Source organism: Streptomyces sp. NPDC002386, from assembly GCF_053593175.1.
The window spans coordinates 1-57671 of sequence record NZ_JBSFBX010000021.1; the positions used below are offsets into that span (position 1 = coordinate 1).

The 57671-nt window shown below is 72.1% G+C and carries 44 protein-coding genes and 1 pseudogene (1 of these 45 running past the window's edge); 15 read left to right on the forward strand and 30 right to left on the reverse strand.

The genetic code is table 11. The features are described from left to right. Window positions 1–666 precede the first annotated feature (666 nt). From ACWCPN_RS31830 to dnaK, 12 genes are all read right to left on the reverse strand, one after another. Complete coding sequence (locus ACWCPN_RS31830; protein WP_451213301.1) at window positions 667–1317, reverse strand: aspartate/glutamate racemase family protein; 651 nt, start codon at window positions 1315–1317, stop codon at window positions 667–669. 38 nt (window positions 1318–1355) lie between these two features. Continuing rightward, window positions 1356–1703 (reverse strand): GNAT family N-acetyltransferase, encoded by a 348-nt coding sequence (locus ACWCPN_RS31835; protein WP_451213304.1) that lies wholly within the window; start codon window positions 1701–1703, stop codon window positions 1356–1358. Between the two features lie 31 nt (window positions 1704–1734). Next, entirely contained in the window at window positions 1735–2154 is a 420-nt protein-coding gene (gene panD / locus ACWCPN_RS31840; protein ID WP_451213307.1) for an aspartate 1-decarboxylase, read from the reverse strand. Window positions 2155–3032: 878 nt separating this feature from the next. Further along, window positions 3033–3533, reverse strand: a complete 501-nt coding sequence (locus tag ACWCPN_RS31845) for an Hsp20/alpha crystallin family protein (protein ID WP_432136794.1) — start codon at window positions 3531–3533, stop codon at window positions 3033–3035. Between the two features lie 48 nt (window positions 3534–3581). Further along, a complete protein-coding gene (locus ACWCPN_RS31850) occupies window positions 3582–5396 on the reverse strand; it encodes an FAD-dependent oxidoreductase (RefSeq protein ID WP_451213310.1) in 1815 nt (604 codons plus the stop codon). Continuing rightward, a complete protein-coding gene (locus tag ACWCPN_RS31855; RefSeq protein WP_365128997.1) occupies window positions 5396–5659 on the reverse strand; it encodes a UBP-type zinc finger domain-containing protein in 264 nt (87 codons plus the stop codon). Before ACWCPN_RS31855 ends, ACWCPN_RS31850 begins: the two co-directional genes overlap by 1 nt. A gap of 5 nt (window positions 5660–5664) precedes the next feature. After that, window positions 5665–6111 (reverse strand): thioredoxin, encoded by a 447-nt coding sequence (gene trxA, locus ACWCPN_RS31860; protein WP_451213314.1) that lies wholly within the window; start codon window positions 6109–6111, stop codon window positions 5665–5667. Further along, window positions 6108–8747, reverse strand: coding sequence for an ATP-dependent chaperone ClpB (clpB, locus tag ACWCPN_RS31865; RefSeq protein ID WP_451213317.1), 2640 nt, complete (start codon window positions 8745–8747; stop codon window positions 6108–6110). Before clpB ends, trxA begins: the two co-directional genes overlap by 4 nt. Next, window positions 8738–9145 (reverse strand): chaperone modulator CbpM, encoded by a 408-nt coding sequence (locus tag ACWCPN_RS31870; RefSeq protein ID WP_451213320.1) that lies wholly within the window; start codon window positions 9143–9145, stop codon window positions 8738–8740. Before ACWCPN_RS31870 ends, clpB begins: the two co-directional genes overlap by 10 nt. Next, window positions 9142–10095, reverse strand: coding sequence for a DnaJ C-terminal domain-containing protein (locus ACWCPN_RS31875; protein WP_451213323.1), 954 nt, complete (start codon window positions 10093–10095; stop codon window positions 9142–9144). Before ACWCPN_RS31875 ends, ACWCPN_RS31870 begins: the two co-directional genes overlap by 4 nt. A 6-nt stretch (window positions 10096–10101) precedes the next feature. Further along, on the reverse strand, window positions 10102–10710 hold the full coding sequence (locus tag ACWCPN_RS31880; protein ID WP_199212912.1) for a nucleotide exchange factor GrpE: 609 nt from the start codon (window positions 10708–10710) through the stop codon (window positions 10102–10104). A gap of 8 nt (window positions 10711–10718) precedes the next feature. After that, window positions 10719–12620: a molecular chaperone DnaK gene (dnaK, locus tag ACWCPN_RS31885; protein ID WP_451213326.1), complete on the reverse strand. Its 1902-nt coding sequence runs from the start codon at window positions 12618–12620 to the stop codon at window positions 10719–10721. A gap of 295 nt (window positions 12621–12915) precedes the next feature. Between dnaK and ACWCPN_RS31890 the strand changes: the two genes are divergently transcribed. Beyond that, window positions 12916–14697 (forward strand): PucR family transcriptional regulator, encoded by a 1782-nt coding sequence (locus ACWCPN_RS31890; protein ID WP_451213329.1) that lies wholly within the window; start codon window positions 12916–12918, stop codon window positions 14695–14697. Window positions 14698–14781: 84 nt separating this feature from the next. Here ACWCPN_RS31890 and ACWCPN_RS31895 read toward each other — a convergent pair whose 3' ends face one another. Next, complete coding sequence (locus ACWCPN_RS31895) at window positions 14782–15672, reverse strand: LysR family transcriptional regulator (RefSeq protein WP_365128982.1); 891 nt, start codon at window positions 15670–15672, stop codon at window positions 14782–14784. Window positions 15673–15717: 45 nt separating this feature from the next. On the opposite strand from ACWCPN_RS31895, the gene ACWCPN_RS31900 reads away from it, so the two are divergent. The 3 genes from ACWCPN_RS31900 to ACWCPN_RS31910 all read left to right on the forward strand — a co-directional run bounded on the left by ACWCPN_RS31900 (window position 15718) and on the right by ACWCPN_RS31910 (window position 19028). Next, window positions 15718–17127 carry an MFS transporter gene (locus ACWCPN_RS31900; RefSeq protein ID WP_451213333.1) on the forward strand — a complete coding sequence of 470 codons (1410 nt, stop codon included), beginning with the start codon at window positions 15718–15720 and terminating at the stop codon, window positions 17125–17127. Window positions 17128–17223: 96 nt separating this feature from the next. Next, complete coding sequence (locus tag ACWCPN_RS31905; RefSeq protein WP_451213336.1) at window positions 17224–18069, forward strand: aldo/keto reductase; 846 nt, start codon at window positions 17224–17226, stop codon at window positions 18067–18069. 509 nt (window positions 18070–18578) lie between these two features. Continuing rightward, complete coding sequence (locus tag ACWCPN_RS31910; RefSeq protein ID WP_451213339.1) at window positions 18579–19028, forward strand: DUF1931 family protein; 450 nt, start codon at window positions 18579–18581, stop codon at window positions 19026–19028. 75 nt (window positions 19029–19103) lie between these two features. On the opposite strand, the gene uvrA is transcribed toward ACWCPN_RS31910, so the two are convergent. Continuing rightward, window positions 19104–21572 (reverse strand): excinuclease ABC subunit UvrA, encoded by a 2469-nt coding sequence (gene uvrA / locus ACWCPN_RS31915; RefSeq protein ID WP_451213342.1) that lies wholly within the window; start codon window positions 21570–21572, stop codon window positions 19104–19106. A gap of 411 nt (window positions 21573–21983) precedes the next feature. On the opposite strand from uvrA, the gene ACWCPN_RS31920 reads away from it, so the two are divergent. From ACWCPN_RS31920 to ACWCPN_RS31945, 6 genes and pseudogenes are all read left to right on the forward strand, one after another. Further along, window positions 21984–23102 (forward strand): hypothetical protein, encoded by a 1119-nt coding sequence (locus tag ACWCPN_RS31920; protein ID WP_451213345.1) that lies wholly within the window; start codon window positions 21984–21986, stop codon window positions 23100–23102. Window positions 23103–23408: 306 nt separating this feature from the next. Next, a pseudogene (locus ACWCPN_RS31925) lies at window positions 23409–24147 on the forward strand (hypothetical protein); the annotation flags it as partial. A gap of 341 nt (window positions 24148–24488) precedes the next feature. Continuing rightward, a complete protein-coding gene (locus ACWCPN_RS31930; RefSeq protein ID WP_451213348.1) occupies window positions 24489–26663 on the forward strand; it encodes an FUSC family protein in 2175 nt (724 codons plus the stop codon). Between the two features lie 629 nt (window positions 26664–27292). Further along, on the forward strand, window positions 27293–27868 hold the full coding sequence (locus ACWCPN_RS31935; protein ID WP_451213351.1) for an MFS transporter: 576 nt from the start codon (window positions 27293–27295) through the stop codon (window positions 27866–27868). A gap of 6 nt (window positions 27869–27874) precedes the next feature. Next, window positions 27875–28153, forward strand: a complete 279-nt coding sequence (locus ACWCPN_RS31940; protein ID WP_451213354.1) for an SHOCT domain-containing protein — start codon at window positions 27875–27877, stop codon at window positions 28151–28153. Then, window positions 28150–28803: a hypothetical protein gene (locus ACWCPN_RS31945; RefSeq protein ID WP_451213356.1), complete on the forward strand. Its 654-nt coding sequence runs from the start codon at window positions 28150–28152 to the stop codon at window positions 28801–28803. The genes ACWCPN_RS31940 and ACWCPN_RS31945 overlap by 4 nt, the downstream gene beginning before the upstream one ends. 286 nt (window positions 28804–29089) lie before the next feature. Here ACWCPN_RS31945 and ACWCPN_RS31950 read toward each other — a convergent pair whose 3' ends face one another. The 5 genes from ACWCPN_RS31950 to ACWCPN_RS31970 all read right to left on the reverse strand — a co-directional run bounded on the left by ACWCPN_RS31950 (window position 29090) and on the right by ACWCPN_RS31970 (window position 34897). Next, on the reverse strand, window positions 29090–30337 hold the full coding sequence (locus ACWCPN_RS31950) for a protein kinase domain-containing protein (protein ID WP_451213359.1): 1248 nt from the start codon (window positions 30335–30337) through the stop codon (window positions 29090–29092). A 936-nt stretch (window positions 30338–31273) separates the two neighbouring features. After that, complete coding sequence (locus ACWCPN_RS31955) at window positions 31274–31516, reverse strand: DUF5302 domain-containing protein (protein WP_451213362.1); 243 nt, start codon at window positions 31514–31516, stop codon at window positions 31274–31276. 99 nt (window positions 31517–31615) lie between these two features. Then, window positions 31616–33025, reverse strand: a complete 1410-nt coding sequence (locus ACWCPN_RS31960; protein WP_451213365.1) for a DEAD/DEAH box helicase — start codon at window positions 33023–33025, stop codon at window positions 31616–31618. A 163-nt stretch (window positions 33026–33188) separates the two neighbouring features. Beyond that, the gene (gene lysA / locus ACWCPN_RS31965; RefSeq protein ID WP_451213368.1) at window positions 33189–34526 is read right to left on the reverse strand and encodes a diaminopimelate decarboxylase; all 1338 of its coding nucleotides are present in this window, start codon (window positions 34524–34526) and stop codon (window positions 33189–33191) included. 14 nt (window positions 34527–34540) lie between these two features. Next, window positions 34541–34897, reverse strand: coding sequence for an SAV_915 family protein (locus ACWCPN_RS31970; RefSeq protein ID WP_451213370.1), 357 nt, complete (start codon window positions 34895–34897; stop codon window positions 34541–34543). A gap of 306 nt (window positions 34898–35203) precedes the next feature. On the opposite strand from ACWCPN_RS31970, the gene ACWCPN_RS31975 reads away from it, so the two are divergent. After that, window positions 35204–37720: a SpoIIE family protein phosphatase gene (locus ACWCPN_RS31975; protein ID WP_451213373.1), complete on the forward strand. Its 2517-nt coding sequence runs from the start codon at window positions 35204–35206 to the stop codon at window positions 37718–37720. Between the two features lie 55 nt (window positions 37721–37775). Here ACWCPN_RS31975 and ACWCPN_RS31980 read toward each other — a convergent pair whose 3' ends face one another. From ACWCPN_RS31980 to ACWCPN_RS32015, 8 genes are all read right to left on the reverse strand, one after another. Then, the gene (locus ACWCPN_RS31980) at window positions 37776–40223 is read right to left on the reverse strand and encodes a SpoIIE family protein phosphatase (RefSeq protein WP_451213376.1); all 2448 of its coding nucleotides are present in this window, start codon (window positions 40221–40223) and stop codon (window positions 37776–37778) included. A gap of 175 nt (window positions 40224–40398) precedes the next feature. Beyond that, entirely contained in the window at window positions 40399–41874 is a 1476-nt protein-coding gene (locus tag ACWCPN_RS31985; RefSeq protein ID WP_451213379.1) for an extracellular catalytic domain type 1 short-chain-length polyhydroxyalkanoate depolymerase, read from the reverse strand. 270 nt (window positions 41875–42144) lie between these two features. Then, window positions 42145–43293: a vWA domain-containing protein gene (locus ACWCPN_RS31990; RefSeq protein WP_451213382.1), complete on the reverse strand. Its 1149-nt coding sequence runs from the start codon at window positions 43291–43293 to the stop codon at window positions 42145–42147. After that, the gene (locus tag ACWCPN_RS31995; protein ID WP_451213384.1) at window positions 43286–44194 is read right to left on the reverse strand and encodes an AAA family ATPase; all 909 of its coding nucleotides are present in this window, start codon (window positions 44192–44194) and stop codon (window positions 43286–43288) included. Before ACWCPN_RS31995 ends, ACWCPN_RS31990 begins: the two co-directional genes overlap by 8 nt. After that, the gene (locus tag ACWCPN_RS32000) at window positions 44187–45113 is read right to left on the reverse strand and encodes an XdhC family protein (RefSeq protein ID WP_451213387.1); all 927 of its coding nucleotides are present in this window, start codon (window positions 45111–45113) and stop codon (window positions 44187–44189) included. Before ACWCPN_RS32000 ends, ACWCPN_RS31995 begins: the two co-directional genes overlap by 8 nt. Before the next feature lie 10 nt (window positions 45114–45123). Next, window positions 45124–47496 carry an aerobic carbon-monoxide dehydrogenase large subunit gene (locus tag ACWCPN_RS32005; RefSeq protein WP_451213390.1) on the reverse strand — a complete coding sequence of 791 codons (2373 nt, stop codon included), beginning with the start codon at window positions 47494–47496 and terminating at the stop codon, window positions 45124–45126. Next, window positions 47493–48014, reverse strand: coding sequence for a (2Fe-2S)-binding protein (locus ACWCPN_RS32010; protein ID WP_199212901.1), 522 nt, complete (start codon window positions 48012–48014; stop codon window positions 47493–47495). Before ACWCPN_RS32010 ends, ACWCPN_RS32005 begins: the two co-directional genes overlap by 4 nt. A 1-nt stretch (window position 48015) precedes the next feature. Next, on the reverse strand, window positions 48016–48888 hold the full coding sequence (locus ACWCPN_RS32015; protein WP_392292689.1) for an FAD binding domain-containing protein: 873 nt from the start codon (window positions 48886–48888) through the stop codon (window positions 48016–48018). Between the two features lie 117 nt (window positions 48889–49005). Between ACWCPN_RS32015 and ACWCPN_RS32020 the strand changes: the two genes are divergently transcribed. Next, window positions 49006–49962, forward strand: coding sequence for a LysR family transcriptional regulator (locus tag ACWCPN_RS32020; RefSeq protein WP_451213395.1), 957 nt, complete (start codon window positions 49006–49008; stop codon window positions 49960–49962). Window positions 49963–50007: 45 nt separating this feature from the next. Here the strand turns inward: ACWCPN_RS32020 and ACWCPN_RS32025 are convergent, their stop codons facing one another. Further along, window positions 50008–51528, reverse strand: a complete 1521-nt coding sequence (locus ACWCPN_RS32025; protein ID WP_365128933.1) for a catalase — start codon at window positions 51526–51528, stop codon at window positions 50008–50010. A 413-nt stretch (window positions 51529–51941) separates the two neighbouring features. Here ACWCPN_RS32025 and ACWCPN_RS32030 point away from each other — a divergent pair, with 413 nt between their 5' ends. From ACWCPN_RS32030 to metX, 3 genes are all read left to right on the forward strand, one after another. Next, the gene (locus ACWCPN_RS32030) at window positions 51942–52766 is read left to right on the forward strand and encodes a DUF1684 domain-containing protein (protein ID WP_451213397.1); all 825 of its coding nucleotides are present in this window, start codon (window positions 51942–51944) and stop codon (window positions 52764–52766) included. A 429-nt stretch (window positions 52767–53195) separates the two neighbouring features. Further along, window positions 53196–54557 (forward strand): bifunctional o-acetylhomoserine/o-acetylserine sulfhydrylase, encoded by a 1362-nt coding sequence (locus tag ACWCPN_RS32035; protein WP_451213399.1) that lies wholly within the window; start codon window positions 53196–53198, stop codon window positions 54555–54557. A 5-nt stretch (window positions 54558–54562) separates the two neighbouring features. Next, window positions 54563–55729, forward strand: a complete 1167-nt coding sequence (gene metX / locus ACWCPN_RS32040; RefSeq protein ID WP_451213402.1) for a homoserine O-acetyltransferase MetX — start codon at window positions 54563–54565, stop codon at window positions 55727–55729. Between the two features lie 64 nt (window positions 55730–55793). Here the strand turns inward: metX and ACWCPN_RS32045 are convergent, their stop codons facing one another. Then, complete coding sequence (locus ACWCPN_RS32045) at window positions 55794–56921, reverse strand: LLM class flavin-dependent oxidoreductase (RefSeq protein WP_451213405.1); 1128 nt, start codon at window positions 56919–56921, stop codon at window positions 55794–55796. Between the two features lie 12 nt (window positions 56922–56933). Continuing rightward, on the reverse strand, window positions 56934–57671 hold the 3' portion of the coding sequence (locus ACWCPN_RS32050) for an LLM class flavin-dependent oxidoreductase (protein ID WP_451213408.1). It continues 354 nt past the right edge of the window; 738 of the gene's 1092 nt are visible here — the last part of the coding sequence; the start codon falls outside the window, past its right edge; the stop codon is at window positions 56934–56936.

Consider the following 57671-nt stretch of genomic DNA (forward strand, 5'->3'; position numbering starts at 1 on the left):
CCTTGGGGGCCGGCGGCCCGGGGGCGCCTGGGGGGTGGCGCGGGGCCGCGGGCGGGCGTCCGCCGTCCCCGCCCCGTTTTTCGCGCTCTTCGCGCTCCTGCGCGCCTCCGTCGGCTCCTGAGTCCCCCAGTCCCCCGGAGCCTTCAGGTCCCGGACGTCAGGGGCGGGCCGGGTTCCGGACTCGGGGTCGGCTCGGGGCCCGGGGGGATCGGGGACGGCGAGGGCTCCGGCGGACCGGGGGCCGGGGGCGCCGGAGGCGGTGTGGGGCCGGGCCCCGGGCCCGGCGGAGTCGGCTCGGGCCCCGGCGCGGGCGGCGGGACCGGGCTCGGGTAGGGATCCGGCGGGGTGGGACCCGGGCCCGGGCTCGGGCCGGGCGGTACGGGGTCGGGGTGCGGGCTCGTCATGGATGCCTCCGGCGGTCGCTGTACGTCATCGCCTCTGGACTACTCCCCCGCCTACCCGAGGGCCGCTCGGCCACTCACCCGACGGGCGGCACGGAACGCGCCCGAGTGGAGGCGCGGAGTGTTGCCCGTCCCGGCGGAACCCCACGCCCACCGGCCACGCACCACCGCCACGGCAACCACTGCCCGGCCCGCACCGCCCTCAGCGCCCTCAGCGCCCCGACACCACGCCGCGACAACGGCCTCGGTTCCGTCGGAGCCGCGCTCAGCGCTCGCGCACCGCCGCCGCGACGGCCGCGGCGCCGGCGGCCAGACCCGGCCGGGGACTGGACAGCACCGGAACCGCCGTCGAGACCATTCCCTGGGCCGGGGCCATGGAGGCCTGGGCGAGCACGATCACATCGGTGCCGGTGACCGCGTCCGCGGCGGCCGCGATCCGCCGTACGTAACCCTCGGTGGCCCCGGCCGTGAAGTGGTCCCAGGCCCCGTCGACCAGCACGGTGCGGACGGAGACGGGCCGGCCGGCCCGGCGCGCCTCCTCCTCGACGAGGTCGGCGGTGGGGCCGAGGGTGCTGCGCAGGGCGGCGAGGACGGTGACGCGCGGGCCCGCGGCCACGGCGGCGGCCGCCATCGGCCGGTCGACCCGCAGCACCGGTACACCGGCCGCGGCCGCCCGGGCCTCCGCGACGCCACCGATGGTGGAGCAGGTGCACAGCACCGCCCGCGCCCCGGCACCCACGGCGCGGCCGAGGACCTCGCCCACATCCGCGCCGACCGCCTCGGGACCGTCCCGCCGGGCCCGCTCCAGCAGTTCCTCGTCGACGAAGTGACGCAGTTCCAGCCCCGGGTGGCCGGTGTCGCGCAAGGCGTCGAAGACCGGGACGTGCACGGGTGAGGTGTGCAGGAGCGCGAGCATCGTGGAATTCGCAGCCTGTGTGGTCCGGTACGCCCGCCTCAGAAGCGGCCGGGGTGGGCCCGCAGCCAGTCCTTGGCGGCGGCGAGCAGTTCCGGGTCGGCCGGCGGGGCGACCTCGGGGTGGCGCTCGGCCCACTTCACGACGTACGGGCACAGCGGGGCGACCGGGACGCCCTCGCGCTCGGCGACGGCGTACAGCTCGCGGGCCAGGGAGCCGGCGATGCCCTTGCCCTCGTGGGCCGGCTCGACGATGGTGTGGACCGGGACCAGGGCGCGCGCGGGCGCCTCGAGGACGAAGTACTCGATGTGACCGACGACTTCGCCGCCGTCACCGACGGCCTCCAGCCGGCCCGCCGCCCGGTCGTCGCGGATCTCGATGTCAGTCATGGGTACGCACGCTCCTGGTCGTCGTCCCCGGTCAGGCCGGAACGGCCTGCGGGCTGCGCTGCTGGTCCGAGCCGGGCACCGGCGCGGACGGGTCGGCGCCGAGCTCGACGATCCGGTTGTCGCCGTCCACGTGCACCACCCGCGGCTTCAGCTCCCGCGCCTCGGCGTCGGTGACCTGAGCGTAGCTGATGATGATCACCAGATCCCCGGGGTGCACGAGGTGGGCGGCCGCCCCGTTGATCCCGACGACCCCGGACCCGCGCTCCCCCTCGATGACGTACGTCTCCAGGCGGGCGCCGTTGGTGATGTCCACGATGTGCACGAGCTCACCGGGCAGCAGGTCGGCGGCGTCGAGCAGGTCCGCGTCGATGGTCACGGATCCCACGTAGTGCAGGTCGGCCTGGGTGACGGTGGCGCGGTGGATCTTGGACTTGAACAGAGTACGCAGCACTTTGGACTCCTAAAGGACGGCTCCCTGCCAGCTTTCTGCAGGTCAAGGGCGTTCTCCACCCTACACCGGCACGCGGCGGAGTCGATGTTTGTGAGGAACATCGCTTCACTCCGCGAGCAGGCTCCCTGCCTGGGCTTCCGTGCGAGCCAGGCCGCTGTGAACCCGCCGATCAGACGTCTGCCAGGAAGGCCCTCTGGGGACTGATGCTGATGAGATGCTGACTTGCTTGACGCTACGTCAGTTATGAAAAGTGGGGCGTGACGGTCGGGACGCCGATGCCCGCCGTGACAACGCATATCGCAGACGCGAGCAGGGGGATGGCCAGGCCGGACGGGCCGAAAGCCGCCTTGCCGAGGATGAGCGACGCCACCAGGGTGACGGCGTGGGACTCGAATCCTCGGACGGCGTGGCTTCCGGCGGGAACTGATCCACGACGCTCTCGCTGCATTGCGCCGGGTTGCGGTCCCCCACGGCCTCCAGCGCCTCCGGCAGTTCGTCGGGCGCCTGGCGGCTGTTCGATCTCGTCGTCGAGGCGTCGTCCGGCCATGGCGGACGTACGTCTTGCCGTGCCCGCGGTGCCGGCCATCCTCGGCGAGTACAGGATGCTGCCCGATCCAGTGCCCGGACGGTGACGGCGGGCTCCACGCGCTCCTGCTACCGGCGGCGGGCCGCGGGTGCGGCAGTTTTCAGGACCTCGCTCACCGCCAGACGGGCCGAGTTCGCTCCCGCGTACGCCACGAAAAAGGTCAGCGAGACCAGCAGGAAGAACCACCGACGGTGGGAGCCACGTAGCGCGCCTCCACCGCCGTGAGGGGTGTCGAGCCTCGCAGGCCCGGCCGCAGTCCCGGATGGGTGCCCGGAACCGCGGCGCTCGCCTCTCAGCCGCTGCTCTCGGTACTTTCACCCGTCTCACTGATCTCGACGTGTCGCGGCTTTGCGACGTCGGCCTTGGGGACGGTGATGCTGAGCACTCCGTCCTGCATCTCAGCCCTGATCTTGTGGGTATCCAGTTCCCCGGGCAGCCGCAAACGGTACTCGAAGGCTCCGACGCGGCGGGTGCTGCGGCGCAGGACACCCTTGCGCTCCCGCTCCTTGATCTCTCCGGTGACCACGAGTTCGGGACCGTTGGCCTCCACGTCAATGTCCTTGCTCTTCACACCGGGGAGTTCGATTTCTATGTGGAACGCTTCCTCGGACTCCGACACGTCCGCGAGAGGCGTCCACGCGGCCGCGGGTGCCGCGCCCACCGTCGACTCCAGCAGGCCGCTCATCCGGCTGAGCAGTTCGTCGAACTCGACCAGGGGATTGAGAGCGACAGGTGCCCAGACGGGCCTTTCCTGCAGACCACCACCGCGGTGGCGCCGGACGGGCATGGCCATCGCCATCGCCTCCTTCTTCCTTCTCGCAATTTCATCGTCCGCCGTTCGTCACGCGAGCCATGCGGACTCCTTGTGACGTATGCGTGGCGAGACGTCCGAGTGGCCCGCGACAGCTGACGTGCCCGTGGTGCCGGGTACGGCCGAGTGCCCCAGGTGCCGGTGCACGAAATGGATGGCCATCGCGCCCTCACCGGCCGCGGAGGCCACCCGCTTCACCGAGCCGCTGCGGACGTCCCCTACCGCGAAGACCCCGGGCAGGCTGGCCTCCAGGGTCATGCACGAGCGCCCGCGGCCGTGCCACACCTCGGGGTAGGCACAGGCTTCCTGGGCCTCCGGCCCGGTGAGGACGAAGCCGCGGGAGTCGAGGGCGACCATGCCGGCGAGCCACTCGGTGTGAGGTTCGGCGCCGGTGAAGACGAACAGGCTCCGTACCGCGAGCCGGCGGTGCCCGCCCGTGCGGTTGTCGACCACGTCGAGTTCCTCCAGCACTTCCTGGCCGATGACCTCGGTGACCTCGGTGTGCAGCATGACCTCCACCCGCGGATGGCGCTCCACCTGGTCGACCAGGTAGCGGGACATGTTGGCCTCAAGGCTGGCTCCTCGGACCAGCAGGCGCACCTTCGGCGCGTACCCGGCGAGGAACAGCACCGCCTGGCCCGCCGAGTTGCCTCCGCCGACGACGGCCACCGGGTCGGTGCGGCACTGCTGGGCCTCGTAGACGGTCGCCGAGTAGTGCACGCTCGTTCCCTCCAGGCGTTCGATGCCGGGCACCTGGAGCCGGCGGTAGCGGGCACCCATGGCCAGGACGACGGCGCGGGCGGCGATCTCGCTGCCGTCGGCGAACGCCACCACGTAGTGGTCCTCGTCTACGGCACGGAGTCCGGTCGCCTCCAGCGGAAGGCTGATCCTGGCGCCGAACTTGTCGGCCTGGAGCACGGCGCGTTCGGTGAGTTCGGCGCCGGAGATGCCGGATGGGAACCCGAGCAGATTCTCGATGCGGGACGACGTGCCGGCCTGGCCGCCGGTGGCCATCGCCTCCACCACCGTGGTGCTCAGACCCTCGGAGGCGGCGTACACCGCGGCAGCGAGGCCGGCGGGTCCGGAGCCTACGATGAGGATGTCGCCGCGACGGTTTCCGGCGGGTAGTGACGGCAGGCCGATGAGCCGGGCCAGTTCCGCGTTGCTGGGGTTGCGCAACAGGGTGGTGTCCCGCCAGATGACGAGTGGTGTCTCCGCCGGGCCGACGCCGAAGCGGCGCAGCAACTCCTCGGCCTCCTCGTCGGTCTCCAGGTCGATCCAGCGGTGCGGCAGCCGGTTGCGGACGGCGAACTCGCGCAGCCGTCTGGTGTCCGGCGAGTAGCGCGAGCCGATGATGCGGAAGCCGGCGCCCTGTCCGACGAGCAGCGCGCGACGGCACAGACAGGCGCGCAGCACGACGTCTCCGATGGTGGAGTCCTGGGACACCAGATGGCGCAACTGGTCCAAGGAGACAGCGAGGACCTCGCCGGGCTCCCTGGCGACAGCGGTGTAGAAGGCCACTTGTCCGTACAGCAGGCCGAGTTCGCCGATGAAGCGACCGGGGCCGTGCACGCGCAGCACGTGCTCCTCGGGAGTGCCGTGGTCCTCGACGACGGCGACGGAACCGCTGAGGACGACGTAGAACGTCTCGCAGCGCTCCCCCTCCCGGATCAGCACGTCGTCCGGAGCCATGCTCCGGCGTTGCCCATGCTCCGCCAGACGTGCTGTCTGGTCCTCCGTGAGCCGCGGATACGCGCCGTAGATGTCCGGGGTCTCCCAGAAGGCGGCCTCGTCGGCTTCCTCCGGCACCGGTTCTTCGCCCGGCAGCGACTGGTCGCCGGACATCAGACGAACGCCTCGTGAACGAAGCACCAGCGCCATTCCTCGCCGGGCTGGAAGGACTGCACGATCGGATGGGCGACGGCAGCCGCGTGCTTGCGCGCGTGCTTGTTCGGCGAGGAGTCGCAGCAGCCGACGTGCCCGCAGGTCAGGCAGAGCCTCAGGTGGACCCACGGGGAGCCGAGCATCAGACACTCCTGACACCCTTCCGGGGTCAGCGGCTGGACCGGCCGGACAAGCGCGAGGTGGGGGTCTGCGTGCAGGGTCATCCGGATCACCCTTTCCGGGCGGTGATCGACTGTTCCACCCACTGGCGCAGAGCGGGGGCGGGCGCCGCCCCCGCCTGCCGGGCGATCGTCTCGCCCCGGTCGAGGACGAGCAGTGTCGGCACGGCCTGGACCTCGAAACGCTGCGACAGCCGCGGGTTCTTGTCGACGTCGACCTTGACGAGTTTGATTCGGCCGGCGAGATCGGTGGCGACCCTCTCCAGTGCGGGGCTGACCATGCGGCAGGGGCCGCACCAGGTGGCCCACAGGTCGACCACGACGGGGATGTCGGCCCGCTCGGCGACCTCGGCGAAGTCGTCGTCGCCCGCGTCCACCATCCACGGTAGGGGCTGCTTGCAGTGGCCGCACTTGGGGCGGCCCTCAGCGGCCACGGGCACCCGGTTGGTGCGCCCGCAGTGGGGACAACTGACGGTCGTCGCCTGCATCGTGCTCATGCCGCCCGCGCTCCCTTCACGTCCTCGGGCCGGTCGTAGGTGACCACCAGCTCTCCATGTTCGGCGTCGACGCGGACCGTCGCGCCGTCCTGGACGTCACCGCGCAGCAGGGCGCGCCCGACCATCGTCTCGACCTCGTGGGAGATGTAACGCCGCAGCGGCCGGGCCCCGTACACCGGGTCGTAACCCTGGTGGGCGATCACCTCGCGTGCAGCATCGGTGAGTTCGACGGTGATGCGGCGTTCGGCGAGCCGGCGGCGCAGCTCGTCGAACTGCAGCTCCACGATGCGCTCGATCTGCCGCTCACCGAGCGGCTTGAACAGCACGATGTCGTCGACGCGGTTGAGGAACTCCGGGCGGAAGTGCCCGCGCAGCTCGCCCATCACCAAGGCGCGGGCGTCGGGCTTGATCTCACCTTCGGCGGTGGCGCCGTCGAGGAGATGCTCGGAGCCGATGTTGGACGTCATGATGATCACGGTGTTGCGGAAGTCGACGGTACGGCCCTGCGCATCGGTGATGCGGCCGTCGTCGAGGATCTGCAGCAGGGTGTTGAAGACATCGGTGTGCGCTTTCTCGATCTCGTCGAACAGCACGACCGAGTACGGCTTGCGACGTACGGCTTCGGTGAGCTGGCCGCCTTCCTCGTAGCCGACGTATCCGGGTGGTGCGCCCATGAGCCGGCTGACCGTGTGCCGCTCCTGGTACTCGCTCATGTCGAGGCGGACCATGTTCTCCTCGGTGTCGAACAGGGTCCGGGCGAGGGTCTTCGCCAGCTCTGTCTTCCCGACGCCGGTGGGGCCGAGGAAGATGAACGAGCCGATAGGGCGGCGAGGGTCGCGGATGCCGGAGCGGGCGCGGATGATGGCGTCGGTGACGAGTTTGACGGCCTCGTCCTGGCCGATGACGCGCTCGCGCAGGATCTCGTCGAGGCGCAGCAGCTTCTCGCGTTCGCCCTCCTGGAGACGGGCGACGGGGATGCCGGTCCAGGCGGCGACGATCTCGGCGATCTCCTCCTCGGTGACGACCTCGCGCAGCAGCCGGTTCTGCCCCTGCTTGGCGGCCAGTTGCTCCTCCTCCGCGGCGAGTCGGCGCTCCAGGTCCTGGAGGCGGCCGTAGCGGAGTTCGGCGGCCCGGTTCAGGTCGTAGGCGCGCTCGGCCTCCTCCGCCTCGTGACGGACCTGCTCCAGTTCCTGGCGCAGTTCCTGCACGCGGCGGATCGCCTGTCGTTCCGCCTCCCACTGGGCGCGTTTGGCATCGGCCTCGCCGCGCAGGTCGGCCAGTTCCCTGCGCAGCTCGTCCAGGCGAGTCCTGCTGGCGGCGTCGGTCTCCTTGGACAGGGCCGCCTCCTCGATCTCCAGGCGGGTGACGCGGCGGGTGATCTCGTCGAGTTCGGCGGGCATCGAGTCGATCTCGGTACGCAGCCGGGCGCACGCCTCGTCGACGAGGTCGATGGCCTTGTCGGGCAGGAACCGGTCGGTGATGTACCGGTGGCTGAGGGTGGCCGCGGAGACCAGCGCGGTGTCCTGGATCTTCACGCCGTGGAAGACCTCCAGGCGTTCGCGCAGTCCGCGCAGGATGGAGATGGTGTCCTCCACGCTCGGCTCGTCGACCAGGACCTGCTGGAAGCGGCGTTCGAGGGCGGCGTCCTTCTCGATGTGCTTGCGGTACTCGTCGAGGGTGGTCGCGCCGATCATGTGCAGTTCGCCGCGGGCGAGCATCGGCTTGAGCATGTTGCCCGCGTCCATGGCTCCTTCGGCGGCGCCCGCTCCTACGACGGTGTGGAGTTCGTCGATGAAGAGCAGGATGCCTCCCTGGGCGGCCTTGACCTCGGACAGCACGGCCTTGAGGCGTTCCTCGAACTCGCCGCGGTACTTGGCGCCGGCGACCAGGGAGCCCATGTCGAGGGCGAACACCGTCTTGTCGCGCAGGCCCTCGGGGACGTCGCCGCGGACGATGCGCTGGGCCAGGCCCTCGACGATGGCGGTCTTGCCGACGCCGGGATCGCCGATGAGGACGGGGTTGTTCTTGGTCTTGCGGCTGAGGATCTGGGTGACGCGGCGGATCTCCGCATCACGGCCGATGACCGGGTCCAGCCGCCCGGACCGAGCCTCGAGGACGAGATCGCGGCCGTACTTCTCCAGAGCCTCATAGGCCGCTTCGGGGTTGGCGGAGGTGACGCGCTGGTTGCCGCGGACCTGGGTGAGCGCGCTCAGGAACGAATCCCGGGTCACGCCGTGCTCCTTGAGCAGGCGGCCGGCGGCGGTCGCCGAGCCCTCCTCGGCCAGGGCGAGCAGGAGGTGCTCCACGGACACGTACTCGTCCTTGAGGCGTTTGGCCTCCCGCTCGGCGGCATCGAGCAGGCGGGACAGGCGCTGGGTGACGAAGACCTGGCCGGGTGCCGCGCCGGGACCGGTGACCTTCGGGCGGCGGGAGAGTTCCTCGCGTACGGCCGCGCGCAGTTCCTTCGGCTCGGTGCCGGCCTGTTGCAGCAACCGTGGGATCAGACCGTCCTCCTGATCGAGAAGCGCGAGCAGCAGGTGTTCCCCGTCGACCTCGGTCTGCCCCATGCCGACGGCCGCGCTCTGGGCTTCCTGGAGGGCTTCCTGGGACTTCTGGGTGAGACGGTTCATGTCCATGGGGGTGTTTCACTCCTCGTGCCGCGGCCGCGCAGGGCGGCTTCGAGCAGGCTGATGCGGTCGAGCAGGTCGAGCACCAGGCCGATGGATGCGTAGTTGAGGCAGAGTCCGGTGCGCAGTCGCTGGACACGGGCGAGAACCGCAGGGGCCATGGGGTCGAACACCAGTCGTCCCGCGGAGTCGCGTTCGGCCTCGACCAGGCCGAGGGCGACGAACCGGCGGATCAGATCGGGGTGGAGGCCCGAGCGAAGGGCCACGGCGGCCAGAGAGAGCCTGGGGACGGGGACGAGCGCGTACCGGACGGCCGTCGAGGCGGTGATGTCGGCGCCCGTTCGTACCGGACGGCCGCCCACGCCGGCCCGGCCGATGCCCCCCGCTCCCGCGGGTCGGTCGTTCATCGCGTCCTCCTGGGGTCGAACGAGGAAGTGGCGGCGAGCTCCTCGAACAGTTCGCGCTCCCGGTCGCCGAGGGCGGGAGGCACCATGACGCGGAGTTCGGCGTACAGGTCGCCGTTCGCGCCCCTCGGGTTCGGCATGCCCTCGCCACGCAGCCGCAGCCGCCGGCCGCTGGACGAGCCCGCGGGCACCGTGACCTTCGCCGTGCCGCCGCCGGGCGTGGGCACCGGCACGGTCGCACCCAGGGCCGCCTCCCAGGGGGTGACCGGGACCTGGACGTGCACGTCGCGGCCGTCCAGCCGGAACTGGGGGTGGGGCTGGATACGCACCCGCAGGTACAGGTCGCCCGCGGCGGCGTCACCACTGCCCCGGCCACCCTCACCCGCCAGCCGGATGCGCTGCCCGTCGGTGACGCCCCGCGGCACGTCGACCTCGTAACGCCGCGGCTGCCCGGTGGGGCCGGCGAGTGTGACGGTGCGACGGCCGCCTCGGTACGCCTCCTCGACGGTGAGCGGCAGTTCCGCCTCCTGGTCCGCTCCGGGGACGCCGCCTCGGGCGGCGCCGGCTCCGAACATGGAGCCGAGCAGGTCCTCGATGTCGATGCCCTCCGCGCCGAAGTCGTCGCCGAAGCCGGTGGCATACCGGACACGAGGCCCGCCCCCGCCTGCGGTCCTCCGACCGCGGAAGCCGCCACCCGCTCCCGCCGCGACCCGTTCGTCGAAGTCCTCCGGGATCTTCCGGAAGTCCTCGCCGAATCGGTCGTAGCGGGCCCGGCTCTTGGGATCGGACAGGACGCTGTATGCCTCGTTGAGGTCCTTGAAACGCTCCTCCGCCCCGGGGTCCTTGTTGACGTCCGGGTGGTGCCTGCGGGCGAGTTTGCGATATGCCTGCTGGATCTCGTCCTGGCTCGCCGTCCGCGACACGCCCAGCACCTCGTAGAAGTCCCGTGCCATGACCGGTCACTCCCGCTTCGCGACCGTCACGGCGGCGGGCCTGAGCTGCCGTTCGCCGTCCCCGTAGCCGGGGCGCAGCACCTCGACGACGGTGCCCGGTGGGGCGTCGGGGTCCTGGACGACGCCGACCACCTCGTGCCGGGCCGGGTCGAAGGCGACGCCGGTCTCCGCATGCCGCGGGTAGCCGAGCAGTTCGAGGACGTTCACCGCCTGGTCGCGTACGGCCCGGATACCCTCCACGATCGCGCCCGGATCGGCGCCCGCGTGGGTCAGGGCGAGTTCGAGGTTGTCGAGGACGGGCAGGAAGGCGGCCGCCGTGCGGGACCGCTCGACCGCCCGTTCGCGCTCCAGTTCCCTGGCGTGACGCTTGCGAAGGTTGTCGAGGTCGGCGAGTGCGCGCCGCCAGCGGTCCTCCAATTCCCGGATCGCGGTCGTGTACTCGTCCTCGGCAGGCGCGGGGCCGGCGGCATCGGGTCCCGGTTCGCCGTTCGCCGCTTGGGGCCGGGGCGGCGCCGGTTGGGGCAAATCCTCGCGAAGAGGAGGTCCGGCGCCTTCCGGGACTCCTACGCCCGGATCCGACGCGGCCCGGTCGGGTTCCTGGGGGTGGGTGGGCATGGCGCGCCTCAGCTCTTGTCGAACTCGGCGTCGATGACATCATCGTCACCGCCACCGCCACTCGTGGGACCGCCGGTGGCGGCGTCCTGGCCGGGACCGCCGCCCGTGGTGGCGCCGCCCTGATGGGCCGCCAGCCCGGCGAGTACCTGCTGGAGTTCGGAGGTCAGAGGCCGCACGCGCTCCGCGCCCGCCTCTTCCTTGACCGCCGCCCGGGCGTCGGACACGAGCATTTCGGCACGTGCCTTCTCGTGCGCGGGCGCTGCGTCACCCAGTTCGGCGAGGCGCTTCTCGACCTGGTACGCGACGGCATCGAGTTCGTTGCGGGCGTCGACGGACTCGCGGAGTGCCTGGTCCTCGCCCCGGTTGCGCTCGGCCTCCTGGACCATGCGTTCGACCTCACTGCGGTCCAGGTTGGAGCTCTCGCTGATGGTGATGCCCTGTTCCTTGCCGGTGTCCCGGTCGCGGGCCTTGACGTTGAGGATGCCGTTGGCGTCGATGTCGAAGGTGACCTCGACCTGTGGTTCGCCCCGCGGCGCCTGCCGGATGTCGGTGAGCTGGAACCGGCCCAGCACCCGGTTGTCGGCGGCCCGCTCGCGCTCGCCCTGGAGGACCACCACATCGACGGCCGGCTGGTTGTCCTCGGCGGTGGAGAAGGTCTCGCTGCGGCGCACGGGAATGGTGGTGTTGCGCTCGATGATCTTCGTCATCACTCCGCCGCGCGTCTCCACGCCCAGCGACAAGGGTGTGACGTCGAGCAGCAGGACGTCCTTGACCTCGCCCTTGAGCACCCCGGCCTGGATCGCGGCGCCCAGGGCCACGACCTCGTCGGGGTTGACGCTCATGTTGGGTTCCTTGCCGCCGGTCAGCCGGCGGACCAGAGTCTGGACGGCGGGGATGCGGGTGGAACCGCCGACGAGGATGACCTCGTCGATGTCGCTCTCGCCGACCTTCGCGTCGGCCATCGCCTGCTGCACCGGTCCCAGGCAACGCTCCACCAGGTCGCCGGTGATCTGCTCGAAAGTGGACCGCATGATCGAGTCGGTGAGGTGCTTGGGGCCCGAGGCGTCAGCGGTGATGAACGGCAGGCTGACCTGCGTCTGCGTCACAGAACTGAGCTCGGTCTTGGCCTTCTCCGCCGCTTCGAACAGTCGCTGCAGCGCCTGCGGGTCCTTGCGCAGGTCGATGCCGTTCTCCTTCTGGAAGTCGTCCGCCAGGTAGTCCACCAGACGCCGGTCGAAGTCGTCGCCGCCCAGGTGGCTGTCACCGGCGGTGGAGCGCACCTCCACCACGCCGTCGCCGACGTCGAGGATGCTCACGTCGAAGGTGCCGCCGCCCAGGTCGAAGACGAGGACGGTCTCGTGCTCCTTCTTGTCCATGCCGTACGCGAGGGCGGCCGCCGTCGGCTCGTTGATGATCCGCAGCACTTCCAGTCCGGCGATGCGCCCGGCGTCCTTGGTGGCGGTGCGCTGAGCGTCGTTGAAGTAGGCGGGCACCGTGATGACCGCCTCCGTGACCCGCTCCCCCAGTTGCTTGGAAGCGTCGTCGGCGAGTTTGCGCAGCACCTGTGCGCTGATCTCTTCAGGCGCGTACAGCTTGTCGCGCACCTTGAAGCGGGCCGCCCCGCCGTCGCCCTCGACGACGTCGTACGCCACCGCCCTGGCCTCGTCGGAGATCTCGTCGAAGTGCCGGCCGATGAACCGCTTGGCCGAGTAGATGGTGCCCTTGGGGTTGAGGATCGCCTGGCGCCGGGCCAGCTGGCCCACCAGACGTTCCCCGGCGTCGGTGAAGGCCACCACGGACGGTGTCGTGCGGTTGCCCTCGCTGTTGGGCACGACGGACGGCTCGCCGCCCTCCCACACGGCGATCACCGAGTTGGTGGTGCCCAGGTCGATGCCCACTGCCTTGGCCATGAGGAACTCCTCCCGGTGCAGCGCCTGCGTCGACTCTCCGGATCACGTCCGCTCAGGTAGAGGTGGGACTCAGGTAGAGGTGCGGTTTCCCACCGGTGCGCACGGAGGGTCTCGAGCACTCCCCAGGGTGACGAACCGGGTGGCTCCGCGCCTGCGCCTGGCGAGTCAGGAATGCACGGGTCCGGTCGCCCCACGAGTACGAGAGAAAGCATCCGGACATCTCGCATAAGCCGGCCCGGAGTGGGTACGCGACCGCTCGCATATCCCTGAAGGCTCGGGAAGTCGGAGTGATCCCATGGCCGGCAGTCGGACGCACGGCTCGTACTACCGCCGCCTCAACCGGGCGGGCATCCTTTCGCGGGGCAGCGCCCAGGGCACCCCACGGCCGCGCGCAGGGAACCCGCCGACCCGCTCGCACCCAGCCGCCCATCACCCCCGCGGCCTAGTGGCGCTCTCCCGCGCCCTGTTCGACACCCCGGACGAGGACGAGATCCTGCGACTGGCCATGGATCACATAGCCGCCGCGGGGCCGTACCGCGCCGAGGCCGGATACCTCAGGTCGAACGACGGCCTGGTTCCCAGCCCGAGGAACAGGCAGCCGCATGCCTTGACCGTGGGCCGGAAGATGCGGGAGCTGGCCGGGCAGGACGGCAGCGTGACCGTAGCCGGCATGCCCTGGGGCCGGGCCCTGGGGCTACGCGGACCTGATGGGAGACTCCTCGGCTACCTCGTGGTCACGTCCCGCTCCCGGCCCACCCAGGCCGAGCGATCCCTGCTCGCCCTGCTCGTCCAGCACACCGCTGCTGCACTGTCAGTCGCCTTCGCACACCGCCGCCGACGCGAGGAGGCGCTGGAGGTGCACCGGCTGCGGGAGGAACGCACAGCCCTCCAGCGGAAGCTGGTCTCTGTGGTGGCCGAGCTGGGCTACGAGCGAGCCGTTCACGCTCTCATGGCCGACGTCGCCGCCTCGGGTGGCGGCGAGGAAGCTGTCACCCGCGCACTGCACGGGCTCACGGGACTTCCCGCGCTGGTCGAGGACCGCTTCGGCCGGCTGCGGTCCTGGACCGGTCCCGGCCGCCCCTTCCCCTATCCCGAACCGGACCCCGTGCGCCGGGACGAGATGCTGCACGCCGTCGCCCGTCGGGCCGGGCCGGTGCGGATGAAGGACCGGCTGATCACTTTGATCCGCCCGCACGGCGAGATCCTGGGCGTGCTGGCCCTGGTCGATGCCCGGGACGAAGCCGACGAGCACACCGTGCTCGCGCTGGAAAACGCCGCCGCGTCGCTCGCGCTGGAAATGACGCACCTTCGCAATCTGGCCGAAGTGGAGCTGAGACTGCATCGTGGGCTGGTCGACGACCTCCTGGCGGGGACGGACGAGGCGAGCGCCTACGCACGGTCCGAGGCAGTCGGACACGACCTGCACCGCAGCCACTACGTCGTCGTGGTCCAGTGGTCGAACCGGACCGCCGACGATTCCTTCGCACAGGCCGTGGGGCGGGCCGCCTCTGCCGTGGGCATGCGCTCGCTGCTGACCCGACGCTCCGACCACGTCGTCCTGGTCGCCGACGACAGGCCGCACGCCCGCGCGCTGTACGAGGCGCTCGCCCGGGAGACCGGAACAAGGTCCGGGACGATCGGGGTGAGCGCGCCATCCGACTCGCCGACCGACATCCCCCACCACTACCAGGAGGCGCAGCGGGCCCTGGACGTGCGCCGCCACTCCCGCGAGCGCTACGGCACGACGTTCTTCGACGAGCTCGGCCTCTACCGCATCCTGGGACCCGGCAACGATTACCAGGAACTGGAGACGTTCGTCCACGAGTGGCTCGGGCAACTCATCGACTACGATTCCCGGCACCACGCCGCCATGGTGGAGACCCTGTCCCGGTATTTCGACTGCGGCGGCAACTACGACGAGACCGCCGACTCCCTCGCGATCCACCGCAGCACGCTGCGCTATCGGCTCCAACGCATCCGCGACATCAGCGGCCAGGACCTCGCGAACGTCGAGGACCGTCTGAACCTCCAGGTGGCGACGCGAGTGTGGAAGATCGTGCTGGGCGGACCGGGCTGATGCCTCACTGGGGACTCCTGGAGGCAAGGCGAACGTGGGAGCCGGACATCACCGACGGGTGAGGTCCGTGCCCCGGCCCGGGCGTCACAGGGCGATGACGTGCAGGTCGACGAGCTCGAGCAGCGCCCGCAGAGCCGAGCTGGGCCGCCGGGTCGACGACGTGCCGAGATGCATGCTCCAGCGGAGCGTGACGTCCAGGACGTCCAGGACGTGCAGGCCGGGGGTGCGGGCAACGGCGAAGGCGGGCAGAAAGGCGATACCCAGACCGTGCCGGACCAGAGCCGCCCCCATGTCGATGTCGGGCACTTCCAGTGCCACCCGGCGTACGACACCCTCCGCCGCGAACGCCCGGTCGACCACCTCGCGGTTGCCGTAGCCCGGCGGGAAGTCCACGAAGGGCTCCCCCGCGAGGTCCGCAAGAGCTACGCTCCCCCGCTGCGCGAGCGGATGGGCGGTGCTCACCACCAGGACGAGCGGCACGGTGGCCAGCTCCCGTGCGTCGATCCCGGCGGGCTTGCGTTCGGGCAGCGACAGGAAGGCCACGTCCAGGTCCCCGCTGAGCAGCGCGTGCGCCAGTCCCGCCGAGCCGGCCGTCGCCAGCCGCAGCCGGACGTCGATCGCCGGGTGCCGCGCGTGCAGCTGCCCGAGGAGCGCAGGCAGGTCCACCACCTCGACCGAGGCCATGGCGCCCACGTTCACCGTGCCGCGCAGCGTGTCCTGTGCGGCGCGCACGGCGTCCTGGGCGGCCTGGGCGGCGTTCATGGTGGCCCGGGCCTCCGGCAGCAACGCGGCGCCCGCCCCGGTGAGCCGGACCTGCTGCGAAGTGCGCTCGAACAGCGCGCAGCCGAGCTCGCGCTCCAGAGAGCGGATCGCGGCGGAGACCCCGGACTGCACCACGTGCAGCCGGCGGGCGGCACGCGTGAAACTCAACTCCTCGGCGACCGCGATGAAGTGCTCCAGCTGACGTAGCTCCACCCGAGAAGTATCACTTGAATTGCTCGCATCCAGCAAAAACATTCGTTGGCACTGATCCTGGCTGGTGAGGAGGATGGAAAGCGCCATCCCATTTCCACCCGAGGAGGGGTACCCCTGCCTGCCGTTCCGACGCCGCTGAGCCGTCCCGCAACCGAGGTTCCCGGCGACCCGAGCCACCGGATCCCAGCACCCGCTCCCGCCGAGCTGCCGCCCCGCGCCCCCGCCCGGCGCCGTGCCTCGCACGCGACCGGCTTCTGGATCGTGGCGGTGGCCTTCACCGTGCTGATGGCCTTCGGTACCGCGCCGACTCCGCTGTGGCCGCTGTACGAGGCCCGGGACCACTTCGGCGCGACCACGGTCACGGTGGCGTACGCCTCGATGGTCGTGGGCGCAGCGGCCGCCTTTCTAGGGCTGGGACACCTGTCGGACCGGCTCGGCCGGCGGCGCATCATCGTCCCGGCGCTGCTGGTCGGCATCGTCGCGTCGGTCGTCCTGATCGTGTGGCGGGACCTGCCGGGGCTGATCGCGGGCAGGATCCTGAACGGTGCTGGACTCGGGCTGATGGCCTCGACCGCGACGACGTACCTGCACGACCTCCACCACGAGGCCCGTCCAGACCGAACGGGTTCGGCGCTGCCCGGCATCGTGGCCACCGCCGCCAACCTCGGCGGCCTGGCCTCGGGGCCCCTGGTCGCCGGAGCCGCCGCCGAGTGGCTTCCCACGCCCCTGATCACCACCCAGGCGATCTTCACGCTCGCCATGGCGGTGTGTCTGGCGCTGGTGCTGTGCACCCCGGAGACCGTGGACCTGGAGTTGCCCGCGGCCCAGCCGCCCAGCAGGTTCGTCCTGCGCCCCGGCGGCCGGCGGGCGTTCGGCGCGGCCGGCGCGCTGGGCGCCTTCGCCTTCGCGATTCTCGGCCTGATCTCCTCCCTCGGGGCGAGCGTGCTCCACGGCACCCTGCACACCGACTCGCACCTCGTGGTCGGCCTGGCCGCCTTCCTCATGTTCGGTTCCGCGGCGGCCGCCCAGCTGGTGCTGGGCCGCCTCCCACTGCCCCGGGTCCTGACCGTGGGGGCAGTGGTATTCCCGGTCGGCCTGGTCCTGTGCGCTGTCGCCCTCTACCACCCGGTGCTCTGGCTCTACCTGGTCGCCGTGTCCCTGTCGGGAGCCGGCTCCGGGCTGCTGTTCAAGGGAGGCGTCGAACGTGCCGGTTCGGTGGCCGAGCCCGCCTCACGCGCGGGGGTCCTCGCCGTGTTCTTCGTCGTCGCGTACCTGGGAATGGGCCTGCCCTCCGTCCTGTTCAGCATCGCCCTGCGGCACTTCGCCGTGCAGACCGCGATGATCGGTTTCGCGGCGGTCCTCTCCTGTGGCGCCGTTGCGTCGGTGGTCGTCGCGTTGCGGGATCGCGCACCCGGTCCCGGCGAACTCCCGGTGCAGTCCGCTCGCCCCTCCTGACCTCCCTGCGGCGCATACGACACCTGCTGTCTGGGAGACGCGGACCCGGGCACCCGGTGCGCGTGACGCGGATGCGCGCCGGACGGGAGGCCCGAGATGTGTGCGGAATCGGCCAGAAGGATCGCGCTCCCCTCCGGTGAGGAGATCGCGGCGCTCGGACAGGGCACCTGGTACCTGGGCGAGGACCCGGCCCGGCGTGAACAGGAGATCGCCGCGCTGCGGCTGGGTGTGGACCTGGGCATGACCGTCGTCGACACGGCGGAGATGTACGGCGACGGCGCGGCCGAGGAACTCGTGGGAGAGGCCCTCGGGGGACGCCGGGAAGAGGTCTTCCTCGTCAGCAAGGTGCTGCCCGGCCACGCCGACCGGAAGGGCACCGTCGCCGCCTGCGAGGGCAGCCTGCGGCGGCTCCGTGCGGAACGACTGGACCTCTACCTGCTGCACTGGCGGGGACGGTGGCCGCTTGAGGAGACCCTTGCGGGATTCACCGACCTGGTGGAGGCGGGGAAGATCCGCTACTGGGGCGTGAGCAATCTGGACGTCGCCGACCTGGTCGAGCTGACCACCCTCCCCGGCGGCGACGCCCTGGCCGTCGACCAGGTGCTGTACAACCTCTCCCGGCGCGGCATCGAGTGGGATCCGCTCCCCTGGTGCCGTGAGGCCGGAGTGACGGTCATGGCCTACTCCCCGATCGAGCAGGGGCGACTGCTGAAGGGCGACGCTCTGGGTGCCGTGGCCCGGGCCCTCGGAGCCACACCGGCCCAGGCGGCACTCGCCTGGGTGCTGCAGCAGGGGGTGGCCGCGATCCCGCGTTCCGGATCACCCGACCACGTTCGGGAGAACCGCGGCGCGGTGGACCTCCGCCTTCCCACCGAGGTGCTCGACGCTCTCGACGAGGCGTTCCCACCGCCCAGCGGTCCCACGCCCCTGGAGATGCTCTGAAGGAGTTGACCGGCGCCACTCCGCACGCTCATGTCCACGGGGCACCGCCGGTTCGCGTAGATCGCTTCGCCGGAAACACCTCATGGCTGGACGGCCAGAGGGGCAGCTCGGTCGCCGGTGTCTCACGGGACACCCCGACTCCGCAGAGGGACGGCTGTCGCTGCCTACTCTCAGCCCGGCCCCCGCACCGAGCCCGGTCCTGCGCCGGCCTCGGCCGGGTGCCCGGCTACAGTCTCGCTGCCCGAAGTGGTTGTGCCGTCCGGTCAGCAGTTCTCATACGAGGCATCGCGACGCCGTGCAGCCTCCTGCGGACGGACTGCCGTAGGGCTGGCCGAGGGATGTCTGCGCACTTCATGCTGCTCCGCCAGGGGAAGAGGGGGCGCCTTGTTTCGGCCTGGAGTGCGGAGGCGCTCAGCATGGGGCCCTGCGACTCTCGACCGGGTAACAGCCGATGGCGGCGCGGGCGGGAGCGAACGGCGCCGTCCGTTCCCGGTGAGGAGGCGAGAGACATGACCGTGATGGGTGTGTCGAAGTTCGAGAGGTTCTTCCGGGCCGCCGCAAGCCTCGACGTGGACAGGAACGACCTGAAGCGATACGGCGACTTCGTCGACGCCAAGCTCTACGACCTCCTGGTCGTCGGTCAGGCTTCGGCCAGGGCCAACGGCAGGGATACCGTCGAGCCGTGGGATCTACCGATCACCAAGGGCCTCCAGGAGAGCATCCACCGGTTCCGGCGGCTCGACGAGGAAGTCGAGCTGAAGCCGATCCTGGAACAGCTCGCCGCACACCCTCCCCTCGACAGGACACCCACTCAGGAGGCCGAAGACCGTTACCCCGAGATCATCGGCGGTCTCAGCATCGCTCTCGCCGAGACGTTCGGAATCATGTATCCGGATGTCAAGAACCCGCAGACCAGTCACTGGGAGGGCGTGACCGCGGTGTTCGACAGGCTGCTGTAGCGGTCGCACCCCGGTGCATGTCGCCCGACTCGTCTCAGGCCGGCACGGCCGAGCCGCCCCGGTTCGTCGCCGTCGTCAGGAGCGCGCCAGCCGTGCCGCCAGATAGGGCGCGGTGGCGCTGCGGCGGGCCCTCGCCACCTTGGCCGGCGGGCCCGCCGCGACCACCCGCCCGCCCGCGTCGCCGCCGCCCGGACCGAGGTCGATGACCCAGTCGGCGGTGGCGATCGTGTCCAGGTCGTGCTCGACGAGGACGACCGTGTTGCCGGCGTCGACGAGCCGGTGCAGCTGTCGCAGCAGCAGCGCGATGTCCGAGGGGTGCAGCCCCGCCGTCGGCTCGTCGAGCAGGTAGAGCGCGTGCCCGCGCCGGGCTCGCTGCAGTTCGGTGGCCAGTTTGATGCGTTGTGCCTCACCGCCGCTGAGTTCCGTCGCGGGCTGGCCCAGCCGCAGATACCCCAGACCCACCTCGCGCAGTGTCTCCAGGCTGCGGGAGGCGGCCGGGACGGCAGACAGGAACTCGGCGGCGGCGTCGACGGACAGCGCCAGTACGTCCGCGATGTTCTTGCCGCGGTAGGTGACTTCCAGTGTCTCGGCGTTGTACCGGGCGCCTTCGCAGGTCGGGCACGGCGCGTAGGTGCCGGGCAGGAACAGCAGTTCCACCGCGACGAATCCTTCGCCCTGGCAGGTCTCGCACCGCCCTTCGGGCACGTTGAAGGAGAACCGCCCGGCCGAGTAGCCGCGCGCCCTGGCTTCGTCCGTCGCCGCGTACAGCTTGCGCACCGCGTCGAACATCCCGGTGTACGTGGCCAGGTTTGACCGGGGCGTTCGGCCGATGGGCCGTTGGTCGACCCGGACCAGCCGGTCGAACGACTCGACCCCCGCCGCGTCCTGGACGTCGACCTCCAGCTGCGCCTCGTCGGGTTCCTCGGGTATGAGTCCGAGGTGGCCGCGGACGACCTCGGCGAGCACCTGCGTCACCAGCGTCGACTTCCCGGAACCGGACACGCCCGTCACCGCCGTCAGTACGCAGAGCGGTACGTCGACGGACACGTCGTGCAGATTGTGGCGGGAGACGCCGCGCAGGTGCAGCCAGCCGTGCGGTGTGCGCGGGTGGTGATCGAGCGGCTGGGCGCGCCCGAACAGGTACTGGCTCGTGGCCGACTCCCCGACCCACTCGAGACCGGCGACCGGGCCGCTGTACAGCACGCGGCCGCCGCCCTCGCCCGCACCGGGGCCGATGTCGACCACCCAGTCCGCCCGCCGTACGACGTCCATGTCGTGCTCCACGACGAACAGCGAGTTGCCCGCCGCCTTGAGGCGGTCCAGCACCTTCAGCAGCGGTTCCGCGTCAGCCGGGTGCAGGCCCGCGGAGGGTTCGTCGAGGACGTAGACGACGCCGAACAGCCCCGAGCGCAGTTGGGTGGCGATCCGCAGGCGCTGGGCCTCGCCGGGCGACAGGGTCGTCGAGCGGCGCCCGAGGCTGAGATACCCGAGGCCCAGGTCGAGCAGCACGTCGACCCGCGCGGCCAGGTCGCCGCAGATCCGGACCGCGACCTCGGTCGTCTCCCCGGATCGGGCGGTAGACGTGGTGGCGTCGGCCCTGGACCGCTTCGCGACGGGCCGCAGCAGCGTCACGACCTCGGTGAGCGGCATCGCGTTGATGTCGGCGATGGAACGACCGGCGAAGGTCACGGCGAGCGCCTCGGGCCGCAGTCCGCTGCCGTGACACGCGGGGCAGGGCACACTCCTGACGAACCGGAGCGCCCGTTCGCGCATCTTCTCGCTCTTGGAGTCGGCGAGGACATGCATGACGTGCGCGCGGGCGCTCCAGAACTTGCCCTGGTAGCCGTAGTCGACGCGGTCCTCCTCCGGCTCGATGTACACGGAGGGCTGCTCGTCCGTGTACAGCAGCCAGTCGCGGTCCTTCCTCCTGAGCCGGCGCCACGGCCGGTCGATGTCGATCCCCAGGCCGTTCACGACGCTGCGCAGGTTGGCGCCCTGCCAAGCGCCCGGCCAGGCGGCGATCGCCCCCTCGCGGATGCTCAGCGACGGATCCGGGACGAGCAGGTCCTCGGCGACGTCGTGCACGACGCCCAGGCCGTGGCACTCCGGGCAGGCGCCGGCCGCGGTGTTGGGTGAGAACGACTCGGCGTCCAGCCGTGCGGCCCCGCGCGGGTAGGTGCCGGCGCGGGAGTACAGGATGCGCAGCAGATTGGACAGCGTGGTGATGGTGCCGACCGTGGAGCGTGAGCTGGGCGACCCGCGTCGCTGCTGCAGGGCCACGGCAGGTGGCAGTCCGGTGATCTCCTGCACGTGCGGTGCGCCGACCTGCTGCAACAGCCTTCGGGCGTACGGTGCCACGGACTCGAAGTAGCGCCGCTGGGCCTCCGCGTAAAGCGTGCCGAACGCGAGCGAGGACTTGCCCGACCCGGAGACGCCGGTGAAAGCGACCATCGCGTCCCGCGGAACATCGACATCGATGTTCCGCAGGTTGTTCTCACCGGCGCCCCGGACATGCACGAAGAGGTCGGTCGCGTCCTTGTTCACCGTTCCTGATTACCTGATCACGCCGGGAACCGCGCGACCGGCGCCGTCACCGGACCCCGCTCACACGAGCATTCGGAAAGAAATTCGAATCATCGGATCGCTGGTCCGGGCGCGCCGTCGACCGACGCGCCGTGGGCGTGGATCGAGCCGTTGCTCCCCTGCCGGACCTCGAAGCGGGGTGCCCGGTGGCAGGGCGTGTGGTGCCGACCGGGTTGGCGCGGAGCGGGTGTTCGCGGTGGCGCACGCAACCGTGGCCCGGTGGTGGAGGAGGCCCTGCACGGGGAGGACGAGGAGATCTGACCGTACCGCCTGCCCCCGCCGGCGGGGGCCAGCGTGTCACGCGGCGCCGGGGATGCCTCGGGGGCATCCTGTTGGCACGTGCGATCGCGGGGCTGCCGGCGAGAAGGAGTCATGCGGGTGTCGTCTCAGGGCGTTACGGTCGTGGCTCTCCTGGCGGATCCGGACGCGCCGACGGAGATCGCGCAGTGCATGGCCCGGACACTTCCCGCTCGGCTCGCCGAGAAGTCAGGCCAGGGGCGACGGTTCGACGTCGAGGTGGTCAGTGAGCCCTTCACCGCAGGGACCGAGGACCTGCCCACCTTGACGCGCCGGATCATGGACCGCGGAACAGCGGAGAGTTGGGACATCGTCGTGGCCCTCACCGATCTGCCGCTGCAATCCCATGGGCGCAGGCTCGTGTTGGATCTGAGTCACGAACACGGCTTGGCGCTGCTGTCTCTTCCTGCGCTCGGGGGCCTGCGTCTGCAGACGAGGGCCCGGCGGGCCGTGGAAGAAGCCGTGCTCAGCCTGGCAGGCCCGCGGGCCACCGGGACTGAGGGACCTCCCCAGAGTCAGCCGCTGGGACGCTTCGTCAGTCGTCTCGCGCCTGTTCACCCGGGCCAGGTCGGTGAGGAGGAGACCGCTGATCTTCGGTACATCATCAGCGGGCCGCGCGGTTACCTGAGAGTGCTCGTTGGTATGGTCCGCGCCAACCGGCCGTGGCGCTTGGTGCCGGGCTTGTCGAAAGCCCTGGCGACCGCACTCGCCACGGCAGCCATCGCCACCCTGGACTCCACCATCTGGAGCCTGTCCGAGGCCCTGAGCGCGCAGCGCCTGGTGATCGCCATGGTCGGGAGCGTCGGGCTCATGATCGGCTGGCTGATCGTGGACGGGGAGCTGTGGCATCTCTCAGCAAAGGTCTCGAGGGAGGCGAGGCAGAGGGCGAGGCTCTACAACGCCTCGACGGTCATGACCGTGGGTCTCGGGGCGCTCGTCTGCTACGTGGGTTTGATCGTCATCAACTTGGTATGGGCGCTGTTCATCCTTAACGGCCGAGTGTTCGCCTCTGCCACACGAACCCCGCTGCGCGCCACCGAATACTGGACGTTGGCCTGGTTCGTCGCTTCGGTCGCCACGGTGGGCGGCGCGCTGGGATCGGGCTTGGAGAGCGACGAGGCGATCCGGGCAGCCGCCTACTCCAAGCGCGAACAGGAGCGTCGCAGCGCGCTGCAGGACGACCACGGTGACTAGCCGGTTACCTCAGTCGGAGATGTGCCGTCGGTCGGTGATCGTCGGGGGCCGGAGATCCGCTGATCGATCGGTGCGTGGCTGTTTGCGGCAGGGGTCGACGGGGACCCGGACGGCACGCCGCCGGAGCGCCGAAGCTCCGCCTGGCCGACCGGCGGCGGCACCACCGTTCCATCTGATCCGGGTGAACGGCCCGCAGAGGCGCGCCGGAGCAATGGACCCCCGTCATACCGGTCCCCGGGAGCCAGGCTCGCTGCGCTCTCCTCATCGCCGTGCCGCGCTCATGCCGCGACACCGAGAGAAGTCACCATGAGGGCAGCGGTATACGAAGGACCGCGAACCGTCACAGTGAGGGACGTACCGGACACGAAGATCGAACACCCCTGCGACATCATCGTCAAGATCACCACCACCAACATCTGCGGTTCGCCTGACATGGGCCCCTACCAGGGCGGCCAGGCGGAGCTGCTGCGCGTGCCCTACGGCGACTTCAACGCGCTGCGTCTGGGCGAGGACGCCGCCGAGCGACAGACCGACCGACCGGCTGCGCAAGGCGGAGGAGATCGGGGCCATCCCGATCAACACCGCCGAGCAGGATCCGGCGGAGGTCGTCAAGGAGGCCACCCTCGGTCTGGGCGCCGACAACGGCTGTGAGTGCGTCGGCTACCAGGCACACGCCCCCGAGGGAAACGAGGACGCCAGCCTCACGCTCAACGGACTGATCGACTCGGTCAGGTTCTCGGGCGACATCGGCGTGGTCGGCGTGTTCCTGCCCCAGGGCCCCGGCGGCGCGGAGGCCCAGGGGGAGCTGGAAGCTCAGGGCAAGGTCCCGATCGACTTCGGCATGATGTGGTTCAAGGGCCAGCGCACGGGGACCGGGCAGGCGCCGGTGAAGAAGTACAACCGGGCGCTGCGGGATCTGATCGCCGGCGGGAAGGCCGAGCCGAGTTTCGTCGTCTCCCACGAGCTCAGCCTGGACGAGGCCCCCACCGCCTACGAGCACTTCGACGCCCGTGACGAGGGCTGGACCAAGGTGGTCCTGCATCCCAACGGACACGGAACGGCCACAAGCGGTAAGAGACTCGAGGCCGCCGTGCCACCTGTTTCCCCCGGACCGGCCCGGGGGACGGATGCCGATCTGCCCGTGCGCCGGACGGGGCCGGGGGCGATCGCCGCGCTCCGGCCGGACCTGGACCGACAGCGACCTGCGCTCCGGCCCGGAGGACGGACGGCGGACGCTCAGCAGTGTCCGCAGTGGCAGCACCCCGTCCAGCGGCTGCGGCCGCCGGCCAGTTCGCGGGCCGTGTGGGAGGCTTCCTTGCCCGACGGCTGCCGCACCTCGAACAGGCCGACGCGACCCGGCAGGGCGCTCCGGCTAGGCTCACATCCGTGACGTTGCTGCGTGCCTTCGGGGAGGTCGTGCGATCCGGGCTCACGATCGAGGAGACGCGGCTGGAGCCGCTGCTCGCGCTGCGCACGGCCGCCGGGGTGGCGATCGTCATCGGGCCGACGCTGTGGCTGGTCTCCCCTGCGTATGCCGCGTCCGCCGCCCTCGGCGCCTACTCCGCGGGTGGGGCCACCTTCCAGCGCACCTGGCGTCCACGCAAGGTGATCGCGCTCGGCGCGGGCGCGGGTCTGGCGCTCAGCACCTTCGTGGGCTACCTGGCGGCGGGGCGACTCGTGACGCTCCTGCCGCTGCTGGCCGTATGGGCCTTTGCCGCGGGAATGGCGTGGGCCGTCGGATCGACCGCTGGGATCGTCGCAGCGACGACGGTCGGCAGCATGCTGGTGACCATCACCCTGCCCGCAAGTGTCGGGCGAGCCCTGGAGCACGCCGGGGTCATCGCACTCGGGGGCGTGACGCAGGCCGTGCTGATCCTGCTGTTCCCGATCCGACGTTGGGGAGCGCATCGTGACGCGCTCGCCGACGCCCTGGCCGCCGTGGCCGACTACGCCCGCCGGTTGCGGCACGACCCGACCGCCCCGCTCGACCCGGAGCCGTTGATGACGGCCCGGAACGCGGCTGCCGTGACGCCGTCACAGGCCCGCACCCGTCCCCCCGTCCTGCACGGCCCCCGGGGACTCGCCGAGCGCATTCGACCGGTGGTCGCGGCGCTCGCCGACCCGGACGTGGGCGCCCCCGCGGAGGGACCCGGGCGGGATCGCGCGCGGGAGTTGCTCGACGCGGCCGCCGACGTCCTGGATGCGGCCGCCCGTTCGATCCGACGCGGCTCTCGCGCCGAGGTGCGGCCCGAGAGCACGGACGTCCTGTGCGTCGACGAGGAGCACGAGGTGCTGGAGGGCCCAGCGCGGCAAGCCGCCGAGCGGCTCGTGGAACTGCTCGGCGAGGCGTTGGAGATCGCCGGATGCGGCTGCGCGCCCGGGAGGACGCCCACGCCGCCCGGCCCCGCCGGCGCCGAGTTCCTGATGCGCCCGACAATGCTCCGGCTGGTCCCGTTCGTCGTCCAGGCGGTCCGCCGTGAGCTCCGCCGGGACTCGCCCGTGTTCCGGCACGCCGTCCGCCTGGCGGCGGTGGCCACGCTCGGCTATCTGATCGCCGCCCGGCTCCCCCTGGGCCACGGCTACTGGGCGCCCATCGCCTCGGTGATGGTGATGCGGCCGGATTTCCACCAGACGTACGCGCGTGCGGTGGCCCGTCTCGCCGGGACTCTGGCGGGGGTCGCGCTCGCCACCGGGATGGTGCGGGCCCTGGGCCCGGACGCCCATGTGTTCGGCGCGCTGGCGGTGGTCTCGGCGGGCCTGTCGTACACGCTGATCCGTACCGGCTACGCCTACTCCCAGTGCTTCACTTCCGCGTACGTGGTCTTCCTGCTCGGCATGGGCGGCCAGGCGTGGGAGCAGACGGTCCCGGAGCGGGTGGTGCTCACCCTGCTCGGCGGGGTCCTGGCAATGCTGGCGTACGTGGTGTTCCCCGCATGGGAGACACCCCGGCTGCCGGGCAGGCTCGCGGACTGGCTCACCGCCAACGGTCGCTATGCGGCCGCGGTGCTCCGCAGCTACGCCGAACCGACCCAGGAGCATCGCGCCGACATGCGCAGGGCACTGCTGGCGAGCCGGGAGGCACGTGCCGCCTGGCAGGAGGCATACGACCGGGCAAGGCAGGAACCGGTCCGCCCCAGGGGTCTGACGTCGCGCGAGGCGCAGGAGGCGCAGGAGGCGCTCAAGAGGTTCGGCCGGGCGGCGATGCTCATGGAGAGCCACGTCCCACGGGCCGACAGCCGTGTCGTCCCCGAGGCGGAGCGGTTCGCCGAGGCCCTGGAGGCGGACACCGCGCAGGCGGCGGTCGCCGTGCGCGAGCACAGAAATCCGGACTGGGGGCGCGTGGAGGAGGCGCTCCACGCGTGGGGGGACGCCGCCGGCAATGGGAGCCCGATCGTGCGGCGCGAGGCGGAACTGCAAAAACGGGCCTTGGAAGACCTCGCGACAGCCGTGAGCCGCACACCCCTGGAACGGGACCTCGGCTCTGCTCGCGAGGAGCAGCGGGTGCGGGCCGCCGTGGCTGCGGAAGGTGACGGATCAGGGCACGCACACCAAGGTGGGTGACGGCGCCGGCGACGGGGCGCGCCGCGCCTCCTAAGGCGGGAGTAGTCTCCCGGCCGCGTCGAGCGCCGCAACACGTACGCCGGTGTGGCCATCACGGCGATCAGACCCGCCAGGGCCAGCAGTTCTGAGCCCGCCCCTTCTCACATGGCCGACCGGCCGTCGCCTCTCGCCTTGCGGTCGCCAGCAGTGACTGGCCGGCAACCGCACTCCTTGAAGAAGGACCCATCCCACGAGCAAGCTGTCGAGCCACGCATCAAGCCTCCCGAGCGGGCGCCGGGCGGCACAACAGGCCCCTGGTAGCCGCAAGTCAGCAACGCGGGACACCGCCCGGTCCAATGCTGACCTTTTGCTGACTTGGGCGCCGCGATCAGGGCTCTGACCTGCGAAAACACCCAAACGCTAGATCTTGGACTTGAACATGGTGCGCAGCATGAAGTGCTCCAAGGTATCGGCTCCCTGCCCGCTGTTTGCAGGTCAAGGGCGTCCCTCAATGTACACCGGCACCTGTCGGGGCCGGCGGTCGTTCACGGCCGACATCCGCCGCACCGTCGTCCCCGAGGAGGCACCCCGCGCGGTGTGGACGATGGCCACTACTCCATAAATCCATGGAATATTGTAAATAGGGTGGAGTGCCGTGCCCACCACCCAGCGCCGGATCTTGGAGACCACCCGATGGGCTGTTCAACGACCACGGCCTCGGCCTGGCCGCGGTCGGCCTGATCAAGGGCCTCTCTCCGATCCTGTGGGGCCTGGGACAGACGTACACCGGCCACCTCTCCGACCGTGTCGGCCGCAAACCCCTCATCGTCCACGGCATGCCCGTCCAGGCGGTCGGCTTCGTCCTCGCCCTCACCCTCCTCTGCCACCCCCTGCTCGCCGGGCTCCTCTCCGCGGTGTCCCTGGGCATCGGCACCGCCATGGTCTACCCGGCCCTGATCGCCTTGGTCTCCGACCACGCCCGCTCGGCCTGGCGGGCCAACGCCCTGGGCACCTACCGCTTTTGGCGCGACATCGGCTACGCCGTGGGTGCTCTCGTGGCCGGCGTCCTCGCCGACGCCTTCGGACTCGACGCGACCGTCATCGCCGCCGTTGTCCTCACCGCCGTATCCGGGTACCGACCGGCCCATCGCGCGGGGCGAAGGGCCCTGGCCCGGCCATCGGCGCGGGCGGAGGATGAGGGGTGTGAGAGGCCTCCGAGGAGGTGAGTTCCGGTGATGTACTGGGACGGAGGCGGCTGGGCCTGGATGGCGTTCATGCCGCTGTTGTGGATCGTGTTGATCGGGCTCGTGGTCTGGGCCGCGATTCACCTGGTGCGCCGCCCGAGCGGTGATCGGGGTGGCGGCACGGACCGCGGGTGGGCTTCCGGAGGGACCTCGCGGGAGACGCCGGAGGAGATCCTCGACCGGCGCTTCGCCTCGGGCGAGATCGACGCCGACGCCTATCACGAGGCGCGCAGGCATCTCTCCTCGTACCGGGCGAGGCCAGAGTGAACCGGCTGCGGGGCCGCGGACTGCCACTGGCCGTGCTGGTCGGTGCACTGGCCGCGCTGATCGCATCCGTGGTCTGGGTGGCGGGTGGCGACTTCGGACGGACGGGGCCCACCGCCATGAGGGGCACCCTCGCCCGCGACGGACCGGTACGCAACCTGACCGACGCGGACCACGCCGCCGAGCGCTTCGCCGGCCGGTGGAACCTGCACGTCGGCGAGATCATGCAGTTCAGCGAGAACTACTACGCGGAACTTCTCGACTCCCGCGGCCGTCACGCCACGGAGGTCCTCGTCGAGCCAGGCTCGGGCGCCGTACACCTGGAGTACGGGCCGGCCATGATGTGGAACACCGCCTACGGCATGATGCCCGGCTCGGGCATGCCCCCCGGCCGCGCCCAGAGCGGCGCCCCGGCCATCGGCCCCGACCGTGCCGTACGGATCGCTGACCAATGGCTGCGCGACCACCGCTCCGGGCTGTACGCCGCCCAGCCCGAGGCCTTCCCCGGCTACTACACCCTGCACACCCTGCGCGCCGGCCACATCGTCGGCATGCTCTCGGTCAACGCGGCCACCGGAGACGTCTGGTACCACACCTGGCACGGCCGCTTCCTCCGCCGGGGCCCGCAAACAGACTCGGCCCCGAGCCGTTGATCGGTGACAGGGCTTCCTGATCAGGGAACGCCCGTACGCCGGCACGCGGCCGCGCCACCGCTCGCGCACGAGCGGAAGCACTGCGGTGCCTGCCGGCCGAAGCATCCGGGCGACGAGCCCGACCTCACGGCGGCCGGATGGCCCGTCGCCGTCCGCACTGCCACCCCGCCACCCCGCCACCCCGCCACCCGTTGGCGCCTCCCGCAGTGCGGCACCTCCACGTACCGCGGAACCTCCTGCGCCTCGCGTCGCCCTGGCTCGTGGGCCCGGGGCGATCCGCAGCGGCTCAGTGGTGGGAGTGCCCCTTCCCGGGCTTTCCGCCCTTGCCTTCCTTGCCCTGTCGGTGGTCGTCCTGGCGCCCCTGCTCCTGATCTTCACGGCGTTCCCGCGCGGGCGGCGCCGTGACGGTGGGGGTGGCGGGGGGCGGGGAGGGTGTCGGGGTCGCGGACGCGGAGGTGACCGCCGTCGGGGCGGGAACGGACGGCGCCGAGGGTGTGTCGTCGCCGGCGTTCATCGACGCGCCGAGGGCGGCCGCGGCGGCGAAGAGGGCCAGACCGACGCCGCAGACGGCCGCTTGGGTGGCCCGTTTGCGGTGGCCGCGCCGACGGGAATGCGCCGCGGTGCGGAAGGGGCGGGCCTGCGGGCCCGGAGCGGGAACCGTGGGAGGCGCCGGCGTGGACGTGGTGCCGCCCGGCTCGGTCAGGGGCTGCGGTGTCTGGTGGAGACCGGCCAGCCAGTAGGCCGCTTCTTCGGCTGTGGGCCGGTGGGCCGGGTCCTTGGCGAGCAGGAGCAGGACGTAGTCGCAAAGTTGCCGCGGTATCCCGGGGCGCAGCCGGCTGGGCGGCGCCGGGACGCAGTCCACGTGCTGCTGAACCACGGCCAGCGCGGTGGCGCCGCGGAACGGGGGCCTGCCGGTGAGCAGTTCGTACAGCACACAGCCGAGGGAGTAGACGTCGGAGGCGGGCTGAGCGGGGCGCCCGAGGGCGCGTTCGGGGGCGAGGTAGTCGGCGGTACCGAGGATCTTCCCGGTGACGGTCAGGGAGCCGGCCGCTTCGTCGGCGAAGCGCGCGATCCCGAAGTCGGCGATCTTCGCGATGCGGTCGCCGGTCAGCATCACGTTGGCGGGCTTGACATCCCGGTGGATCACCCCGTGCTGATGCGCCGCGGCCAGACCGGCGGCCGTCTGAGCGGCGACGGCCGCCGCGTCCTGCGGGGCGAGGGCGCCGCGCAGGGATCGTTCCTGGGCCAGGCTCCAGCCGTCGACGAGTTCCATGACCAGGTAGAGCTGGTCATGGTGAGATCCGAAGTCGTACACGCCCACGACGTTCGGGTGGTTGAGCCGGCCCGCGGTCTGTGCCTCCAGGCGGAACCGCGCTGCGTCCGCGGCCTGCTCGGCGTGCAGTAGCTTGACCGCGACCAGGCGCCCGAGGAGCTGGTCGTCGGCCCGCCACACCTCCCCCATCGCACCGCGCCCCAGCCTTTCCTCCAACTGATAGCGGCCCGCCAACAGCCCGTGCACACACACCCCGATCATCACAACGCTCGTACTTCCCCCGGCCACGCCCCTCGAGGGCCGTGGTCGTTCAGCCGCCGGCCGGCCGATCAGGACCTGTTCTCCGCCCGGTCCGGACCGTCCTGGTCAGCAACGCGTACGGAGCAGGCAGACAGCGGGGGACGTACCTGCCTGGCCCTTGTGACGCGGCTGTTCGCCCGAAGAGCGGCGAGCGAGCACCACAGGGCCTCTGGGTCCCGGCCCATCTATACAGCGCCGACGAGTCCGGCGGTGTCACAGCACGAGCGGGTGGAGGGGCTGTCCGCCGGAACAGTACGACCCAATGCGCTCTTGGGCAGCCCCGGTTGGACGTACACCAGCCCGGTGCTTCGGCACTGCCTAGTCAACCCGGGGCACCAGGACGGCAGATGGTGCTCGCATCGGTGGACGGGGGCCGCTGCCGGCGCGAAGACAGGACCGGTGGCGGGCTCGCACCGGGTCAGGTGGGGCGCTGCGGCACGATGACCCTTTTGAACGGCGAAGCCAGACGGCCGCGAGGCGAGGGGGCTGGATACCGTCTCGCCCAAGGCTGCTCGAAGCGGCACGGACACGGTCGGGAAGGTCATTCTGTGCTGCTGCAGACGATGGGAGCGGTACTGCCGGCGGCCCTGGCCATCGCGCTCAGCCCGTGACGGACTCGCCGGACTCGGCCGGTGAACGGTCCTCCGCCATGGCCGTGGGCTTGCCGGCCCCGCTCCTGACCGGGATGCCACTGCCCAGCACGGCGGAGTGAATCCGCCCGTGCGAGCCGGTACCGCGGGCGAGTTGTCGAGCCGCGTGGCGAACCGTCCGCGCGGGAGCCAGGCATCCGCTCCGGGGCCCCGCCGAGGCGGTCACCCGGGTCACGTGCCTGGACGCCCCCGCGACCGGCGCTGACCGTCGTTCGCCGGTCAGGGGCGTTGCTTGGGGTACGCCGGATCAGCCGCCGCTCTTCCGCCTGAACGACCGCTGGCTCGAGGCCGGGCCGTGCGCCGCGCGTACCTTCGACGCGTTGGGGTTGGCGGCGGCCTCGGCGGCGTCCGACTGCGCACCGCGCTTGCGTGCCAGGGCCTCACGGAACTTGCGCTTGAGGTCGTAGTTGCCGTCGCTGTCCGGCGCCAGAGGGGTTGCCTCCGGGTCAACCGGCTCCGAACCTTCCGTGGACAAGGGCTCTTTGGTCATGGTGACCTCCTGGATCCGGGGGTGGGCGACCACAGCTTGTCATGCCGGGGCGCGGTACGGGGCGCGACATCGACCCGGTCGCCGCCGGGGCGGCGTCTCTCAGCCGTTGCGGCGCACGAGGGCGGCCTTGCGGGCCTCGGCGAGCTTGCGGGCCTCGTTGGCCTTCCGGGACCTGCCCCCCGCTCCGGCGGCACCGCCCTTGGCGGTGCCGAGGCCGCGGAAGGGAACGTTGGTGTTCTTGGGCCGGGGGGCGGCGGGCCCGCCGTCGAGCGGGGTGCCGGAGGGGGCCTTCGCGCCGGTGATCCGGCTCAGTTCCGCCTCGCCCGAGCGCACCTTGGTGACGGTCGCCTCGATGCCGGCCTCGGCCATGACGCGGCTCGTCTCGCGGCGCTGGCCCGTCAGCACGAGCGTGACCACGCGGCCGGACTCACCGGCGCGGGCGGTGCGGCCCGCGCGGTGCACGTAGTCCTTGGGGTCGGTGGGCGGGTCGACGTTGACGACGAGATCGAGGTCGTCGACGTGCAGGCCGCGGGCCGCGACGTCGGTCGCCACCAGAACGGAGATCTGACCGTTCTTGAACTGCGCCAGGGTCCGTGTGCGCTGCGGCTGGGACTTGCCGCTGTGCAGGGCCCCGGCGTGCACCCCGCTGGCCCGCAGATGCCGGGTGAGCTGGTCGACGGCGTGCTTGGTGTCGAGGAACAGCAGTACGCGGCCGTCGCGGGCGGCGATCTCGGTGGTGACGGCGTAGCGGTCGGGGCCGTGGACGACGAGGACGTGGTGCTCCATCGTGGTGGCCGTGCCCGCGGCCGGGTCGACCGAGTGGACGACGGGGTCGTGGAGGTGGTCCCGGACCAGTTGGTCCACGTCGCCGTCGAGGGTGGCCGAGAACAGCATCCGCTGACCGTCGGGGCGCACCTGGTCGAGGACGCCGGCGACCTGCGGCAGGAAGCCCATGTCGCACATCTGGTCGGCCTCGTCGAGCACGGTGATCGCGACCCGTCCCAGACGGCAGGCGTTGCGCTCGATCAGGTCGTGCAGGCGTCCGGGGGTGGCGACGACCACCTCGGCTCCCTGACGCAGCTCGGCGATCTGCCGGCCGATCGACATCCCGCCGACGACCGTGGCCGTCCGCAGCCGCAGTGCCTCGGCGTAGGGCGCCAGCGCCTGGGTGACCTGCTGGGCCAGCTCCCGGGTGGGCACGAGGACCAGCGCGAGGGGCTGCTTCGGTTCGGCGCGCCGACCGGCCGTGCGGGTCAGCAGCGGCAGGCCGAAGGCGAGCGTCTTGCCCGAACCGGTGCGCCCGCGCCCCAGGACGTCGCGCCCCTTCAGGGCGTCGGGCAGGGTGGCGGCCTGGATCGGGAAGGGCTCACGCACCCCGAGCCCGCTCAGTGTCCGCAGCACCTCGACGGGCAGTCCCAGGCCGGCGAAGGATACGGCCGGGGGCGGCGCGGGGGTCCCGGGCAGGCCGGTACCGCCGTGAGTGACGCCGGAGTCGTCGGGGTGCTTCATGCAACGCCTTCCGCAGGGGAACGTACCGAGGAAGGCCCGGCAGGATCGAACGGTTCGCGCGGGAGCGGAACCGGACTGGCACGACCGCCCACCGCGACGACCACGCAAAGGCGTGAGACTAACACGAGGGCATGCAGGGCGTCCGCCGGACCGGCGTCGCGGGTCACAGGCCCACGTCGCGGCGGCGGACGTCCTCCAGGGATTCCCGGCGGACGAGGAGGCGGGCCCGGCCGTCGCGCACGGCGACGACGGGCGGGCGGCCGACCAGGTTGTAGCCGGACGCCATGGACAGGTGGTAGGCGCCGGCCACGGGTACGGCCAGCAGATCGCCCGGCCTGACGTCGGCGGGGAGGTCCGCGTCGGCGGCGAGGACGTCGCCGGCTTCGCAGTGCCGGCCCACCACGGTCACCCGGGCCGGGCCGGCGGTGCTGTGCCGGCCGATCAGCCGGGGCGCGTAGCGGACGCCGTACAGGGCGGGGCGCGGGTTGTCGCTCATGCCGCCGTCGACGGCCACGAAGACCGCCTCGCCGGTGTGCTTCACGGACAGCACCCGGTACACAGCGACGCCCGCGGGTCCCACGACGGCCCGGCCGGGCTCGATGATCAGGCGGGGTACGGGGAGGCCGGCCGCGGCGCAGGCGCCGGCGAGTGCGGTACGGACGCGGCGGGCCAGGGTGGTGAGGTCCAGGGCGTCGTCGCCGGGCCGGTAGGCGACGCCGTGGCCACCGCCGAGGTCGAGTTCGGGCAGGACCAGGCCGTGCTGCTCGTGCAGGCGGCTCATGAGGCCGACCAGGCGGCGCACGGCGACCAGGTACGGCTTGACACCGGTGATCTGCGAGCCCAGGTGGCAGTGCAGTCCGGTGAGCTCGAGCTGCGGCTGGTCGAGTACGCGGGTGATGGCGTGCTGCGCGTAGCCGTCGGCGATGGACAGGCCGAACTGCTGGTCGTCGGTGCCGGTGCGGATCTTCTCGTGGCCGCCCGCGCTGATCCCGGGCACCACCCGGACCATGACCTTCTGATGGCCGCCGGAGCCGACGGCGGCGGCCAGCCGGGCGATCTCGGCGGGGCTGTCGATGACGATGCGGCCGACGCCGAGCCGCAGGGCGGTCTCCAGGTCGCGGGGTGACTTGGCGTTGCCGTGCAGCACGATCCGCTCGGGCGGGAAGCCGGTGGTGACGGCGAGTTCGAGCTCTCCGGCGGAGCAGACGTCGAGGCCGAGGCCCTCCTCGTCGACCCAGCGGGCCATCGCGCGGCACAGGAACGCCTTGGCCGCGTAGAGGACCTCCGCGTCGGGGAAGGCGTCCCGGTAGGTACGGCAGCGGTCGCGGACCTCGGCCTCGTCCAGGACGTAGACGGGGGTGCCGAAGCGGTCGGCGACGTCGGCCAGCGGTACGCCGCCCACGGCGGGGTCGCCGTGCCGGTGCTCGGTGGTGGAGGCGGGCCACACCGACAGGCCGGCCGCGGTGTCGGTCGTGGTGGTGGGTTCGTGGACCGTGGTCATCGTGGCTGCCCCTCTCAGGCGATCCGCAGCGCGGACGTCTCGTGCGCGACCGGCCCGGCCGGTGCCACCGGTGTGACAAAGGCGGCCGCCCGGGCGGTGAACCGCGGGTCGACCGTGACGGCGGTGACCCCGAGCGGCGCGGTCAGCGCGCGCAGCGCCGACTCGGCGAGCCGGATCCACCGCTGGCCGGGGCCCAGGGTGGCGGCCAGCCGGTGCTCGGAGGTGAAGCCGACGGCCGTGCGGACGCCGAGCGGGGTGCGGAAGAGCCGGGCCGCGCATCCGGAGGGTCCCGGCCGGACCGGTACGTACAGGGGTCCGGCCGGGAACCGATCGCAGGGCTCGGGGTCGTCGCCGTGGAGGAGTTCTGCCATGGGTGGTGCCTCTCTGCGGGCGGGGAGCGTGACATCGGTCGGTGAGACCCCGGACGCGGGGGAGGCGGTCCGGGGTTCGCTGTCGACGCTATGCCCGGGTGACCGGTCGCCGGAGCGGTCCTGACGGGACGCTGACGAGGGTCCGGACGGCTTTGACGGGATGCTGACAGTGCCGTGCGGGGAGCGCGGGGAGGACCCGGCCGCCGAACGGAGCAACGCGTCGGTCCGCGACCGTCCTCGGCTCCCGCGCCCCACCTAAGCTGATGGGTACGGGTGGAGAAGTGCCCCCCAGAGGATGAGAAGCCGGTGGCACACGTCGAGCAGCGGACGCCAGAGAACCCGGGCGTGCCCGGTGGGGTGCAGCAGGTCGAGCACCTGCCGTTCCACGAGCCCGCTCTGGCGGCTGTCCGCGTGGTGGCCCAGGGACTCGCGCTGGTCGCGGCCGCGCTCGGCGTGGTGGGCCTGACCGGCTGGATCGTCGGCAGCGACCTCCTGCGGACCGTGCTGCCCGACGCCGGGGCGTCGATGATGCCGAACACCGCCCTGGCGCTGCCGCTGCTGAGCTTCGCCCTGGTCGTCGCGGTACGCGGACCCGCCGCCCGGTGGCCGGCTCCCGCGGCCCGCGCGGCGGCGGGACTGGTCGTCCTCATCGGCGGACTGACCCTCGTGGAGTACGTGGCAGGGGTGAGCCTGGGCATCGACCAGGTCCTGTTCGGGCCGACGGCCGGAGGCGCCACCGCGGCACCCGGACGGATGGCGCCGAACACGGCCGCGGCCCTGCTTCTCCTCGGCCTGGCGTCACTGTCCGCGCTCCTGCCCCGGCTGCCCGCCTGGACGGGCCAGATACTCGGCCTGGGCGCCGTCGCGTTGGGCATGGTCCGGATCTACGGGTTCGCGTACCACGTGCCCCAGCTGGAGCGGTTCGGCGCCTATACGGGGATGGCCCTGCACACCGCCGTGGCCGTGGTGCTGCTGGGAGTCGCGGCCTTCCTGGCCAGGCCCGGCGAGGGCCCCGCCGGACTGCTGTGGAACGCGGGCACGACCGGAGCGCTGGGACGCCGGCTGATGCTCACCACCCTGATCGCGCCGCTGCTGCTGGGCTGGCTCGTCCTGGCCGGTGAGAGCGACGGGCTGTACGGGCCGCGGATGGCGACCGCGCTGCTGGTGTGCGGCCACGTGGTCGTGTTCAGCGTGGTCACCTTCACCGCCCTGGTCACGGGCCGCCGCATCGAGGTGGCGCACGCCCGGGCCGAGTGGCAGGTGCGGCAGAACGAACTGCTCCAGGCGTTCATGGACCACACGCCCGCGGTCGTGTTCGTCAAGGACCTCTCGGGGCGGTACCTGGCCGTCAACACCATGTTCGAGGAGAGCGTCGGTCTGTCCCGCGGGCAGGTACTGGGCCGGCGGGACCGGGACGTCATGGCGGCGGAGCTCGCGCGGCACGCCCGGGCCGCCGACCTCGAGATGCTGGAGAGCGGCGGCCCCGTGCAGCGGCAGGAGCGACTCACCCTCCCGATCGGGACGCGGGACTACCTCACCAGCCTGTTCCCGCTCAAGGATCCGTCGGGCTCGCCGTACGCCATCTGCGGGGTGACCACGGACATCACCGAACGGGTCGCCGCCCAGCGCGAGGTCGAACGGGTGAACCGGCGGTTCCTCGCCCTGCTGGAGTCCGCCCCCGACGCCACCGTGATCGCGGACGCGGACGGCACCATCGTCATGGCCAACGCCCAGGTCGAGCGGCTGTTCGGGTACGCCCCCGCCGGTCTGGTGGGAAGAAGCGTCGTCGACCTGGTACCCGGCCGGATGCGCGCACGGCACAGGGCTCTCCTCCTCCGCTACCTCGCGACGCGCGAGCCGAGGCCGATGGTCCTGGACCAGGGCCTGTACGGGCTGCACGGCGACGGAGGCGTCTTCCCCGTGGAGGTCAGCGTCAGCTGTTCGCGGGGCGAGCACGACACCCTGGTCTTCCTGACCGCCCGGGACATCAGCGAACGCCGCCAGATCGAGGAGGAGCGCGCCGAGCGCTACGAACAGCAGCGCCGTGTCGCCTACACCCTGCAGCACAGCCTCATGGGAGAGCCGCCGCCGCTGCCGTATCTGCCGAGCGCCCACCGGTACCTGGCGTCCGTGCAGGACCCGGGGGTCGGGGGCGACTGGTTCGACGTCATCCCGCTGGGCGGGCGCCGAACCGGCGTCGTCATCGGCGATGTGATGGGCCGGGGCCTGGAGGCCGCGGCGGTCATGGGGCAGCTGCGCGCCGCGTCCCACGCGCTGGCCCGCACGGGCATCGAGCCGTGTCACCTCATGAGGGGCCTGGACGCGTTCGTGGGTGACCTGGCGGATCAGCTCGTCACCTGCCTGTATCTGGTGATCGACCAGGACGCCCACGAGGTGACGCTGTGTTCGGCCGGGCACCTGCCGGTCGTCGTGCTGCCGCCGGAGGGCCCCGCCCACCGCCTGACCGCACCGGTCGGTGTGCCGCTCGGGGTCAGCGACCTGTGCGGCGACTCGGTGCCGTACCGGGCGACGACCCTGCCGCTCGGACCGGGCAGCACGCTCGCGCTCTACACCGACGGGCTGGTCGAGCGGCCCGGCACCGACATCGACGCGCAGATCGGCATACTCGCGGACACCCTCGGCGCCCTCCTGGCGGACGGTCAGGCGGACGCGGAGACGCTCGACCGGGCCGCGGCCAAGCTGGTGGAGACGCTCATCCCGGACACGGCGGCGCACGACGACGACGTGACCCTGCTGCTGCTCGGCATCCCCCGTACCGACCGCGGTCCGGTGCGGCCCGGCCCTCAGGGCGGCGCACCGTGAGCCGCCGTCCTCCGCCGCGCCGCGGTCCTCGGCCCGCCCCGCCCGGGGGCGGTCGTCAGGCCGCGGCCACGTTGCCGGCGGCGGGCGGGTTCACGTCCGGGAGCGGCAGCTCCGTCCAGATCGTCTTTCCCGTCGCCGTGTAGCGGGTGCCCCAGCGCTGGGCGATCTGGGCCACCAGGAACAGTCCCCTGCCGCCTTCTTCCGCCGGCCCGGCGCGTCGCATGCGCGGGGAGGTGTTGCTGGCGTCGGACACCTCGCAGGTGAGGGTGCGTGCGTGGATCAGCCGCAGGCCGATGGGGCCGCTGGCGTGCCGCATCGCGTTGGTGACCAGCTCGCTGACGATCAGTTCGGTCGTGAAGACGAGGTGGCCGAGGCCCCACTTCGTCAGCTGTGCCACCGCCTCCCGCCTGGCTTCCTGCACCGCCGACGGGGTGGCCGGGATCTCCCAGGAGGCGACCTGGTCGCGGCTCAGACTCCGGGTCCGCGCCAGGAGGAAGGCCACGTCGTCGTCGGGGCGGTCCGGCAGCGCCAGACGGACCATGGTGTCGCACATCTCCTCGAGCGGCCGGTCGGGATGGGCCAGCGCGAAGCACAGCCGCTCCAGACCGGTGTCCACGTCGTGGCCGTGGGCCTCGATCAGTCCGTCGGTGAAGAGGGCTATGACGCTCCCTTCCTCCATGTCGACGTCGACCGACTCGAACGGCAGGCCGCCGAGTCCGAGCGGTGGTCCGGGGGGCACGTCGAGGAAGCCCACGGGTTCCCGGAGACGCGAGACCCCCGGGCTGGGGTGTCCGGCACGGGCGACGCAGAGTCTGCGGGCGATGGGGTCGTACACGGCGTACACGCAGGTGGCGCCGGTGACCGCCGCTCCGCCCGTGTTCGCCTCGGCCTCCTCGGCCAGACGCAGGACCAGGTCGTCGAGGTGTCCCAGCACCTCCTCCGGCGGGAGGTCCATGTCGGCGAGCGTCTGGACGGCCGCGCGCAGCCGGCCCATGCTGGCCGCGGCGTGGATGCCGTGCCCGACGACGTCACCGACCACCAGGGCCACGCGGGCGCCGGACAGCGGAATCACGTCGAACCAGTCTCCGCCCACCCCGGCCTCGGCGTCCGCCGGCAGGTACCGGTACGCGACGTCCACCGCCATGTGCTGGGGCAGCGCGGGCGGCAGCAAGCTGGTCTGCAGCGCCAGCGCCGCGCCGTGCTCACGGGCGAAGCGTCTGGCGTTGTCGACGCACACGGCCGCCCTGGCGCACAGCTCCTCCACGAGCAGCAGATCGTCGTCGTCGAACGGCTCGGGGTTCTCCCAGCGCAGCAGGGTCACCACACCCGCCGTCGCTCCGCGTGCCCGCAGCGGCACCGCGACGTGGGAGTGCACGCCGATGTCGACGAAGGGGGCCCGGCGCAGCGGATCCTCCGTGAGCCAGGGCGTCGACGGTGTCACGGCCGTCCGTACGGTCCGGCCGAAGAGCAGACAGGTGCTCTGCGGGGACCGCGCCGGGTACTGCGTCGAGGCGCCGATCGGCACGACCACTTCGGGGTGGTCCGCCCGGATCGAGAGGTGGGCGGCCCGGTACAGGCCGGCCTGACCGCTCGGAGGACGCTGACGCACCGCGAGCTCCTCCGCCGCCCGGACGTCGTCGAGCAGGTCCACCGCGGCGAAGTCCGCGACCCGGGGCACCAGGAACTCGGCCAGCTCCGCGACCGTGCGGTCGAGGTCCAGAGTGGTGCCGATGAGTTCGCTCGCCTCGCTCACCAGCAGGAGCCGTTGCCGCGCGCGGTCCTGGTCCGCGAAGTCGACGGCGGTCTGGCACACCCCCAGGGTGGCTCCGGACGGGTCTCGCACCGGGAAGGACGCGCGCAGCCTGAGACGTGCCGGAAGCTGCGGGCGCGTCGTCCCGTCCTTGGCCGAGGGGGCGATGTGCTCGATGGACCGCAGGCTCTCGCCGCTCGCCAGCACCTGCCTGGCCTGCCGTTCCACCGCCGGCATCGGCACCATGCGGCCGCCCGGGACGGGCGGGGGCGGACTGAGGCCGTCGTCGGGTGCGAGACCTTCCATGCGAAGGAGGATGTCGTTGACCCATTGGCAGCGCACCTCGGTGTCCAGCACGGCCACACCGATCGGTGAGTGGTCCAGGAGTCCGTGCACCGCTGCCTCGCGCAGCTCCCACAGGTCCAGGCCCGGGGCCGCACAGGCGGCCACGAGCCGGCCGCCGCGCCCGTGTCTTCCGGTGAGGTCGCGGACCCTCAGGGCGAGCCGCACCGGGTGGCCGGAGCGGTGCCGCAGTGAGACGTGACGGTCGCCCGTGAACCGGCCGAGGCCGGGCTCCGCCGACCCGCCGCTCAGCAGTGATGTCGCCGGACGCCCCAGCACGTCGGCCGCCGGATGGCCGAGCAGTCCCTGGGCGGCGGCGGTCCAGTACTCGACCAGGCCGTCCTCGTCCACGACCATCAGCGCGACGGCCGAGAGGCCGAACGGATCGGTCAGGTCATCACTGCGAGGCACACAGAAAGCGCCCATGCCGGTCCCATCCACACGTGGGCCCCTGTTCCCAGGCTCTCACACCCCGTGGAGCACCGGCGCCCGCTGACCCGCGTGCGGCGTGCAGGCCTGCGGCGGTGGCCTCACCGGACGCGGGTGAGGCCACCGCCGCAGGGGCACGGCCCGGGCGGGCCGTCCGTCAGGACGGGCAGCCCGAGTCGGCGATCACGTAGTAGCCGGACGAGGTCTCCTCGAGGGTGTGGGTGACGGCGACGTTGTAGAGGCCCATGCTCTGGTTGGAGCCGTTGGCGTAGACGTAGCCGAGGCTCTGGTGGGCGCGGCCCGCCGCGACCTGGTTGTAGTTGTTGTCGGTGAAGCACTGCGGCCGGTACCCGGTGGTCGTGGCCGTGACCGCCGACGACCGTGTGCCGGCCGTGCCGGCGGAGTCCGCGGCGGCGACGGTGTAGGTGTACTTCGTGCCGGAGCCCAGCCCCGTGTCGGTGTACGACGTACCCGTGGTCGAGCCGACCTTGCCGCCGCCGCGGTACACGTCGTACGACGCCGCGCCGCTCACCGCGGACCAGGCCAGGGACGCGGTGGTGTCGGTCGTGCCGGTGACGGTGAGCCCGGTGGGTGCCGGGAGGCCGCCGGTGCCGCCTCCGCCCGCGCCGTCCAGGCCCCAGAACTTCGCGGTCCAGTACGACGAGCAGATGTAGTTGAGGTAGTAGGTGCCGGTGCCGCCGCACTGGTCGGAGCCGGAGCCCGGATTGACGGCGAGTCCGTGCGCCATGCCGGAGACGGAGAAGGTCTCCACGGCGGGCCTGCCGCCCGGGTCGTTGTACACGGCCTGTGTGGTGCCGCCGGTCAGGGTGGTGGTCGAGGACGGGGTCCGGCTGATGCCCCAGACGTCGGTCCACTGGTCGCGTATCTCGGTGGCGTTGGCCGGGTTCACCGTGGTGTCGGCGGTGCCCTGCCAGACGGCGACGCGCGGCCAGGGCCCGCCCCACCCGCCGGAGGCGCTGCGGACCGCGTCGCCCCACTGCTTCGGGGTCTTGCTGACGGCACTGTTCTGGCAGGTCAGACCGCTGGGGAGATCGGTCGCGCAGCCTGCCGGGATGCCGGAGTCGATCGCGCCGCCCGCGAACACGTCGGGGTAGTCGGCGAGCATCACCGAGGTCATGGCGCCGCCGGCGGACAGCCCGGTGACGTAGACGCGGCCGGGGTCGCTGCCGTACTGGGACTTGGCGTGGTCGACCATCTGCTTGATCGACAGCGCCTCGCCCTGGCCCCGGGTGTAGTCGGCGGACTGGAACCAGTTGAAGCAGGAGTTGGCGTTGTTGGAGCTGCTGGTCTGCGGGAAGACCACGGCGAAGCCGTACATGTCCGCGTACTTCGGCCAGCCCGAGTGGCCGTAGTAGTCGCCGGCGCTCTGGGTGCAGCCGTGCAGGGCCACGACGAGCGGCGCGCCGGAGGGCAGGTTGTCGGGGGCGTACTGGAACATCTGCAGGTTGCCCGGGTTCGAGCCGAAGCCCGTGACCTGCTGCAGGCTCGCTGCCCGCGCCGGGGTCGGGGAGAGTCCGAGGACCACGGCGATCAGGGACAGGACCAGCGCGGCCGTGGAGGCGGGGCGCGGCCACGAGCGGCGCGGCAGTGGGTGGGGGGAAGTGGGGTTCATCGTGCCACCTGGGTGATCGCGACGGGTGGGGAGGCCGGGGGCAGCCGCGCTCCGGCTTCGAACGCGGCTGATTGGCCCGGGAGTTACGGGGACGTTACGACCGGCCCGCGGGAGGCTGTAATGGAGACGCGCCCCATCTCGCGGTGGCCGGGCCTGTGGGCCCTCACCGTTGCGGCGCGCACGGAACCCGGTAGCGGGAAGTGGCTGCCGGGGTCCGGCGGGAGGCAGGCCGCTTGCCGCCGGGCACGGCGCCGAGCGCCGCGGCGGGCGTCATCGGCGGCGGCGCGGGGCGGACAGCGCGGCGGTGAACTCGTCCAGGGCCGTGAGGTTGTGGGCGCTGACCACCGCGTCGCAGTAGGGCAGCGCGGCGGCCATACCGGCCACGAGCGGGCGGTAACGCGGGCTCGCCGAGCGCGGGTTGACCCAGACGACGCGGTGGGCGACGCGGGACAGCCGCGCCATGTGGGTGGCGAGGTCGGCGGGCTCGCCGGTGTCCCAGCCGTCGGAGACGATGACGACCACGGCGCCGTGCGCCATGCCGCGCCGGCCGAACCGTTCGTTGAACTCCGCCAGGCACTCCCCTATCCGGGTTCCTCCGGACCAGTCCGGCGCCGTCCGTCCGGCCCGTGCCAGGGCGTCGTGCGGCCCGGACCGGCGCAGGACGGGCGTGAGGCGGGTGAGCCGGGTGGCGAAGGTGAAGACCTCGGCGCGGGTGGCGCGGGCGGCGCAGAACAGCAGTTGCAGCATCGCGCGGGCGTAGGGCTCCATCGACCCGGAGATGTCGCAGAGCACGACGAGGTCGCGGGGGCGGGTCCGGGTCACGAACCGGCGCAGCCGCAGCGGTTGTCCGCCGGTGCGCCGGCTGTCGGAGAGGGTGCGGCGCACGTCGACGCGCGTGCCGTGGTGTGCGGTGCGGTGCCGGCGAGACGGCCGGGCGGGCGTGCGGAGCACCATGGCGCGCATCAGCTCGGAGAGGCGTGCCAGTTCCGCCGCGGACAGGTCCGCGAAGTCGCGGCTGGCGAGCCGGTCGAGCGGGCTGGCGGCGACGGGGACGGCGGCCTCGCGCGGTGGTGCGCCGGCGTCCCGGCCCTGTCCGTCCGCGGCGGGCCTCCGGATGCCGGGTACCCGGCCGGGAACGGCGTCGGGGAGCGGCCGGGCCGGGTCGCCGGCCTGCCCGCGGTGTGCCTCGTGGTCGGCCGCGCCGCCGAAGACCGCCCGGAAGACCGCGTCGAACGGCTCGATCTGCTCGCGGGCGGACACCAGGGTGGCGAGCGCGCAGTCCCGCAGCTCGCGGGTCGTCGACGGGGCCAGCAGGGTGACCGCCCGTACGAAGCCGCGGGCACGGTCGGGGCTCACCGCGATTCCCGCTTCGTGCAGGCAGGCGGTGAACGCGGCGGCCAGTTCGGGCAGTTCAGGCATCGGAGCCCGGCTCCGCGTCGACCAGCTCCGCGAGTCCCGCCCGGCGCACGGCCCGGAGGTCCTCGGCGTACTTCAGTACCGCCCCCAGGGTGCGGTCGGCGGCGTCGGCGTCGAGGACGGGCAGTCCCAGGGCGTGCAGCGCGCCCGCCCAGTCGATCGCCTCGGCGACGCCGGGCGGCTTGGTGAGGTCCTGCCGGGCGCGCAGGCGCGCCACCCCGCGCGCCACGCGCACGGCCAGCCACCCGGCCGACTCCGGGACCCGTCTGCGGATGATCGCGGCGACGCGGGCGGTGTCCGGGTAGTCGATCCAGTGGTAGAGGCAGCGGCGTTTGAGCGCGTCGTGCAGATCCCGGGTGCGGTTGGAGGTCAGGACGGTCACCGGCGGCACCACGGCCGCCCGGGTGCCGAGTTCGGGGATGGTGACGGCGGCGTCGGCGAGCAGTTCCAGCAGGAACGCCTCGAACTCGTCGTCGGCGCGGTCCACTTCGTCGATGAGCAGCACCGCGGGCCGCGGGCCCGGGTGGCGGATCGCGGCGAGCAGGGGCCGGGGCAGCAGGTAGTCCTCGGTGAACAGGTCGGCGTCCCGCAGGGGCTCGCCGCGCGACTCGGCCAGCCGGATCGCCAGGAGCTGCCGGGGGTAGTTCCACTCATACAGGGCCTCGGCCGAGGACAGTCCCTCGTAGCACTGCAGCCGGATCAGCGGGGTGTCGAGCGCGCCGGCGAGCGCGCGGGCCGCCTCGGTCTTGCCGACGCCGGGCTCGCCCTCCAGCAGGATCGGCTGCCGCATGCGCACGGCCAGCACCAGCGCCGTGGCCAGGGCGTCGTCGGCGAGGTATCCGCGGGCGTCGAGACGCGAGCGCAGGGCGGGGACGTCGGGTGCGAGGGGGTCGAGGTCAGGCATGCGCGTAACGGGCGGGGTCGTCGGCGAAGGCGTGCCGGCACCCCGGCCCGCAGAAGTACACCCGGTGGCCGGACCGGTCCAGCGCGAGGGTGTCGGCGGTGACCGCCACGGTCATGCCGCACACCGGATCCACCTCCTCGGGCACGGCCGCCGGCGCGGCCGGGCCGGCCTCGGGGCACACGGTGCGCGCCGCCTGCGGCCGCAGGGCGACGATCTCGGCGTACACCGACAGCGCGATCTCCGCCGGGGTCCGCGCGCCGATGTCGAGGCCGGCCGGGGTGTGGACGCGTGTGCGCTGTTCGTCGTCGAGGTCCAGCCCGGCGAGCACCGCCGCGCCGCGCTTCGGACTGGCCACGAGGCCGATGTACGGGACCCCGGCGTGGGCCGCCTCGGTCAGCACGGTCGCCTCGTCGCGGCCGTGTGTGGCGATGACGGCGACGTGCAGATCGGGCGGCAGCGGCTCCCCGGGCGAGGCCGGCCGGGCGTCGATTCCGAGCGCACGGCCGATGTCGAGCAGGGCGCGGGCGATGGGGGCGTGGCCGTAGACGTAGGCCAGTGCCGGGGGGAGGTTGGCCTCCAGGAAGATGTCGAGCGTCCCGCCCGACAGACAGGGGTTGGCCACCGTGACCAGCCCCGCGCCGGATTCCTCGGCGCCCGTGGTCCCGCTGTCGCCGGCGGGTGTGATCCTCAGCAGCAGCGACTCGCCGGTCCGCAGTACCCGCAGGCCCTGCAGTTGCACCGTGGTCTCGGCGCAGCTTCCGCCCACGAAGCCCTCGACGGTGCCGTCGGGCAGCACCAGCGCGCTGTCCCCGGGCTTGGCGCTGGTGGGCCGTTCCACGTGGACGACGGTGGCCAGGACGAACGGGGTCCGGCCGTGCCGGAGCACGTCCGCGCGGGTCAGGAGTTCGGGGTTCGTCATCGCGGGCGCCTCAGGTGATCGCCAGGTCGGTGCGCAGCGGCCGGCCCTGGGCGGCCCGCCACACCGCGGCGGGCGTCAGCGGCATGTCGACGTGGTGTACGCCGAGCGGCTTCAGCGCGTCGACCACGGCGTTGACCACCGCGGCGGGCGAGCCGACCGTGGCGGACTCGCCGACGCCCTTGGCTCCGATGGGGTGGTGCGGGGACGGGGTGACGGTCTCGCCGAGCTCCCACGAGGGGCATTCGACCGACGTGGGCAGGAGGTAGTCCATGAACGATCCGCCGAGGCAGTTGCCGTCCTCGTCGAAGGCGATCACCTGCATGAGCGCCATGCCGACGCCGTCGGCGAGGCCGCCGTGCACCTGGCCTTCGACGATCATGGGGTTGATGCGGTTGCCGCAGTCGTCCACGGCGATGAACCGGCGGACCTTCACCTGGCCGGTGCCCGCGTCGACGTCGGCGACGCAGATGTACGCGCCGAACGGGAAGGTCAGGTTCGGCGGGTTGTAGACGCAGGTCGCGTCCAGGTGGCCCTCCACGCCCTCGGGCAGTTCCAGGGTGGAGTGCGCGGCGAGCGCGATCTCCGCCATGGTCCGTCCCTGGTCGGGGTCGCCGGTGACGAACCAGCGGCCCTTCTCCCATTCCAGGTCGTCCGGACTCACTTCGAGCATCGCGGAGGCGACGATCCTCGCGCGTTCGCGGACCTTGCGGGCGACCATCGCGGCCGCCGCTCCGGACACCGGCGTCGAGCGGGATCCGTAGGTGCCGAGTCCGAACGGCGTCTGGTCGGTGTCGCCGTGCACCACCTCGACGTCCTCGGGCGGGATGCCCAGCTCCTCGGCGACGATCTGCGCGAACGTCGTCTCGTGTCCCTGGCCCTGGCTCTGCACGGAGATCCGCAGGACGGCCTTGCCGGTCGGGTGGACCCGCAGCTCGGCGCCGTCGGCCATGCCCAGCCCCAGGATGTCCATGTGCTTGCGGGGGCCCGCGCCGACGGCCTCGGTGAAGAAGCTGACCCCGATGCCCATCAGCTCGCCGCGCTCCCGTTTCTCGGCCTGTTCCCGGCGCAGGTCCTCGTAGTGCGCGATGTCCATGGCCAGCCGCAGGGCACGCGGGTAGTCGCCGGAGTCGTACTCCCACCCCGTGCGCGTCCGGTACGGGAACTGGCCGGGCCGCAGCAGGTTGCGCATCCGCAGCTCGGCCGGGTCCGTGGCCAGCCTGTCCGCGAGCAGGTCGACCATCCGCTCGACCAGGTACACGGCCTCGGTGACGCGGAACGAGCAGGCGTAGGCGACGCCGCCGGGGGCCTTGTCGGTGTAGACGCCGGTCACGGTGCAGTGGGCGGCGGCCAGGTCGTAGGAGCCGGTGAAGACGCCGAAGAAGCCGGCCGGGAACTGCGTCGGCTGGGCGGTGGCGTTGAACGCGCCGTGGTCGGCGATCACATGGACGCGCAGGCCGAGGATCTTGCCGTCCTTCGTCGCCGCGATCTCGCCGTGCATGTGGTAGTCGCGGGCGAAGGAGGTGCTCATGAGGTTCTCCGAGCGGTCCTCCACCCATTTCACCGGCTTGCCGGTGACGATCGAGCCGACGACCGCGCACACGTAGCCGGGGTAGATGCCGACCTTGTTGCCGAAGCCGCCGCCGATGTCCGGGGAGATGATCCGGATCTTGTGCTCGGGGATGCCGGCCACCATCGCGTAGATCGTCCGGTGGGCGTGCGGGGCCTGGGTGGTGGACCACACCGTCAGCTTCCCGGTGATGGCGTCCATGTCCGCCACGGTGCCGCAGGTCTCCAGCGGGGCGGGGTGCACCCGGGGGTAGAGCATGTCCTGCTCCACCACGACGTCGGCGGCCGCGAAGACCTCGTCGGTCCGCTCCTTGTCGCCCGCCGACCAGTCGAAGATGTGGTTGTCGGTCCGGCCCTCCTTGTCGTCGCGGATCACCGGCGCGTCCGGGTCGAGCGCCCGGCGGGCGTCGACGACCGCCGGGAGCGGTTCGTACTCCACGTCGATCAGTTCGAGGGCGTCCCGGGCGGAGTAGCGGTCCTCCGCGACGACGAAGGCGACCTCCTGGCCCTGGAAGCGCACCTTGTCGGTGGCGAGCACCGCCTGTGTGTCGTACGAGAGCGTGGGCATCCAGGCCAGCCCGAGGCCGGCCAGGGTCTCCCCGGTGATCACGGCCCTGACCTTGGGGTGCGCCTCGGCGGCGCTGGTGTCGACGGACACGATCCGGGCGTGCGCGAGCGGGCTGCGCAGGATGGCGCCGTGCAGCATCCCGGGCAGCGTGACGTCGTCTACGTAGGTCCCGTGGCCGCGGACGAACCGGGCGTCCTCCTTGCGGGGCATCCGCCCGAAACCGACCGGCCGTTCCTCGGTGGTGGTCATGCCCGCACCTCCTCGCGGCCGGGCGCGGGCTCGGTGCCCGCGTCGGCGGTCCCCCGCGCGCCGCCGTGCTCGGCGGCCCAGCGGATGGAGCGCACGATGTTCTCGTAGCCGGTGCAGCGGCACATCTGTCCGGAGACGGCCTCGCGGATGTCCTCCTCGGACGGGTCCGCGTCGTGGTCGAGCAGCCAGCGGGCGGTCATCATCATCCCCGGCGTGCAGAAGCCGCACTGCAGTCCGTGACAGGCGATGAACCCCTGTTGCACCGGGTCGAGTTCGGCGCCGTGCGCCAGACCCTCGACGGTGCGCACCTCGTGGCCGTCGGCCATCACCGCGAGCACGGTGCAGGACTTCACCGGTGTGCCGTCCAGCCATACGGTGCACACGCCGCAGTTGGAGGTGTCGCAGCCCCAGTGGGTGCCGGTGAGCCGGAGTTCGTCGCGCAGGAAGTGCACGAGCAGCAGCCTGGGTTCGACGTCCCTCGTGTGCTGCTCGCCGTTCACGGTCACGGTGATCCGCATGTCACGCCTCCTGCCCCCGGGCGCGTGCGGCGGCGGCGCGCAGCGCCCGTGTGGTGAGCTCTCCGGCCAGGTGCCGCTTGTAGTCGACCGGGCCACGCTGGTCGGCCGCCGGCCGGCACTCCCCCGCGGCGATCCGGGCCGCCTCCTCGAAGCGTTCCTCGTCCGGCCGTCCGCCGCGCAGGAAGTCCTCGGCGCCCTCGGCCACGAACCGCGGGGCGCCCACCGCGGTCAGCCCGATGCCGGCCTCGGTGATCAGTCCGCCGGAGATCTCCAGCACCGCCCCCGCGGCGACGACCGCCCAGTCACCGACCCGGCGCTCGACCTTGCGGTAGGCGCTGGCGTGCGAGCGGATGGGCACGCGGATCTCCACCAGCAGTTCCGCCTCGTTCAGCGCGGTCTCGTACGGTCCGAGGAAGAACTCCCTGATCGCGAGGGTGCGCCGGCCGTCCGGGCCCTGGGTGACCAGAGTCGCGCGCAGCGCCGAGAACGCCGCGGACAGGTCCTCCGAGGGATCGGCCTGGCACAGCGAGCCGCCCACGGTGCCGCGGTTGCGTACGAGCGGATCGGCGATGACGCGCTCGGCGTCCCGCAGGATGGGGAAGTGCTCGCCGACGACCGGCGAGGACAGCAGTTCCGCGTGGCGGACCATCGCTCCGACGGCCAGGTCGTGGCCGTCCACCCGGATCGACGCCAGCTCGGCCAGGCCGTTGATGTCGATCAGGGCTTCGGGCTGGGCCAGCCGGAGCTTCATCATCGGCAGCAGGCTGTGCCCGCCCGCCACCACTCGCGCCTCGGGGCCGTACCGGCCGAGCAGCTCGATCGCCTGCTCGAGGCTGGTGGCCCTCTCGTACTGGAATGCAGCCGGTACCTGCATCGGGCCCTCCTGGAAACGCCGTGCCCGTTGCCGGGACGATGCTGCGCCCTCGCGCACCGGCTGTGCAATGGACCGATAAGCATTCACTTATCGCCCGGAACGGGAGAAAATCGGACGGTGACCGTCACGCAGCTCAGCACCTTCGTGCTGGTGGCCCGGCTCGGGTCGGTGGGCGCCGCGGCACGTGCCCTGGACGTGAGCGAGTCCGCCGTGTCGCAGACGCTCACCGCGCTGCGCGCCCACTTCGGCGATCCGCTCATCAGGCGCACCGGCGGTGGCGGGATGCGGCTGACGCCCGCCGGGGCGCGGCTGCTGCCGGTGGCGTCGCGGATGGTCGCGCTGAGCGCGGATGCCGAGGCCGCGGTCCGGGCGGCGCGGGGCGCGCCCGACGAACTGCGGGTCGTCGCCACGAGCACGCCGGCCGAGTTCGTCCTCCCGTCGCTCATGGAGGCCTTCGCCCGTCGCTCGGGGCCCCGGACCGAGACCTCGTTCGGGGTGGCCGCCGACGGCGGGATACGCGCGCTGGTGGAGAACCGGCTGGCCGACGTGGCGCTCGGGCCGTGTGTCGGCGACGACGGCAGGGGCGAGCTGGTCAGCGAGCCGCTGTTCCGCACCCGGCTCGTCGTGGTGACCGGCGCCAGGTCGCCGCGGCCGCCGGGTCCGCCGCCGCGGTGGTCGTGGCTGGTCGACTCCTCCGGGACGGACCCCGACGCGGACTCCGGGCGCCTGCTCCGGCGGCTCGGCGTGGCGGAGGGGAACGTATGGGTGTTCCCCAACCAGACCGCGACCCTGGCGGCCGCCGCCGAGGGCGCCGGGGTCGCGCCGGCCCTGGCCCACCTGGTGTCGTCCCGCGTCCGGCGGGACGAGCTGCGGCTGCTGGAGACACCGGCCACGCCGGCGGACGCCACGTGGCACGTCACCGTGCTGCGGCCGGAGCACCGCTCCCCGGCCGCCGACGCCTTCCTGTACTTCCTGCGCACGCCCGTGGCGACCCGCATCATGCGCGCGCCGGGCGCGGGCGTCCCGCCGTCCCGGTTCCGGCCCCCGGTGCACGTCACGCTCTGGGGCGCGTGAGCCCGGGCCGCCGCCTCGGCGGCGGGCCCGGGCCGTGCGGAGGCGTCACGCCTTGTGCTGCATGGAACTCCGTGCCGGGTTGCCCTGCTCGGCGGCCTTGGGGTCCTTCTCCTCGGCCTTGGCCCGGACACCGTCGGCGATGCGCTTGCCGATGGTCTCGTCGATGTTGGACCAGTACGCGAAGGCGCGTTCGAGGACGGGCTCGGTCACGCCGTTGAGCAGGTGCCCGACGACGTTGTCGACCAGGCGGTCCCGGGCCGCGTCGTCCATGACCTCGCGCACCAGGGTGCCCGGTTGCCCCCAGTCGTCGTCCTCGGGGTGGGAGACGTAGGCGGAGCGGGTGATCTCGCCGTCGGCCGTCCAGCTCGGCGGGGTTCCGTAACGCTCGGTGTCCGCCGCCGGGCCGCCCTTGGAGTTCGGGGCGTACACCGGGTCGGTCGTGTTCCGGTACGCCATCGCCCCGTCCTTGGAGTAGGTGTGGACGTCGACGACGGGCGCGTTCACGGGGAGCTGCTGGTAGTTGCCGCCGATGCGGTGGCGGTGGGCGTCCGCGTAGGAGAACAGCCGGGCCAGCAGCATGCGGTCCGGGCTCGGTCCGATGCCGGGGACGAAGTTGTTGGGCTGGAACGCAGCCTGTTCGATCTGGGCGTGGTTGTCGGTGGGGTTGCGGTCGAGCGTCATGCGGCCGACCCGGACGAGCGGATAGTCGCCGTGCGGCCACACCTTGGTCAGGTCGAACGGGTTGAAGCGGTACCCCGCGGCCTCCTCGTACGGCATGACCTGCACGTACAGCGTCCAGCTCGGGAAGTCGCCGTCCCGGATGTGCTCGAAGAGATCACGGGTGTGGTAGTCGGTGTCGGCCGCGGCCATCTGGTCGGCCTCGTGCTGGGTGAAGAACTCGATGCCCTGGTCGGTCTTGAAGTGGTACTTCACCCAGAACCGCTCGCCGGCGGCGTTGATCCACATGTAGGTGTGGGAGGTGTAGCCGTTCATGTGGCGCCAGGTCCGCGGGATGCCGCGGTCCCCCATCAGCCAGGTGACCTGGTGGGCGGACTCCGGGGAGAGGGTCCAGAAGTCCCACTGCATGTCGTGGTCGCGCAGGTTGTTGTCGGCGCGGCGCTTCTGGGACCGGATGAAGTGCTGGAACTTCATCGGGTCCTTCACGAAGAACACCGGGGTGTTGTTCCCGACCATGTCGTAGTTGCCTTCGCTGGTGTAGAACTTCACCGCGAAGCCGCGCGGGTCACGCCAGGTGTCCGGGCTGCCACGCTCACCGGCGACGGTCGAGAAGCGGACGACCAGGTCGGTGCGGGTGCCAGGCTGGAACAGGGCCGCCTTGGTGTACGCACTGACGTCGTCGGTCACCTCGAAGTGACCGAAGGCACCGCTTCCCTTGGCATGCGGCTGACGCTCCGGAATCCGCTCCCGGTTGAACTGCGCCATCTGTTCGATCAGGTAGGCGTCCTGCAGCAGGATCGGTCCCCCGGGGCCCACGGTGAGCGAGTGTTCGTCACTCTCCACCGGTGCGCCCGAATCGGTCGTGGTGGCGGGTCGGATCTCCGTCATGGGTCTGGTCTGCCTTTCGTGGTGCGTCGGCGGCGATGTCGCCGCCCCTGGGACGCCGACGTCCGATCAGCGCGGTGCGGCTGGCGTCTCCACGCCCAGCACACCGCACGAACGCGGCGGAGACGTTCCCAGACACACCGTTCCCACAGCCGCGTCACCCGGAGAAGGCGGGATAAACCCCCCTACGCGATCCGCCGTGCACCGCGGAGACGCGTTCGCGCGCCGCGGGGAGGTACGGCTTCCGTACACATGACTGACAAGAAGCTGTCACACGCCGGGCGGAATGCGGGTTCGGCCGAGGGCCGTTCTGAATGGCATGACTGTGGGCGTGGCACTCGACGCCGCCGGTCTTCGCCCCCCGATGCCCTGTCCCCGCCGTGCGAGGCCGAGCCTCGCCCGACCAAGGAGAAATCATGACCACTGGGACCACCACCGCGGACCTCCAGCTCTTCACCGAGGACTGGCTGGACTGGTACCGCGCCCAGGAAGCCGGGCTCGCCGCCCCGCACGGGTTCCTGGCCGTCACCGGTCTGCACTGGCTCGACGACCGGCCGCAGCGCTTCCCCGACGCACCCGGAGCGTGGCACACCGGGCAGGACGGGGTCGTCGTGCACCTCGGCGACGGGGAGGAACTGGTCGTCGGCGGAACGGTGGTGCGGGGTGAACACGGCTTCGGTGTGCTTCCCGAGCGCGGCGGAGTGGAAGCGGTCTGGGGGGACGCCGTCGTCGAGGTCGCCCGGCGGGGCGGCCATGACATCGTGCGCCCCCGGCACCCGGACGCGCCGCTGCGCACGGCCTTCACCGGAACACCTGCCTACGCCCCCGACCCGCGCTGGGCCGTGACGGGCCGGTACATACCCTTCGACGAGCCGCGGCCGACCACCGTGGGCGCGGCCGTCGAGGGCCTTGAGCACGTGTACGACGCGCCGGGCAGGATCGAGTGCGAGCTGCACGGGCGCCCGCTGTCCCTGACCGCGTTCCCCGGACGCGGTGCGGGCGGGCTGATGGTTCTGTTCACCGACGCGACCTCCGGGGTCACCACGTACGCCGCCAACCGGGCCCTGGCCGTCGGGCCGCCCGCAGCCGACGGCACGGTCGTCCTGGACTTCAACCGTGCCGCGAACCTGCCGTGCGCCTACACGGACCTGGCCACCTGCCCGCTGCCGCCGGCCGAGAACCGGCTGCCGGTGGCCATCGAGGCGGGCCAGAAGATCCCCCGCGAGCGCGGCGGATCCTGAGCCCCGCGCCGACACCCGGCACACCCTGCCCCCGCCTGCCGTTCCTCCGCCGCACTGTGGTGGCGGAGGAACCCCGGCCGGTGTGAGCCGGCGACGGCGCACGCCACGGACCGCGGTCGCGGTCACCGGCGCGCCCCGGAAGAGGAAGCGGCCATGTCGCGCTGGTGCGTGACCGCGTCCATGTGGTTACCTGGCTCCATGACCGTGCTCGTGACCCGCCGCCACGTTGACTACGTGCGTGTCACCACCACGCGTTGTCCTGCCGCGAGCTGAGTCCCCGCTCCGGCCTCCGACCGGTCTCTTTCTCCACCGCATCCCGCTGAACGCCGCCCTCTTCAGAGCCCGGCTCGCGGCCCTGCGGCACTTCCTCGCATCCGCGTGTCCGCGTCCCGTACCGCGCGTCTCCGCCCTCCGCACAAGGGAGCCACCATGAGCCAGCCCATCGACTCCGTCACCGCCGGCCACACCCCCGAGGACGAATCCCCCGGTCCCGACACCTCCGCCTGGTCCTTCGAGACCAAGCAGATCCACGCGGGCGCCGCACCCGACCCGACGACCGGCGCCCGCGCGACGCCCATCTACCAGACGACGTCGTTCGTGTTCCGGGACACCCGGCATGCCGCCGACCTGTTCGCGCTGGCCGAGCCGGGCAACATCTACACCCGGATCCACAATCCCACCCAGGACGTCTTCGAACAGCGCATCGCGGCCCTCGAAGGCGGGGCCGCGGCCGTTGCGCTCTCCTCCGGGCAGGCCGCGGAAACTCTGGCGATCCTGACGCTGGCCGGGGCGGGCGACCACATCGTGTCCAGTACGTCGTTGTACGGCGGCACGTACAACCTGTTCCGGCACACGCTGCCCAGGCTCGGCATCGAGGTGTCGTTCGTGGACGACCCCGACGACCTGGAGGCATGGCGGGCCGCGATCCGGCCCGGCACCAAGGCCCTGTTCGCGGAGACACTGGGCAACCCACGCGGCAACGTGCTCGACGTGCGGGGGGTCGCGGACGTGGCGCACGCGGCCGGGGTGCCGCTGATCGTGGACAACACGGTCCCGACTCCCTATCTGCTGCGGCCCATCGAGCACGGCGCCGACATCGTCGTCCACTCGGCGACCAAGTTCCTGGGCGGCCACGGTACGGCCATCGCGGGTGTGGTCGTCGACGGCGGCACCTTCGACTTCGGGGCGCACGCCGAGCGGTTCCCGGACTTCAACGAGCCCGACCCCAGCTATCACGGGCTGCGGTACTGGCCCGCGCTCGGCCCGGGGGCGTTCGCCGTCAAGCTGCGGGTGCAGTTGCTCCGCGATCTCGGACCGGCCCTCTCCCCGCACTCCGCCTTCCTGCTCCTGCAGGGCGTGGAGACCCTCAGCCTGCGGATCGAGCGGCATTCGGCCAACGCCCGGGCCCTGGCCGAGTGGCTGGAACAGCGGGACGAGGTCGCCGCCGTGCACTACCCCGGTCTGGAGAGCAGCAGGTGGTACGAGGCGGGACGGAAGTACCTCCCGCGGGGAGCGGGTGCCGTGGTCTCCTTCGAACTGCGGGACGGTGTCGAGGCCGGCAAGCGGTTCGTCGACGCGGTCGAGCTGTTCAGCCACCTCGCCAACATCGGTGACGTCCGCAGCCTCATCATCCATCCGGCGTCCACGACGCACAGCCAGCTCGACGAGGGACAGCTGGCGGCCACCGGCGCCTCTCCGGGTCTGGTGCGCCTTTCGGTCGGCATCGAGAACCTAGCCGACCTCAAGGCCGACCTGGAGGCGGGTTTCCGCGCCGCGAAGGGCGCGTCCTGAACACCGTGCTGACGCCCGCCACGGTCCCCCTCCCGCCCGCCTCCGGGGCGTGGCGGGAGGGGGACCCGCCCGGACGCCGCCAGTGGTACGAACGTGACGAGCCGCTCTCCTTGGAGGCGGGCGGTGAACTCCCGGGTTTCCGGCTCGCGTTCGAGACGTGGGGGCGGCTCGCGCCCGACCGCTCCAACGCGGTGCTCGTGCTGCACGCCCTCACCGGTGACAGCCACGCCGCCGGTGCCGCCGAGCCCGGCCACCCCACGCCCGGCTGGTGGGACGGCTTGATCGGCGCGGGGCGGGCGCTCGACACGGACCGCTGGTTCGTCGTGGCCCCGAACGTGCTCGGCGGCTGCCAGGGCAGCACCGGGCCGTCGTCCCGCACACCGGACGGACGCCGCTGGGGCGGCCGCTTTCCCTTCCTGACGCAACGCGACCAGGTGACGGCCGAGACCGGTCTCGCCGACGCCCTCGGCATCGACCGCTGGGCACTGGTCGTCGGAGGGTCGATGGGCGGAATGCGGGCGCTGGAATGGTCGGTGTCGCATCCGGAGCGGACGCGAGCGCTCCTGCTGCTCGCCACGGCTGCCGCGGCGAGCGCGGAACACATCGCCTGGGCGAACATCCAGCTCCATGCCATCCGCGGCGACCCGCACTGGCGCGGCGGCGACTACCACGACGCCGGCCCCGGTCTCGGCCCGCACGCGGGACTCGGCCTGGCCCGCCGCCTCGCCCATGTCACCTACCGCAGCGAACCGGAGCTGCGGGACCGCTTCGGCCGCGCGCCGCAGGGCGCCGAGGACCCCTGGGACGGCGGCCGATACCGGGTCGAGTCCTACCTCGACCACCATGCCGCCAAGCTGGTGCGCCGCTTCGACGCGGGCAGCTACGTCACGTTGACGCAGGCCATGAACAGTCACGACATCGGTCGTGGCCGGGGCGGTACACGTGCCGCCCTGAGCCGCGTGACGGCCCGGACGCTCGTCGCCGGAGTGAACTCCGACCGCCTCTACCCACTTTCCCAGCAGGCCGAGTTGGCCGCCGGCATCCCCACCGCCGATCACCTCCGGGTGATCGAGTCCCCGGGCGGTCACGACGGCTTCCTCACCGAACTGGAGCAAGTCTCCGCACTCGTGCGAGAACTCGTCGGGCAGGCCGGAGGCGATCACCCTTCCTGACGTTCCGTCAGCAAGTCGTCTCGCGGAAGGTGATCTCGCTGGGCCCGGCCGGCCCGCGATCAGCTCATCGGCGCTGCCACTCCTCGGCCAGGAGTTGATACGAGCGCACGCGGTCGGTGTGGGCGTGGGTGATGGTGGTGATGATCAGCTCGTCCGCGCCGGTGGCCTCCTGGAGTTGTTCGAGCCGGTCGGCGACGCGCCCCGGGGAGCCGACGAACTGGGTGTCGACACGGTCGGCCACCAGGGCCCGGTCGGCGTCGGTCCAGGCGTGGGCGCGGGCCTGATCCGGGGTCGGGAACGGGATGGCGCCCTCGGCGGTGCGGATGCTGCGGACCCAGGGGCCGTAGCCGGTGGCGAGTTCGCGGGCGGTCGCGTCGTCCTCGGCGACGACCACGTCGGCGGAGACACTGACGTAGGGCTTGTCCAGATGGTCCGAGGGCTGGAAGGCGGCTCGGTAGCCCTCGGCGGCCTCCAGCACGGTGGCGGGGCTGACGTGGTAGTTGGCGGTGAAGCGCAGGCCGTTGCGGCCCGCGACGTCGGCGCTCTGTCCGCCGCTGCTGCCGAGTATCCACACCTGCACATCGGCACCCTCGCCCGGTACGGCGTGCGCTTCGACGCCGTCCGCCGAGCGGTAGTCGCCGCGCAGAAGCGCGAGTATGTCGTCGACCTGTTCGTCGTAGTCCTGGGAGGAGGCGCCGGGCTGGTGCAGCAGCCGCTGCTGGAGCAGGAAGCGCGGTGAACCGAGCAGGTGCCGCGGGGAGAAGCGCGGCGGGATCAGCAGGCCGTTGGGGGCGCGCCCGTCGACGACGGGGGTCGTGGTCGGCCGGGGTCCCGCGGCCGTCGCGGACGGCCGGCCGCCCGAGCGGCCGAGGCCCAGGTCGAGGCGCCCGGGGTGCAGGGCGTCGATCAGCCCGAACTCCTCGACGGTGGACAGGGCGGTGCGGTGGCCGAGCTGTACGGCTCCGGAACCGATCCTGATCGTGGAGGTCGCGGAGGCGGTCAGGGCGAGCACGACGGCGGGCGAGGTGCCGGCCACCCCCGGGTTGAGGTGGTGCTCGGCGAACCAGTACCGGGTGTAGCCGAACCGCTCGGTCTGCCGGGCGAGGTCGATGGTGTTGTGCAGGGCCTCGGCGGCGGTGGAACCGGACGAGACCGGGACGAGGTCGAGAACCCCGAGGGGGATGCCGGACACGGTCGGATGCTCCTAGTGGTTGGCGGGCACGGATGCGGACGCGGGTCCGGCGAGGACCGGGGCCCAGGGGAACGGCGGGTCGGGGATGTCACGGCGCAGCACGGGGGCGATGTCGGACTGGAAGAGTTCGAGCGAGGCACGGTGCTGGGCCCGGGTGAGCCCGCCCGCGTCGGCGTGCAGGTGGAGCACGCTGTGGCCGAACCGCTCGTGGTAGCGGTGGACTTTGTCGATCACCTGCTGGGGGCTGCCGATGAGCGCCGAACTGCGTTCGACGAAGTCCTCGAGGCTGGTGAACACCGGCTCGGCGCCCAGCCGTTTCTGGAGGGCGAGATGGCCCTCGAACACGGGGCGGTACGCGGCGACCGCCTCCTGCGAGGTGCGGGCCGCGTAGTAGCCGGCCGTCCCCGCGCCGACGACGGCCAGCGCCGGGTCGTGGCCGTAGTGCTCCCATCTCTCCCGGTAGTGGCGGATCAGTTCGGCGTACGGCTCGATGGGGTGGGTGACGTTGGCCGAGAAGAGCGGATCTCCGTACCGTGCGGCAAGGTCGACCGACTCCCGGCTGGTCGCGCTGCCGTGCCAGACCCGGACGGGCCGCTGGAGCGGCCTCGGCCACACCTCGGCGTCCGTCAGCGCGGGGCGGAAGCGCGGTGCGGCGCTCACCTTGTCCTGCCGCCAGATCCGGCGGAACAGCTCGTAGCTCTCGGCGTTGCGGTCCCACTGGTCCTCGGGGGTGACGTGGAACAGCTCGCG

What these genes read in the sequence shown, in the direction of transcription:
- ACWCPN_RS31960 (WP_451213365.1), bottom strand. Translation starts at nt 33,025, where the DNA reads ATGAAGCACCCCGACGACTCCGGCGTCACTCACGGCGGTACCGGCCTG.
- ACWCPN_RS31990 (WP_451213382.1), bottom strand. Translation starts at nt 43,293, where the DNA reads ATGCCTGAACTGCCCGAACTGGCCGCCGCGTTCACCGCCTGCCTGCAC.
- ACWCPN_RS31845 (WP_432136794.1), bottom strand. Translation starts at nt 3,533, where the DNA reads ATGGCCATGCCCGTCCGGCGCCACCGCGGTGGTGGTCTGCAGGAAAGG.
- ACWCPN_RS31920 (WP_451213345.1), top strand. Translation starts at nt 21,984, where the DNA reads ATGCGGGTGTCGTCTCAGGGCGTTACGGTCGTGGCTCTCCTGGCGGAT.
- dnaK (WP_451213326.1), bottom strand. Translation starts at nt 12,620, where the DNA reads ATGGCCAAGGCAGTGGGCATCGACCTGGGCACCACCAACTCGGTGATC.
- ACWCPN_RS31905 (WP_451213336.1), top strand. Translation starts at nt 17,224, where the DNA reads ATGTGTGCGGAATCGGCCAGAAGGATCGCGCTCCCCTCCGGTGAGGAG.
- ACWCPN_RS32035 (WP_451213399.1), top strand. Translation starts at nt 53,196, where the DNA reads ATGAGCCAGCCCATCGACTCCGTCACCGCCGGCCACACCCCCGAGGAC.
- ACWCPN_RS31950 (WP_451213359.1), bottom strand. Translation starts at nt 30,337, where the DNA reads ATGATCGGGGTGTGTGTGCACGGGCTGTTGGCGGGCCGCTATCAGTTG.
- ACWCPN_RS32030 (WP_451213397.1), top strand. Translation starts at nt 51,942, where the DNA reads ATGACCACTGGGACCACCACCGCGGACCTCCAGCTCTTCACCGAGGAC.
- ACWCPN_RS31855 (WP_365128997.1), bottom strand. Translation starts at nt 5,659, where the DNA reads ATGACCCTGCACGCAGACCCCCACCTCGCGCTTGTCCGGCCGGTCCAG.
- ACWCPN_RS31995 (WP_451213384.1), bottom strand. Translation starts at nt 44,194, where the DNA reads ATGCCTGACCTCGACCCCCTCGCACCCGACGTCCCCGCCCTGCGCTCG.
- ACWCPN_RS31835 (WP_451213304.1), bottom strand. Translation starts at nt 1,703, where the DNA reads ATGACTGACATCGAGATCCGCGACGACCGGGCGGCGGGCCGGCTGGAG.
- ACWCPN_RS31875 (WP_451213323.1), bottom strand. Translation starts at nt 10,095, where the DNA reads ATGGCACGGGACTTCTACGAGGTGCTGGGCGTGTCGCGGACGGCGAGC.
- ACWCPN_RS31870 (WP_451213320.1), bottom strand. Translation starts at nt 9,145, where the DNA reads ATGAACGACCGACCCGCGGGAGCGGGGGGCATCGGCCGGGCCGGCGTG.
- ACWCPN_RS32000 (WP_451213387.1), bottom strand. Translation starts at nt 45,113, where the DNA reads ATGACGAACCCCGAACTCCTGACCCGCGCGGACGTGCTCCGGCACGGC.
- ACWCPN_RS31880 (WP_199212912.1), bottom strand. Translation starts at nt 10,710, where the DNA reads ATGCCCACCCACCCCCAGGAACCCGACCGGGCCGCGTCGGATCCGGGC.
- ACWCPN_RS31985 (WP_451213379.1), bottom strand. Translation starts at nt 41,874, where the DNA reads ATGAACCCCACTTCCCCCCACCCACTGCCGCGCCGCTCGTGGCCGCGC.
- lysA (WP_451213368.1), bottom strand. Translation starts at nt 34,526, where the DNA reads ATGACCACGGTCCACGAACCCACCACCACGACCGACACCGCGGCCGGC.
- ACWCPN_RS32025 (WP_365128933.1), bottom strand. Translation starts at nt 51,528, where the DNA reads ATGACGGAGATCCGACCCGCCACCACGACCGATTCGGGCGCACCGGTG.
- trxA (WP_451213314.1), bottom strand. Translation starts at nt 6,111, where the DNA reads ATGAGCACGATGCAGGCGACGACCGTCAGTTGTCCCCACTGCGGGCGC.
- ACWCPN_RS32015 (WP_392292689.1), bottom strand. Translation starts at nt 48,888, where the DNA reads ATGCAGGTACCGGCTGCATTCCAGTACGAGAGGGCCACCAGCCTCGAG.
- ACWCPN_RS32005 (WP_451213390.1), bottom strand. Translation starts at nt 47,496, where the DNA reads ATGACCACCACCGAGGAACGGCCGGTCGGTTTCGGGCGGATGCCCCGC.
- ACWCPN_RS31830 (WP_451213301.1), bottom strand. Translation starts at nt 1,317, where the DNA reads ATGCTCGCGCTCCTGCACACCTCACCCGTGCACGTCCCGGTCTTCGAC.
- ACWCPN_RS31910 (WP_451213339.1), top strand. Translation starts at nt 18,579, where the DNA reads ATGACCGTGATGGGTGTGTCGAAGTTCGAGAGGTTCTTCCGGGCCGCC.
- ACWCPN_RS31955 (WP_451213362.1), bottom strand. Translation starts at nt 31,516, where the DNA reads ATGACCAAAGAGCCCTTGTCCACGGAAGGTTCGGAGCCGGTTGACCCG.
- ACWCPN_RS31850 (WP_451213310.1), bottom strand. Translation starts at nt 5,396, where the DNA reads ATGTCCGGCGACCAGTCGCTGCCGGGCGAAGAACCGGTGCCGGAGGAA.
- ACWCPN_RS31970 (WP_451213370.1), bottom strand. Translation starts at nt 34,897, where the DNA reads ATGGCAGAACTCCTCCACGGCGACGACCCCGAGCCCTGCGATCGGTTC.
- clpB (WP_451213317.1), bottom strand. Translation starts at nt 8,747, where the DNA reads ATGGACATGAACCGTCTCACCCAGAAGTCCCAGGAAGCCCTCCAGGAA.
- ACWCPN_RS32010 (WP_199212901.1), bottom strand. Translation starts at nt 48,014, where the DNA reads ATGCGGATCACCGTGACCGTGAACGGCGAGCAGCACACGAGGGACGTC.
- ACWCPN_RS31890 (WP_451213329.1), top strand. Translation starts at nt 12,916, where the DNA reads ATGGCCGGCAGTCGGACGCACGGCTCGTACTACCGCCGCCTCAACCGG.